Source organism: Geobacillus jurassicus NBRC 107829 (assembly GCF_001544315.1).
Classification (GTDB): domain Bacteria; phylum Bacillota; class Bacilli; order Bacillales; family Anoxybacillaceae; genus Geobacillus; species Geobacillus jurassicus.
In genome coordinates this window covers 1-55228 of record NZ_BCQG01000022.1, presented here as the reverse complement: position 1 = coordinate 55228, position 55228 = coordinate 1, and the positions used below count along the sequence as shown (strand labels likewise).

Below are 55228 nucleotides of genomic sequence, written 5' to 3'. Positions count from 1 at the left end.
CACGCTGAGGCTCAACTAGCACCACGGGTTTAACAAGATTTTTTCGTAATGAATTTGAGCACTACTCTTGTTATTTAAAAATTGAGGGAGGCATAAGGATGAAAAGTTTACGCTTGAAAATATTAAGTGCTGCATTGCTATCTAATTTATTTTTAATAGCGGTTTGTACATTCACGATCTTCGAACTTTATCAAATGAATACAGAAGCAACAGATGTATTGAAGTCTTTTCTTATTACTGTGTGTATTATTGCCGTTATTGCGAGTGTAGGTGTGGCACTTTGGATCGCTAATACAATTGTTAACCCCATTTTCGAAGTGGTTGATCGAATGAAAATGGTTGCATCGGGAGATTTGTCTGCAAAACTTCTTGAAGTAAAATCTAAGGATGAGATTAGTCATTTAGCAGTAGCTATGAATGAAATGATCATTCAATTGAGAACAGTTGTTGGGGATGTAAGAAGCACGGCTGAAAAAGTAGCGGATTCTGCTGAACATTTAGATACCAGCGCTAATCAAACAACATCGGTGACTGAACAAGTAGCTAGTGCTATGCAACGAGTAGCTGCTGGTGCAGAGTCTCAAATATCAAACATCGAAAAAAATGTAGAATCCTTAGAAGCAGTCGCTCAAGGAATTATAAGAGTCAAAGAGAGTTCTATGGAAATAACAGAATTAGCGAAAGAAGCTAGTTTACAAGCTGAGGAAGGCGGAGAGTACGTTAAATTGACAGTAGAACAGATGAACAAAATTCATAAGTTAGTAAAGCAAAGTGATGAGACGATAAAACTATTAGCTGAGCGCTCATTAGAGATAGGAAAAATTTTAGAAGTCATCAAGGCAATTGCTGATCAAACAGATATCTTAGCGCTTAATGCTACGATCGAATCAGCAAGAGCAGGAGAGTATGGAAGAGGGTTTGCTGTCGTCGCGAGTGAAGTTAGAAAATTAGCAGAGCAATCCCAAACCTCAGCGAGGCAAATAGAAGAATTGATAGAGAAAGTTCAACAGGGGACAGCGGAATCTGTTGAATATATGAACCAAGTCACAGAGAATGTAGAACAAGGATTTGAAATCACCACTAAAACGGCGCAACGCTTCTTGGAAATCGTTGATAACATGAAGAAAATAGCCCCTCAAATAGAAGAAATATCAGCTGTTACTCAACAAATTTCAGCTAGTGCCCAACAAGTTACTGCTGCTGCTCATCAACTTTCACAAGTTGCAAGGGAAAATGCTGCAGTTTCTGAGGAGGTTGCTGCTTCGTCCAAAGAGCAGTTAGCTTATATGGAAGAAGTCACATCTTCAGCACGTGGGTTGATACAAATGGCAAAAGAGTTAAGGGAGTCGGTTCAGAAATTCACTTTGTGAGTAAAATTTTAATTTATATCTTAAGCGAGGATTGTTGGTGAAAGGGGGAAGGGGTGTTGAGTTTGATGGAACGAGATCTAGAATTGTTGATAGAGAGGCGTTCGTTTACACATGTGTTTCAACCTATTTTTCATTTAGGAAACCAGCAGATTATAGCGTATGAAAGTTTACTTATATCTCACATTTCGCACCCTCCCGACGAAAATCGGGAGGATTTTTTCATCCCGATGTCGAATAGGTCCTTGATACATAAGGCAAGCAAAGGAGTTTTCACACCATGGACGTTCGAATTCGTGCGATTTATGAAACCCGAGTTCGACAGCGACTAGGTAAACAAAATGCCTCTAATCCCTTGATACAAAAGGGACAAGAGGCATTTGGGCATACTTCGGGCGTGTATCTAGGTGCGAGGATGGATGCCTAGGATCTTCGGAGGAGGCTCCAGCCCTAGAGCCGCAAAGAGCTGCGCTTGTTTGGCCGTCAGTTCGGTTCGTTGATAAAGGTCTCCGTTTTTGGAAGAAAAATGTCCAAGCATGAGACGTTCGCATTCGTCCCTTACTTTCGGCCATGATTCATGGGTTCGAATCTCCACGATCCGAACGAGCAGGAGAGCGAGCCAACTGAGCAGCACGTGCGCCCGAATGCGGTCTTCCAAGCGATGATACATCGGGCGCAGCTCAAGTGTCGATTTCAACGTTCGAAAGGCCTGCTCGATATCCACCAACTGCTTATACCCTATGGCGACATCCTCGGCAGACAAGGTGTCATCGGATGTGCGGATGAGATATTTGCCGTCATACTTTTCGGCATCACGAACCGCCTGCTTGTCGATGCGAAGAGTCCCGTCCTTCAACTGGCGCAAGTATTTTCCATAGGAAGGATGGGAACGCAATCGACAGGCAGCCTTCTGATAGGCTTCGTTGGGGAGTTGGCGAAGCCCCTCCAACTCCTCTTTGAGTGATTCGAGCAGCGTTTCCCGCTCCTTGCGCTGGCGTTCGGCTTCGCGGGGATTGTACACGAGAACATAGCGCTGGCGTGCTTCTCCGTCTCCCACGGTGATTTCCTTGATATGCAAGTTCTCTTGGACTTGTTGGCAACGCCCGCGACGACTCAACGCCTCTTCGACGGAAGCTTTCCCGGATCGCATTTTTTCACCGACAATGTAATGTCCTCCTGCCTGTTGTAAGGTTCGTAAGTTTTCTTCAGATGAAAATCCGCGATCCATGACACTGATGACACGACCAAGCTTCCCGTCGATCAAATCGTGTTTGACTTGTTTGATGACCGTCATGTCCATCGTATTGCCTGGCCATGCCCAAGCGCGAATCGGGACTCCTTCCCGGGTGACGGCCAGCCCAATGACGATTTGGACAAGATCGGGTCGCTTGTCTTTAGAAAATCCCTGCTTTCGAAGCGATTCCCCTTCCGGTGTTTCAGAGGGATCCACTTCGAAGCACGACGAAGTCGTATCAAAGTAAATCAGGTCGACTTCCAAGTTCAATAAATCGGCCACGGCATGGAACACTTGGCGTTCCAATTCCGGTTGCACAGCAAGCAATTCATCCATCGCGCGGTACAACTGGTGGCTGGCGACTTGGGGAAGACGGGGGATATGCACGTCTTTTTCCACCCATTCTTCCATCGCTAACTTGCTTGACGGATGAAGGGCGCGATTCGCCACCATCGCGAAGATGAGCCGTTCCAGCGGAATTTGATGATGCCGCGAGGCAAACAGGGAGTGGAGAATCTCCTTCAATCCCAGTTGGTTCCAAAGTTGATCCAAGAGCCAAACGCCACCGAGGCGTTTGCTTGATTGAAACCGAAAGTTATCGGAAGTGTCTCTTGCCAACGTTTCGACTTCCCAAGCCTGCTCGGGAGAAAGGAATCGCGAAATGCTTTTGGCCAGACGCTCCAAGACAGCGCGATCCACCTCGTCTTCGCGCCCAAACGAATAAATCACCTTCGCTTTCGCATATTTGGCCTTCGGATCCCATTCGTTATGAGCAAGCTGGAGATAGGCAACGGTTGTTCCATCTTTGTTTTTGCGTGTGACTCGTCGTATGTACATGCCTATATTATAAACCATATTTAGCTATTTTAAAAGAGAAAATCAACAAAACGTGTGCCTATGGAATTCGGCGTTTTTTCTAGGATCCACACCGCAAAATCCTTGATTTAACGGCTTTTTGGCCATTTCTATTTGCCTAAAATGGCCTCAAAACTGTCGAACTCGGGCAAGGGAAGCTGGGGCATTATATCTTGGTCAAAAATACGCCTCCAGTCGTAGACAAAATATATCTACAGAACATGAAGGAAAGCAGGTTGTCTGCGGTACGATGGAAGACGAAAGGAGGCAAAAGGATGGCAAAAAAGATCGGACTGTTCGTTGCCGGCGCGGTGGCGTTGGTTGTGCTGCTGTTTCATCTTGGGCCGCTTGTTGGGTTGGCAATCACGCTGGCGGTATTGTACTATGCGTTCAAGAAATGTTTGAAAGCCCCATCGACGTTCGGGAAAATCGTGTGGGCATTGATTGGCTGTGCAGCGTTGGTGGCCAGCGCTTCGAATGTACCGGCGCTTGTGGCGCTTGTCTCGGCGTATGTGCTGTATGTTGTGTATAAAAAATGGAATGGAACGAGAGATGAGCACGCCGTTCCAGAAGCAGACGACCCGTTTGTCAATTTTGAAAAACAATGGGCGGAGCTGCAAAAGCATTATTCATGAAACCAATGAAAAAGGAGCGAATCGATGATGAGTGTGTTCTCACGCTTGAAAACGATCATTGAAGCCGATCTCCATGAATGGCTTGACGAAAAAGAAAAGAAAAACCCTATCGCGCTTCTCAATCACTATTTGCGCCAATGTGAACAGGAAGTCGAGCGGGTGCGGCAGCTGCTCGAGCGCCAATATGTGCTGAAAGAGCAGTTTGCCCGCGAACATCGCGAAGCCGAACAGATGGCGGAAAAGCGAAGCAAGCAGGCGGAGGTGGCGGCGCAAGCTGGGGAAATGGAGCTGGCCGAATTCGCGCGGCGCGAGCAGGCGCAATATGCGGAGCGGGCAGCCCGCTTGAAACAGCTGTTCGAGCAAACGAGCCGCGAGTTGTTTGACTTGGAAGCGAAATACGAAGAGATGAAACACAAGCTGAAAGACATGCAAATGCGGCGCATGGAGCTGATGGGACGGGAAAATGCGGCGCGGGCGCATTACCGGATCCATCGGGTGGTCAACGGGGACGCCGGCCCGGCGCTGGCGGCGTTTGCCGATGCAGAAGTCTACCTTGACCGCCTTGAGCAGCAAGTTCGCTCCGATTATTACCGGAGCACGATCGATGCGCGCATCGCTCAGCTGGAAAAGCAGTTGCAGGAAGGAAAATAACCGGATATGCTAGAAGGTGTCCCAAAAACAATGGGGCACCTTCTTTCATACCTGTATATGCGCATGAAATACGCTCAACAAACAATATGTTGTGCTTTGTTGAGAGGAAAACGAAAACAATCTTTTGAGACAACCTTTTTCATTTTAGACAACAGGGGGGATCCCCGCATGCTCGATCAACGGAAGAAAACCGATTATGTCAGCTGGGCGGTCTTGATCGCACTGTTGCTTTTTTTCATTGAAATTTCGTTTTTCCATCCGGGATTGTTGTTTTCCATTGGATTTTCGGTAGCCTTGCTTTATATTGGGAAAAACGCTTGGCCGCGCAAACGGGGGAAAATTCTTTTTTGGCTTGGCTGCATTGGCCTCGTGTTTCATTTATTTGCGATGATGACCGCCCGGTTTATCGTCATCGCGCTCTTGTTTTCTACTCTTTGGAAATGGTTCCAATCCAAGCAGCAACCGGCTGTCATTCGGCCCGTCATCACCGAAGCGGCTGGCGGCGAAGGGGAAGTGATCAGCCGGCAGCCGCTGTTTCATAATATGCTGTTCGGACGGCAAACGACTCCCGCACATGTGTATGAATGGAATGACGTTAACATTCAAACCGGCATTGGCGATACGGTGATCGATGTAAGCAACACTGTCTTGCCAAAAGGGGAAGCGGTCATTATCGTGCGCGGTTTGATTGGCCATGTGCGCGTGCTTGTCCCGTATGAAGTCGAGACGAAAGTCGTCCATTCGGCCATTTTTGGCGGGGGAACGGTATTGGGGCGAGAAGTGGAACATTTGCTTAATCAAACGTTCATTTATCAGACGCCTTCTTATGAAGCGGCCGAGCGGAAATTGAAAATTGTCACCTCGATGGTGATTGGCCATATTGAGGTGAAACGGCTATGAGCCGGCCGTTGATGGTTTCAGTTTTGTCAGCGTTTATCCTTTTCGTTTTGTTATTCATTTCCTTTCTTTATGCCTTTCCGCTGGGGACATGGACGGAGTTGTGGGACAAAGCGGTGATGGGTGTGCCGTTTTTGCTGTTTGTGTCGGCAGCCAGTTTGTTCGTTGGGGTTGCGAGCGGGCTTGCGTTGGATTTCATTTGGCGCAAGCAGCGGCAGGCGGTCATGCAGGCGCTTGAGCAAATCGAACACGGCGAAATGGGGGAACTCTGTCAGGGAGAGCCGCCGCCGGAACTGCAAGAGCTTTGGCGGCAAATCGAGAAGCTGCAAACGCAATGGCTCGAGCAAACGAAACGCGTTCAAAAATTGGCGGCGGAAAAGGCCGAACAGGAAGAACGACTCGTTGAACGCATTCTTTCCGAAGAACGCACGCGGCTGGCGCGGGAACTGCATGATTCCGTAAGCCAACAATTGTTCGCCGCTTCGATGATGATGTCAGCCGTCATGGAAACGATGCCGCCGGACGATGAACGCCATCGGAAGCAACTGAAAATGGTCGAACAAATGATTCACCAGTCCCAATTGGAAATGCGAGCGTTGCTTCTGCACTTGCGGCCGGTGCAGCTGAAAGGAAAATCGCTCCAAGAAGGGATGAACGAACTGCTTACTGAACTGGCGGGCAAAGTGCCGCTGAAGATGAAATGGAAAATCGAAGACGTTCCGTTGGATAAAGGGGTTGAGGATCATCTGTTCCGCATTTTGCAAGAGTCGCTTTCCAACACGTTGCGCCATGCGAAAGCGCAGTCGTTGGAAGTATTGCTTATCGAACGGGACGGGTTTGCCATTTTGCGCGTCACCGACGATGGCGTCGGCTTTGATGTGGAACGTTCGAAAAGCGGCTCGTACGGGTTGCAGCACATGCATGAGCGGGCGGCGGAAATCGGCGGGGCGTTGAAAATCGTCAGCTTAAAAGGCCAAGGAACGAGGCTGGAAGTGAAAGTGCCGATTGTGTATAGGGGGGATGACCGTGATCAAGGTGCTGCTTGTCGATGACCATGAAATGGTGCGGCTTGGCGTGTCGGCTTATTTATCGGCCCAACCGGATATGGAGGTGATCGGCGAGGCGGAAGACGGAAAAAGGGGAGTTGAGCTCGCTCTCACGTTGCGGCCGGATGTCATTTTGATGGATCTTGTCATGGAGCCGATGGACGGCATTGCGGCGACGCGCGAAATCATCGGCGCGTGGCCGGAGGCGAAAATCATTGTCGTGACGAGTTTTCTCGATGATGAAAAAGTGTTTGCCGCGCTTGAAGCAGGGGCGACGAGCTATTTATTGAAAACATCGAAAGCGAGCGAAATTGCCGACGCCATTCGCGCCACGTTCCACGGGCAATCGGTGTTCGAACCGGAAGTGGCCGGAAAAGTGATGCGAAACTATCGGAAACAGGAAGAGCGCCTGCCGCATGAGCAGCTCACGAGCCGGGAGATGGAAGTGCTTTTGTTGATGGCGCAAGGGAAAACGAATCAAGAAATGGCCGATGAATTGTTCATTTCACTCAAAACGGTGAAAGTGCATGTGAGCAACATCCTCGCCAAACTCGGCGTCCAAGACCGGACGCAAGCGGTCATTTACGCGTTTCGGCATGGATTGGTGAAATGAGGAGTGCTCGAGTGGCGAGGAAGGTGAAAATACGAAAAATCGTCGCTGTGCTCTGTTCATACAAAAACCGCTCCATTTCATTCATGCCGATAAAAAGGTGAAAACGGAGCGGTTTTTTAGCTCGCGGTGGACAGAAAAAATGGCTGGCTAACTGAGAGGAATTACGCTTGTTTGGCCAATTGCCGAAGTTTTCGGTCGTGGTGGAGCACTTTTGTTGTCAACACTTCGACCGAGGCTTGAGTATCTGTCAATTCTTCTTCAAGGTGGTCGATTCGTTCGTTCAGTTGTCTGTTCATCTGTTGCATTTCCTCACGAAGGGAATCGATTTTGGCCTCAAGACGGGTCTCAACAGCGCGGATTTCTGCCCGGAGTTGTTGTCCCATCTCTTGCATTTCATTGCGGAGTTGTTGTCCCATTTCTTGCATCTCGTTGCGGAGTTGCTGCCCCATCTCCTGCATTTCGTGGCGAAGTTGTTGTCCCATTGCGTGTATTTTGGAGTGCAGTTGTTGCTCCATTTCTTCCATTTTTGAGCTGATTTTGTCAGAATGTTGTTCGAGCGCTTGGAGCACGGCTTGAATGATTGTTTTCTCTTCCACTTTTTCTCACCTCCTCACAAGTATTATACAAAGAAACAGGGCGAGAAAGAAAGAGAAAATATGGTGGTTTTCGTCGAACGTTGACGGTTCGGTTTTGGTTTAGGATCGCGCGTTTTCGGTTTATCATGCCGCCCGCTTTGCCGTACAATAAACTCATACAAGGAGTAGGCTTTGGCCGCAAAGGAGATGACGATGTTGGACGCAGGATGGAAGTTTGATAACAGTTATGCGAGGCTGCCGGAGCGCTTTTTCAGCAACGTCCTTCCCACGCCGGTGCGCGCGCCGAAGCTGGCGGTGCTGAATCGAAAGCTGGCGGCAACGCTTGGGCTCGATGAGGAGGCGCTGCGAAGCGACGAAGGGGTGGCGGTGATGGCCGGAAATGAGATTCCGGATGGGGCGGAGCCGATCGCGCAGGCGTATGCCGGGCATCAGTTTGGGTATTTTACCATGCTCGGCGACGGACGGGCGGTGTTGCTTGGCGAGCATATCACCCCAAGCGGCGAGCGGGTGGACATTCAGCTGAAAGGTTCGGGGCGGACGCCGTATTCGCGCGGCGGCGATGGGCGGGCGGCGCTTGGGCCGATGCTGAGGGAGTACATTGTGAGCGAGGCGATGCACGCGCTCGGCATCCCGACGACGCGAAGCTTGGCGGTCGTCACAACGGGGGAGACGATTGTGAGGGAGACGGAATTGCCTGGGGCGGTGTTGACTCGCGTTGCTTCGAGCCATTTGCGCGTCGGGACGTTCCAATACGCTGCGCAATGGGGGACGATAGAGGAGCTGCGCGCGTTGGCCGATTATGCACTCGAGCGCCATTTTCCCGGTTTTGAAGCGGCCGAGAATCGTTATTTGTTTTTGCTTGAACAAGTGATTGAACGTCAGGCCGAACTGATTGCCAAATGGCAGCTTGTCGGCTTTGTCCACGGAGTGATGAACACCGACAATATGACGATTAGCGGGGAAACAATCGACTATGGGCCGTGCGCGTTTATGGACACATATAGCCCGGCGACGGTGTTCAGCTCGATTGATACCGAAGGGCGGTATGCGTACGGCAACCAGCCGTACATCGGGGGCTGGAATTTAGCCCGGTTTGCGGAAAGTTTGTTGCCGCTGCTTGATGAGAATGAAGAAAAAGCGATCGCACTTGCCCAAGAGGCGCTTGATCAATATCCGAAGCGGTACCATCGCTATTGGCTTGAAGGGATGAGGGCGAAACTCGGCCTGACTGAAGAGCAGGAGGGAGATGAGGCGCTGGTGGCGGATTTGTTGCGGATGATGGAGGCGCACTGCGCCGATTACACGAACACGTTCCGGGCGTTGACGTTAGGTGAGTATACGGGGATGGCGCTGTTTGACGCCGCCGAGTTTCGCGAGTGGCACGAGCGATGGCAAACAAGGATCAGTCAAGAATCGGTGTCAAAGGAAGAAGCGTATGAGCGGATGCGCCGCCATAATCCGGCCGTCATTCCGCGCAACCACCGGGTCGAAGAGGCGCTTGCCGCCGCGGTCAACGGCGGCGATTACAGCGTGATGAATCGCCTCCTTCAAGCTCTTTCCGACCCGTACGCCTACTCGCCGGAGCAAGAGGAATACGCCGAACTGCCGCCTCCGTCCGACCAACCGTACCGGACGTTTTGCGGGACGTAATGAAGGGGGCTTTGCGGCTCTTTTTTACTGAGGGCAGTTTGGTTCAACGGTAAAGGTGAAACGAATCTTCCTTTGCATCGTCTGATTCCTATAGAGGTGTTGCCAATGAAGCGAAATGTTCTGCTCTTCGCCGCGGCGGGAATGCTGTTTGTGTGTGCTGCCATCCTCCATCTCAAGCCGTTTGAGTCAGACAAAACGAAAGAGCCAAAGGCATCCACATCGTTTCACCAGCACATCATCATCCGCAATTCGGTCGATGAGCCGCTTTCGCCTAGCGTGAAACAGGCAGGAGCGATGAAACAAAACAGCGAGCCGCAGCAATTGCCCAACGTCAATGTGGCCGATCCGATTGTCATTACGAAAATGCCGTATATTGGAGCAACGAAGGCACATTGATTGGCGTGCATGGGTTTTCAACAACCGAAAAGGGGCCGGGCAGGAGCCCCTTTTTTTTCTTGTACGCCCGGCATGGGTGCGACGCTATAGGGTGAAAGTCCCGAACGGAGGCTGGCGAGCGCCTACCGTTAGCTGAAGGCAAGGGTGTCCACCGTGAGGTGGAATCTGAAGGAAGCTGGAGGCAAACACTCGACCGGAGGTACACGAACCCAATCGAAGGCCGCCACAGTCGGACGAGTTTGCGAAACAAGACGAAGTCCTAAGCCGCCAAGGGGTGTGGAGGTATATTGGGCAGGTGCATGAGTGGAAAGTGTCTACCCTTATCCGGGAAGGCCTGTACGGAATGCCTTCTAATGATGGTAACCAGAACCGAAAGGTTCTGTTGAACGTACAGGAGTCAGCAGAGGCCATAGTACTGGAGTAAGGGACGCCTGAAACAGGAAGGGCCGAACGTCAACTCAGGGATGAATCAGACTCCTTCGAGATGCTGTGCGCGGAAACAGAATTCCCTCTAGATCAGTGGTTCTTCGTGGAAACGAAGGCCCGGCTTTGCAAGATTTCTCAATTTGAAAAACGTTGCTGGAGAGCAGCATTTTCAGTTAAATCACCAGCCCTCTAAAAGGCTGGTGAAAAACAATGATTTCCTTGAGCATTGCCTGTTTTTTCGTTCGACAAAGACCGATTTCATAAGGTTTCTCAATTTCAGAAATCCCCCTGTTCAACCGAGTTTCCTATTAAATCACCAGCCTTCTAGGAACTCGGCTGAGGAAAGATGGGTGAAGCCAGGAGGGCTTCAGTCAGAGGGCTGAGCACAGCCCGGCAAGACCTGAATCTCATCCCGCGGAAGGAGAAGGATCTTGATGGTTCTGTCGGAACGCATCTTAGCGAGAGACAACCTCATCACGGTGCTCAAACGGGTCGAAGCCAACCGGGGAGCGCCGGGAATCGATGGAATATCGACTGATCAACTCCGTGATTATATCCGGACGCACTGGAGCTCGATTCGAGCCCAACTCTTGGAGGGAACCTATCGGTTGGCGCCTGTCCGCAGGGTCGAAATCCCGAAACCGGGCGGCGGCACACGACAGCTGGGTATTCCCACCGTGATGGACCGGTTGATCCAACAGGCCATCCTCCAAGAACTGACGCCGATCTTTGACCCGGACTTCTCTCCCCACAGCTTCGGATTCCGCCCGGGTCGCAGCGCCCATGACGCCGTTCGGCAAGCGCAACGATACATCTGAGAAGGATATCGGTATGTCGTAGACATCGATCTGGAAAAGTTCTTTGATCGGGTCAACCATGATATCCTGTGATGATCCGGGTCGCCCGGAAAGTCAAAGATCAGCGCGTGCTGAGATTGATCCGTGCATACTTGCAAGCCGGCGTCATGATCGAAGGGGGTGAAGGTGCAGACGGAGGAAGGGACGCCGCAAGGCGGGCCTCTCAGTCCTCTGCTTGCGAACATCCTTCTCGATGATTTAGACAAGGAATTGGAGAAGCGAGGATTGAAATTCTGCCGATACGCAGATGACTGCAACATCTCTATGTGAAAAGTCTGCGGGCAGGACAACGGGTGAAACAAAGCATCCAACGGTTCTTGGAGAGAACGCTCAAACTCAAAGGAAACGAGGAGAAAAGTGCGGTGGATCGCCCGTGGAAACGGGCCTTCCTTGGATTCAGCTTCACACCGGAACGAAAAGCGCGAATTCGCCTCGCTCCTAAGTCGATCCAACGCTTGAAACAGTGGATTCGGCAACTGACCCGTCCAAATTGGAGTCTTCCCATGCAGGAGCGTATCCAGCGCCTGAATCAATACACCATGGGATGGATTGGATATTTCCAGCTAATCGAAACCCCATCCATCCTTAAGAACATAGAAGGATGGATACGTAGAAGGCTTCGGCTTTGCCTATGGCAACAATGGAAACGGGTGAGAACAAGAATACGCGAACTGAGGGCGTTAGGGTTGAACGAGAAAGCGGTCATGGAGATCGCCAATACTCGAAAAGGAGCCTAGCGGACGACGAAAACGCTGCAACTCCATCAAGCCTTGGGCGAGCCAGTATGGCTTGCCCAAGGCCTCAAGAGTTTGACGCAACGATATTTCGAACTCCGTCAAGGTTGACGAACCGCCTAGTGCGGACCCGCATGCTAGGTGGTGTGAGGGGACGGGGGTTAGCCGCCCCCTCCTACTCGATGGATGTCTGCCTTTGATGATGTTGCCTATTCCCCAGTGCACAATCGAATCCTTTCTGTGCGGCATCGCGTCAGCGATTGGAAAGCAGTGTTTTCAAACAGAAGCGTTTCATGCAACACAATTTAGGACGATGACGTATTTCAGCGCTATGCCATTGAAATGGTCATACGTTATCATTAAAATTGGGAGCATAAGAATTCAAAGTAGAATGAGGTGAATGTTATGCCTTCTCTTCCGGAAGAGTTGAAAGATCTAGAATCCAAACTGCAACATACATTAAGAGAATTAGAGTCAATTCAAAAAGCGTTGGATGAATCGACGATTGTTGCGATTACCGACCAGACGGGAAAAATTACATATGTGAATGAGGCTTTCTGCCGCATCTCTCAATATAGCCGTGAGGAACTGATTGGAAACACCCATCGCATTGTCAATTCAGGATACCATAGCCGAGAATTTTTTAAACATATGTGGAAAACCATCGGGAAAGGGAAGATATGGAGGGGAGAGATCAAAAATAAAGCGAAAGACGGGAGTTACTACTGGGTTCAGTCTACCATTGTCCCCTTTTTGGATGAACGAGGAAAGCCGTATCAATACGTGTCGATTCGAACGGATATTACCCGTTTGAAACAGTATGAAGAGCAAATCAAATATATGGCCAACCATGATGATTTGACGGGCCTTCCCAATCGCCGTTTTTTAAGAGAGCAGTTTCCTAAATTGCTGAAAGAGACGAAAGAGGAGGAACGACTGCTGGCCGTTTATTTTATTGATTTAGCGCGGTTTAAAAACATTAATGATTCATTGGGGCATTCGGTGGGAGACGAAGTGTTGAAACAAATGGCTGCTCGTTTTCGAACAGTATTAGATCAAAAGCTGTTTTTGACTCGCGTGGGCGGTGATGAGTTTGTCGCTGTGGCGCCGCGGGTGAATTATCAGTCTATCCTTGCGTATGTGCGGACAATCCAACAAATGTTGGCCCGACCATTGGAGATCGAAGGAAGAGAGTTTATTCTCTCCGCCAATATCGGAATCAGCGTTTTTCCTTTTGATGGAGAAGATTTAAACACGTTGCTCGGCAATGCGGACATGGCCATGTATCATGCGAAAGAGGAAGGAAAATTTTATCAGTTTTATCATCGAACGATCAATCAGCGCTTAATTAGGGAAACGATATTAGAAAGCCATTTGCATCGTGCTATCGAAAGAGATGAATTTATTCTGTATTATCAGCCGCAGTACGATTTGTTCACTGGGGAACTGATTCGCCTAGAAGCGCTGATTCGTTGGTATAATTCAGAGCTTGGATGGATCCGCCCTGATCAGTTTATTCCTTTAGCTGAAAAAATAGGATTGATGCCAAAACTCGATGAGTGGGTGCTGTCTACGGCATGCCGGCACAGGAAAATGTGGAAACAAAGAGGGGGGTTCGAAGCGGATTTATCCATCAACCTGTCTGCTTCCCATTTCCAAATACCAGGCATGGCTAAACGGCTCCTTTCCATTATTGAAAGCAATGGAGATGATCCATGTCGATGGGAATTTGAAGTGACTGAACATATTATGATGCAGGATAGTGCGGTCGTGTACGAAAACATAAGCCAGTTAAAAGAGGCAGGCGTTAAACTGGCGATTGATGATTTTGGCGTAGGGTATAGTTCATTAGGATATATAAAGAAGTTAAAAGTGGACCGTTTAAAAATCGATCGTTCGTTTATCAAAAACTTACCGCAATCCGCTGATGACCAAGCCATTGTGGCTGCTGTGATCACGATGGCTCATCAATTGTCGATCGATGTCGTTGCAGAAGGAATTGAAAATGAGAAGCAAATTCAAATATTAAAGGAAATGGGGTGCAACGGAGGGCAAGGGTATTTTTGGAGGCAACCTGTGTCGGAAACGGAGATTGGATCGTTGTTGCAATGCAATGAGTGAACAGTTCAAAATGGCAATATAGGTTGTCTCGCCATACTCGGGCATGTTGAGGCAACGAATGAAGAGGAAAAGGAGCTGGTTTCATGGAAACGCTCAGACAACGGCTGCGATCCATTGATCAAAAGGGATATAAAGCGTATAAAACGATCGAAGGGACGTATTCGTTTCCACTGTTTACGCTCGCGATCGACCATGTGCAAGGTGATCCGTTCGCTGAGCCGTCGAAAATTCGCGTGATTGTGCCGCGGGCAAAGACCGTGTTGGCGGCGGAGTGGACTGATACGAAGCCTCGACGCATCCGCTGCGAAGACTTGCTTGCGCGCCGCATCCATCGTGAATTGCGGCAATGGTCTGCTCGGGCGCGCGGGTCGGGAAAAAGCGGACTTGTTCTGATTGACGCCCCGGGGCAAAAAGTGTTGGAACGGACGGCCGTGCAAGTGGCTGACGAGACGATTGCCGTTTGTTTGTCGGTCGGGTTGCCGGCGAATGGGCGGCGCATTTTGGCGAAAGAAGCCGAGACCATCTTTTTCGAGCAAATTCCATCCGTCATCGAGCGGGCGGTGTACGGCCTTCGGGAAGAGGACATTCGTGCGGCGGTCGAGCTTGCCGATCAGCAGCACGCCATTCGCCGCTATTTGCGTGAGCATGGTTTGGTGGCGTTTGTCAAAAACGGCGCGATTTTGCCACGGGAGAGCGGGGTGAGCGACAAGCCGCTGCAACGCGGGGCGGTGCCGTTTCAAAGCCCGCCGGAGCTGGAGATCGCGATCCCGATCCCGCACCGCGCCGAGCCAGTGAAAGGCATGGGCATCCGAAAAGGCATTACGCTTATTGTCGGCGGCGGGTATCACGGCAAATCGACGCTGCTTCAGGCGTTGGAGCACGGCGTGTACGACCATATCGCCGGCGACGGGCGGGAGTTTGTCATCACCGACAGCGGGGCGGTGAAAATTCGCGCCGAAGATGGCCGCAGCGTCGCCAGTGTTGACATTTCGCCGCTCATTGGCACGCTGCCGTACGGGAAAGAGACAAGCCGTTTTTCGACGGAAAACGCGAGCGGCAGCACCTCGCAGGCCGCGAGCATGATCGAAATGATTGAAGCCGGGGCATCGGTGTTTTTGATCGATGAAGATACGAGCGCGACGAACTTGTTAATGCGCGATGCACGCATGCAGGCGCTCGTGGCGAAAGACGCTGAACCGATCACCCCGTATATCGACAAGGCGCGTCAACTATTTCACGATTACGGCATTTCAACGGTTCTTGTCGTCGGCGGGTTGGGGGATTACTTGGATATTGCTGATTGCGTGATCAAAATGGAGCAGTACGTCCCGTTTGATGTGACGGAGGAGGCGAAACGGATCGCTGCACAGATGCCGTCGGGGCGGAAAGCGGAAGGCGGCGAGTCGTTTGGCCGCATCCGCGAGCGCATTCCGCTAGCGGAAAGTTTGAACAGCCAAAAAGGAAAAAAAGCGAAAGCAGCTGCGCGCGGACGGCACGTTATTCAGTACGGACAAACCGATCTATTGCTTTATGCGCTTGAGCAGCTGGTCGATGACAGCCAGACTCGGGCGATTGCCGCGGCGCTGTTGTATATGGAACGAAAAGGATGGCTCGACGGGAAGAAAACCATCCGCCAACTACTCGATGCGATCGAAGAACAATGGGACCGGCAAGGGTTAGGCTCGGTTTCGTTCCGAAAAGGGCATCCGGGTGAGCTTGCTCGCCCGCGCCGCTTCGAGCTGGTGGCGGCGCTTAACCGGCTGCGAACGCTCCGGTGCACCCAGCAGTAGCCAGCTTGGAAAGGAGAAAGCCGGTTTGCTTTTTCTTGGCGACGTTTCCGTGCAGGTTGGATTATGGTGTTATTTGGGAAGAGGAATGGCTTGGTTTTTGTTTTTCCCAGCTGCAACAAAAAATTAGGGTCCGCAGGATGTGAGGCAAGGGCGTTTGTTTTCCCTGCTGGCCAACGGAACAATGGACGCTCTTGTTTCAACAGGGGCGGCCGCATGCCGGTATCGGCCCAGGCGCGACCGGTGCGGGGCCGCTGCTCTTGTTCCTATAGACGATGCCTCATGCCCCGGCAAAACACGAATGAAACCGTTTTCTGTCGACGCCTTGCCGATTTTGCTCTAGCGCCATCCATCGATTATGGCTATAATAATGTTTATCAGTGCAACGTGGCGGATGGCGGCGGGAATCCGCGGGTTGGTTAGGGGGATCAGGGCATGAACAAGTCAAAAGGTTGGATGGAATCGGAAATCAGCAAAGCATTAACGAAATGGGAAAAAGATTTTCTCGGCCGCGGCTCGGTGTCAGTGAAAACCGATATTTTGCGCGATATGATTATCGTTTCCCTGCACGGCATCCTGACACCTGCTGAGTACGCTCTTTGTGAATCGAAGGAAGGGATGCTGGCGGTGAAACGGTCGCGGACGAGTTTGGTGGAATCGGGAGTCGATGACTTGAAGGAGATGATTTTGGAAATCACGGGTGAGAAGGTAAAAAGCTTTCATACCGATTTAAGCACCCGAACGGGTGAGCGGATTATCGTCTTTAAGCTGTTCAACGATTTGGAGAAACAGTTGACAAAATAAATTTTTTTCATGACAAGTCAACAAAGTTATTGTATAATTGAAACAACTTTTGTATAGTAAGTATAGAACAAAATAGAGGGCGATGCTGTCGGGAGCCCTTCAAAAAACCTACGCGTGCTTAGGTTCGTTGAAGGGAAACTGACCGTCGTCTGCCGCACGACAACGAACGGGAGATCTTCAAACAATCGAGCGACGATTGGTTGAAGGTAAACCGGCTATGGGCAATCGATAGGCAAATGGAACGGTCTTTTTCGGCCGTTTTGCCTGATTGACATAGCCGGTTTTTTCTTTTCTCTCGAACGATGTGCAAGCAGATGAGGGGAGGAGATGGCAATGGCAAATGAATGGTTCGCATGGGGATGGCTGGCGGCGGTGGCGATCGTTTTGGCCAGCGCGGTCATTTGGCTGTCTCCGCGCGTGCCGGAGCGATATGTGCATGTGCACGTCTGGCTGTTGTTGTTGCCCGGGGCGGTGGCGCTATGCGGATGGATCGGCGCCGGCGCGGTTGACATCGGCCTGTGGCGGTTTGATGCGGTCAGCTGGCTGTCCGCCGTTTATATTTCGCTTCTAAGCTGGGCGATTCAACGGTTTGCGGTTCGCTATTTGCACGGCGACCTCCGCTATCGACTGTATTTTTCGCTCTTGACATGGACGTCATTTGCCGCTTCGCTCACGTGGGCTGCCGATGACTTGCGCTTGATTGCAGTGTGTTGGGGGCTGCCGCTCGCGGGGCTTGTGGCGCTGACCAAGTTGAAACGAGAATGGGAGCCGGTTCGGTTTGTCGCCCGGCAGATGAGCGTGCTGTTTTTGACAAGTTGGATTGCCGCGGCCATCGCCGCCGTTTGGCTTGGGGCGGGGGCTGGGGAATGGACGCTCGCTTCCGCGCTGTCGGCGGAACGGTTGGCTCACCTTGGTCTGTGGGAAAAAGCGGTGATGAACGGACTGCTCATATTGGCTGCCATCATTCCGGCCGGGCAATGGCCGTTTCACCGCTGGCTGATGGAATCGGTCGTGACGCCGACGCCGGTATCGGCAGTGATGCATGCCGGGCTTGTGAACGCCGGGGGGTTGCTGCTTTGGCGCTTTTCTCCGCTCTTTAGCGGAACGTGGGCGCATGTGGTGCTGTTTCTGATTGCTTTTGCCTCGATTTTGATTGGTACAGGCGTTAGCTTTGTTCATGTCGACTACAAGCGCCAGCTTGTCGGTTCGACGATGGCGCAAATGGGCGTCATGCTCGTGCAATGTGCGCTCGGCGCTTACGGGGCGGCGGTCGTGCATCTAGTGCTGCATGGATTGTTTAAAGCGACGCTCTTTTTGCAGTCCGGTTCCGTCGTACCGCGAGTCGGCCGGGCGGGCATCCGAAGAGCGGGTGGTTCGTGGGCGGGCGGTGTCATCCTCGGCGTGATGATTGGAGCATCTTTTTGGCAAGCGGCTCCGCACGAACCCGCTCGGCTGTTGAGCGCGCTGTTGCTTGCGGCTTCCGCAACGGTCGCTTGGGGGCGGCTCGCCGATTTTCGCGAAGGACGTTGGCTTGGCTTTGCGGCTGTCGTTGCTTTGGCGTTGGTGTCCGAAACCGTGCGCCATCAATTTATGGCGTTGCTTCATAACGGGATGTCGTCTGCATTTTTGCCGCCTGCTTCGTTCGAATGGCTTGTTTGCACCTTGTTTGTGGTTGCGGCGTTGGTGGCTGTATGGGTCGCGAACCGGCGCAGCTCCGCGCTTGCGGTTCGCCTGTACATGCGGCTCGTTCATCTTGGCGAACCGCGCCCGGCGGCGACCGAAGCGCACCCGCATTACTTGGCGTCCTATATAAGGGAGGGGATGGCCCATGAGTAGAAGCGTCATATCACTTGAACGGTCGATGGAGGCAAAAAAAGCAATCGTTCGCCCGCTCGAGGCGACCGTCCGCGAAGCAGCGAAGGCCATCGCTCCGCTTTGGCCGCTTTCCGCGTTTATCGCCCGTCATCCGTGGATGGGCATGGAAGAGATGTCGTTTGCCGACGCGGCCGATCGGTTGCAACAAGCTTACGGCATTGACTTGTATCCGCCATTGACTGTTTTCCATACAGCGCTATCCAAAGGGGAGATTGATGTCTCCTTCATCGAGCGGCGGCTGCAGCGATGGTTGGACGATGAGCCGCTTCCTGTGCCGCGCCATGAAGCGGAGCGGTTATGCCGCGCCCTCCTTTGGAACGATGCGGTGCCAGAAGAAACAGTCCAGATGCCAGAACTGATCGAGTTGGCCGCCGCCGCGTCGCCGCGCCATGCTTCCATCCGTCCGCTATGCGCGCGCCTTGGTTTGGAGAAGCGGTTGGACCAACAAATGATCAAATGGTGCAAGCTGTTTTACGATCGAGGCGAGGCGCCGTGGGCGCTCCCGCATCGCGAGCGCGGCTTTTACGGGGCATGGCGCCGGTTGGCGCCCCTTGACCCGGCCCTGTCAAAAGCGGAGCGGAAGCGGCTTTCCGATTGGCCTGATCATCCGGAGGAAGCGCTGTGCCGAGCGCTTGAACAGCTCGGAGTGCAGGATGAGGAAGCGGTGGCATACGTAGAAGCACATTTGTTAGCTCTGCCTGGCTGGGCGGGGATGGTCATTTGGCAATCGCGCCAGGCAGGCGACGAAATGGGCGGATTGATCGATTACTTGGCTGTTCGTTTGTCGCTTGAGTGGGTGTTCGCGGCGCCGCATCTGCCGCTAAAGGAGGAAGAAAACGAAGACGATAGTGCTGTTGTATCGTTGTTGGCCGCCTGGATCCACTGGGGAGGAATGACGCCGGACGACTGGCGGCGTTTGTCGCTAAAAGATCGTCAAACTCGTTTGGCGTTCGCCGATCGGTTCTGGCGGATCGGCCGCCGCCATCTTTGGCTCGAGGCGTGGGAAGATACGTATGAAGCGAAGTTGAAAGAAGCGGTCCTCACCCGTCGACCTGAGGAGTCAAAAGAGCAGGCAGCAGCGCAGCTATTGTTTTGCATTGATGTGCGCTCTGAGTCGTTCCGCCGTCATATAGAAGCGGCTGGTCCATTTGAAACGTACGGCTGCGCCGGCTTTTTCGGCTTGCCGATCCAAACGCGCGTGCTTGATGGCGACGACGCCCATCCGTCTTGCCCGGCGATCGTTGCGCCGCAACATGAAATCAACGAAACCGCTTCTCCAAAAGAGGCGGCGCCGTACCGCCGGCGGCGCGATTTGTTCCGCTTTGTCGGCCGGACGTTTAAAAAAATCAAGCAGCATCTGCTCGCTGGTTTGCTGCTTCCGGAAATGAGCGGGCCGTGGCTCGGCTTGCACACGCTCGCCCGCAGCGCGGCGCCGGCTTGGGCCGGGCAAGCCATTCGCCAAGCGGAAGCGTCAGCCGAACAAAAGCCGAAGACGACGCTGTCGCTCGACTGCCAAGGGCATGACGAAACGACCGGACTGCCGATTGGGTTGACAAAAGAAGAGCAAGTGCAATATGTAAAACAACTCCTTGTGAACATCGGCTTGACGTCCTCGTTTGCCCCGCTTGTCGTCGTCTGCGGCCATGAGAGCGAAACGACGAACAATCCGTATGCGTCGGCGTTGGACTGCGGGGCGTGCGGCGGTGCCGCTGGGGCGCTCAACGCCCGCGTATTCGCCGCGTTGGCCAACTTGCCGCACGTGCGGGAAGAGTTGGCGAAAGAGGGCATTGCCATCCCTGGGGAGACAGTGTTTGTCGCTGCTGAACATATTACGACCGTTGACGAGCTGCGTTGGGTGGAAGTGCCGCCGTTATCTGAAGCGGCGAAGCAGTCGTTTGAACAGTTGAAACGTTCGCTTGACGGTGTCAGCCGCCAAGCGAACGCCGAGCGGATGGCGAAGCTGCCGCATGTCGGCGGCATGCCGCGCGATCCGGTCGCAGAAGCTCGACGCCGCGCTGTTGACTGGAGCGAAATTCGCCCGGAGTGGGGCTTGGCGGGGAACGCCGCTTTCCTGATCGGCCGGCGGGCGTTGACAAAGGGCGTCCATTTGGACGGCAGAGTGTTTTTGCACAGCTACGATTGGCGCGAAGATCCGAGCGGTGAGGCGCTTGCCGGCATCATCGCCGGGCCGGCGACCGTCGGGCAGTGGATCAACTTGCAATATTATGCTTCAACGGTGGCGCCGCATCACTACGGAAGCGGCGACAAAACGACCCAAACGGTGACCGGCGGCATCGGTGTCATGCAAGGGAACGGAAGCGACTTGCTGGCCGGCTTGCCGTGGCAGTCCGTCGCCGCGTCTGACCGTGAATGGTTCCACTCTCCGCTTCGGTTGCTTGTTATTATTGAAGCGCCGTCTTCCTATATCGAACGGTTGCTCGATGAAAATAGTGAATTTCGGCGCAAAGTCCAAAACGGCTGGCTCCGCCTCGCTTCGATTGATCCAAACAGCGGGGCGTGGGTGAGCTGGGAGGCAGGCCGCCTCGCGTCTGTACAGCAGCGCTAAAAAGAAACGATATGCCGCTTGCCGGTTTTGTCCGGCGGGCGGCTTTTCGTTTTTGGGCATAAAAAATAAAAACGTTTTGCCGATGGCGTGGGTATATAAAGTGAAAACTTCTTTCAGGAGGTCGAGAAATGGAGAGAGAGCTGATCGAGCAGGTCCAGTGCGGCGATGAGACCGCATTTGCGGAATGGAAATTCGCCAAGTGACAGATCAAGCGCCGGAAACGATTGCTGCTGAGCTGGAAAAGGAAGTGAAAGAGAAATACCCGATCATCATTCAAACCGGGAAAGTGAGTGAGCCGGTAGCTGGCTATGTCATTCACGGGGAAAAGGGCATCAGTGGAACGACGAGGTCGTTAAATATTACGTTGTTCCGAACGGCAAAGGCGGCGCGTTTATTATTGAGCAGTGGTATTTTTTCGAAGCAAGCGAAGGGCATGGGGCACGGTTTGATCATATGTTGCAACAGTTCCGCATTGTTGATGAAATAAACTCCGTTTCCCGTTAATTGTCAAAACAAAGGCAGGGAAAGCAGCGAAAGACAACGAAATAAAATAACAAGCCATTTTGTAAACATCAGTCGAGAAGGAAAGAGGGAAACGGATGAAAACGCAGTTTATCGCTGGTCATGCGCGGCTTCCGGCCGGAATGGCGGCGAAAAGCCTTTACGATACGCTGACGATCACGGCGGAAATTGATAAAAAATACGGGGTGATCGTAGAGGCGTCGTGCACACTCGCCACCGAACATGGGCGCGATTACGTGGCCCGCCTGCTTCGCGGCCATTCGCTGCGCGATGGCATCGACGATCTGCTCGCCGAGCTTGACGAAGGGTATTTAGGGAAAGCCCATTCTGCCCTGTGCGCGGCGCTAAAAGATTTGTACAAACAATATTGCAAAATGGAGGAGAAAGAGCCATAAGCAACTGCCCCTCATCGGTTGATGGGGGCAGCTGTGTTTTTGTGCGGGTCAGCGGTTTGGCCGCCCATGATTTCGTCGGTGCTTCAGCTTTCATCTGGCCGCCATGCCGGCAGCGTTTTGCGCAGCGGTTTGTCTTGGCGGTAACCGAGCACATATTCTGCCTGCATGATCGTATGGATTTCCCTTGTTCCTTCGTAAATGACCGGCGCTTTCGAGTTGCGCAAGTAGCGTTCGACCGGATATTCGTTCGAATAACCGTAGGCGCCATGGATTTGTACGGCGTCGTCAGCTGCTTGATTCGCGTAGTCGCAGGCGATCCATTTGGCGAGCGACGTTTCTCTTGTACAGCGGCGGCCTTCGTTTTTGAGAAAGCCGACTTTGTAGACGAGCAGGCGGCTGATTTGCAAGCCGGCTTCCATGCGGGCGATCATTTGCTGGACGAGCTGGTGACGGCCGATTTCTTTGCCAAACGTTTTTCGTTCATGGCAATATTTCACGCTTGCTTCAAGACACGCCATAATGAGACCGACTGCGCCGGCAGCGACGGTGAAGCGGCCGTTGTCGAGCGCCGACATGGCGATTTTGAATCCCTCACCTTCTTCGCCAAGCAAGTTTTCTTTCGGAACGCGGACGTTGTCAAAAAACAGTTCTCCCGTGTTGCCGGCGCGAATGCCGAGTTTGCCTTTGATGGGGCGCGACGAAAAGCCCGGCATGGTCCGCTCGACGATAAAGGCGGAAATGCCGCGATGCTTTTTCGATTTGTCCGTATAAGCGAACACGAGAAAGTGGTCAGCGATGTCGGCGAGGGAAATCCACGTTTTTTGTCCGTTTAAAATATAGTCATCGCCATCGCGGACAGCCGTCGTTTGGATGGAGGCGACGTCCGAGCCGGCATTCGGTTCGGTCAGGCCGAACGCGCCGATTTTTTCCCCGCGCGCTTGCGGGACGAGATATTTTTGTTTTTGCTCTTCCGTCCCCCATTGCAAAAGCGTTAAGCTGTTCAGCCCGGTGTGGACGGAGACGGCGGTGCGGAACGCCGTATCGCCGCGCTCGAGCTCTTCGCAGACGATGGCGAGCGAGTTGTAGTCCATGCCCATGCCGCCGTATTGTTCCGGGATGCAGACGCCCATTAAATTGAGCTCAGCGAGCCGCTTGAAAATGTTGCGGTCGAATTCGCCGCGCTCATCCCATTCTTTGATGTACGGCATAATTTCTTTATCGACGAATTTGCGCACCGTTTGCCGGAGCATTTCTTGTTCGGGTGTAAAGTCGAAGTTCATCATCGTTTCCATCCCCCTATGCGATCGTTTGATTTTTAATGGCTTTCGTGTCAACGTTCGTTTCCTTTGTTTCAGCGGACGCTGAAGCCATTGATCAAAACAACGGCTCATTCATTCGACTTGATCGTGCCGACTGTTTTCAGCGGCCGGACTGCTTTGCCACCCGGGGGCGTCCTCGCCGTTATGCTCGCCGGCCAGCGGGGGCGGCAGCCGATAAGACACCGGCGTGTCGGACAGTTTCAGCGGGCTGGCGACAAGCTTTAGCGGACCGACGGTTGGATGATGCACTGTAACCGTCATCTCGCGCGCCGCCGTTTGCGGATGGCGGAACAGTTCATCGAGCGTCTGCACCGGTCCGCACGGAATGCCTTTTTCAGCGAGAAGGCGCTGCCACTCCGCCCGCGTCCGCCGCCTGATTTCCTCGTTCAGCCGCCGGTTCAGTTCATCGCGATGGGCGACGCGGCTGGGGTTGGTTTGAAACCGCGGATCGGATCCGATCGAGCGGTCCGACAACAACGAACAAAGCGCTTGAAACTGCCGGTCATTGCCGACGGCGATGACGATCGGTCCGTCGCTTGCCTCGTATGTGGAGTACGGGGCGATGTTCGGATGTTCATTGCCAAGCGGCTTCGGGACGTCGCCGGACAACAAATAATTGGCGGCGACATTCACAAGCGCGCTCACGGCGCAGTCAAACAAAGCGAGATCAATTTTTTGCCCGCGCCCCGTTTTCTCGCGGGCCAAGAGCGCCGCTTCGATCGCGATGGCGGCATACAGGCCGGTGAATACATCCGTGACGGCGACGCCGACTTTGAGCGGACCGGTGTCCGCGGTGCCGTTAATGCTCATCCAGCCGCTCATCGCTTGAATGATGTAGTCGTAACCGGCAAGCGGAGCGAGCGGTCCCGTCTCGCCAAAACCGGTGATGGAGCAGTAGATGAGGCGTGGGTTGAGGCGCGACAACGCTTCATAGCCAAGCCCCCATTGATCCATCGTTCCGGTTTTGAAATTGTGGATAAGGACATCAGCTGTTTCGGCGAGGCGGCGAATCGTCTCTTGTCCTTCTGCCGATTTTAAATTGACGGTGATGCTTCGTTTGTTTCGATTGACGGCGGTATAGTAAGCGCTCATGCCGTTTTGAAACGGCGGACCCCAAAACCGGGTGTCATCCGACCCGCCCGGCGCCTCAATTTTAATGACATCAGCGCCTAAATCGCCTAAAATCATCGTCGCATACGGGCCGGCCAACACGCGCGATAAGTCGAGCACACGCACGCCATCGAGCGCTCCTGGCATCGATTTCCCTCCTTTCTTTTCACATGCAAAAAGCCGGTTCCCACACAGCGTGCAAGATAGGAACCGGCTTGAACGGACTGAGAAGGCATTCCGGCGCGGAGATGCCGTCAGGCCGCACAGTTCTTTTTGTGGTCGATGCATGGAAGCAAACTGCCAACGCTGCCTGTCAGGCAACGGGGCTATCGGACAGATGGTAGAGGCCGTCCGGTCTGCACAAGCGGCCGAGCTGGCAGGAGACGGCTACCCTATATGTTTTATTATAGTTATTTGTTTGATAATTGTAAATAGTCGAACAAGAAATTTGCCAGCGAAAGCCGGCCGGCGAGGGGAATAAGGCATATTGCCGCGTTACTGGCATAGGCCCTTTTCAATACAAAGGAATGACAAGAAATCGTCGCCCGGTCGGACAATTTGGCGTGAAAAGAGCGCAACATTCACCTAAATTTCTATATAATTGTAGAGAAAGGGGAATTGATGACGCAAAGGAAGTGATGGTGCATGTTTCATGTGTTAGTCACGACAGACGCCAATTATCTTCCGCCATTAAAAGTCTTGATGCATTCGCTGTTTTGCAACAACAGGCGCCCGTTTACGTTTTATTTATTGCACTCGCGCATCGCTGCGCATGAACTTCAGGCGCTTGGCGAGTTTGTCCGCCGTCAGGGGCATGAGCTCGTGCCGATTTACGTTGATCCGCAACTGTTTCATGATGCGCCTGTTTTCCGCCACTATACGGTGGAGATGTATTACCGGCTGGCGGCGCATTTGTTTTTGCCGCCGGATGTCGAACGTGTCTTGTACCTTGACCCGGACATTGTGGCGATCAACCCGATGGATGAGCTGTATGACATGGACTTTGAAGGGAACTTGTTCATCGCGGCTGAGCATACCCATTCGACGAAGGTGGCAAACTTGTTCAACAAGTTGCGGTTAAAAACGCCGAACGCGAAAGGGTATTTCAATACGGGTGTGATGATGATGAACATTGCGATGATGCGCGAGCACATCCGTCTTGCAGACATTTACCAGTTCATCCGCGACAACCGGTTCAAGCTTGTTCTTCCCGACCAAGATGTCTTAAACGGGCTGTATTGGGACAAAATTAAGCCGGTCGACGGCTACCGCTACAATTATGACGCGCGCTATTACGACTTTTTGCAGCTTTTGCCCAACCCGAAACATGATTTAGCTTGGATTGAGGAAAACACCGTTTTTATCCATTATTGCGGCAAGGAAAAACCGTGGAAAGACAATTACAAAGGGGAGTTGGGGCGGTTTTACAAACGGTACAGCCAAGTGTTGGAGCTCGAGGGCGAGGCGACGGTGTAGCGCGGCTTGGGAGACGCGTTTAAACAAAGAAAGTCCCCCGCTTCAAGCAAAGCGAAGTGGAAGCGGTTCACAGGAAAAAGGCGCCCCATAAAAGAGGGGCGCCATGTTCGGTTACTGTTTGCGCTCTTGCCGGCGGATGCCGGCTGCGGCCGCGCGCGCTTGCGCTTCGAGGTCTTCGTGGTCGGCAAATTCTGCCGAGTATTCGACATCAATGCCGTCAGATTTCAGCTGTTTCGGCACTTGCGGCAAAGTTGCTTTGTTTTTGTCGCGCGTCCGTTGTCCACGAGAACGGCCCATCACCCATGTCCCCCTATTGCAAAGTGTGAATCGTATGATTCATTCATTAGGATGGCATGGACGGCGCCGCTGTATAAATAGCAATCGTTTCTAGCGGCGCGCTTTTTTGTCCGTATAGCCGCCCGCCTGATCCGCCATTTTAAAATCGCGGGCGTAGCTTACTTCTTGCGCGCTCGTCAATGTATGTTTCACTTTTTCGCGCTTCCGTTTTTCCGCCATCGCTTGTTCCCTCGCTTTGCATTCATATTCCTTTAGTTCCATTTTGCGCGAAACACGGTGTTTTTATGCACGCAAAAAAGAGGATGCCCGTTTGGACAGCCTCTTTTTCCATCGATGCCGCCTCCTGGCTTATGCCTCTTTGCGCTGTTCTTCATTGTGGCCAAAGGAGGGATGGCGCATCGTATAGAGCGTGTAGTTGTCTTTCGTAATTTCATACAAATTGTATACATCCGCGCCGATTTGCTCGAGCAGCGCCCGCCGCGTTTCATTGGCCGGCGTGACGTACGGAAGCTTTTCCGCCGCTTTGATCGAGCGGATGTTGACTTTGCGGATGCGCAAAAACACCGTGTCGATCGACAACTCATAAAACAGCTCATGGAAAAACGCTTCTTTGGCGCGCCGATTGTAGCCGAGCCCATGGTACGGCTTGCCGAGCCATGTGCCTAAAAAGCCGGCACCATCTTGAATGTCAAAGAGGCTGATCGTGCCGATCGGGTTTCCCCATTCGTCCAAAATGGTGCGCGAAATGAGCTCACCGCGTTCTTCCGCCTCAATAAGCTGTTTCGTCATGAATAAAAATTCTTCGTACGAGCTGGCCTTTTGGCGCACGAAAGGGAAGACGTCCGGATGCACCATCAGCTCGTACAGCGCATGGCAGTCTTGCAGCTCGCGTTTTTTCAACATGGCCAATCCCTCCTTCGGATGCCGAGGGCGGCCCTCCTAGTGGGAGCCCACCCTCGAAATTTTTTTATTAAAACTTCATTAAAAAAATTTCGGGGTGGGAATCGAACCCACTAGAACCAGCGCGAGCGCTGGTGGCGCACCATTTGCCTTCCCCATTGTTCCTGTTCGTATGCGGTTATCAGCGACAACTGGTCTAAGGTCTCCTTTATCATACACGATCGGAGGCAAAAAGGAAATTGTTTTTTTGTTAATTTTTTTTGGATATTTTTTGTCGGTCATGCGGCAAAAGCAAATCGATGAGACAGTCTTCCAACGTTGGAAACGAAAAGCGGAAGCCGGCTTGCAATAGCTTCTTCGGGATGACGCGTTGCCCTTCGGTGACGAGCATGCTCATTTCGCCAAGGAGGAGGCGAAGCGTCCAAGCGGGAATCGGAAGCCAATGCGGGCGGTGAAGAAGCCGGGCGGCGGTCAGGCCAAACTCTTTCATTTGCACTGGATGGGGCGCAGTGAAATTGATGGGGCCGGACAGCTCCTCGTGTTCGATGATGTACGAGACCGCACGCACGACGTCTTCAAGATGAATCCATGATAGCCATTGCCGTCCGCTGCCGATTGGGCCGCCGACCAACAACCGGTACGGCTTGATCATCATCGGCAAGGCGCCGCCATGTCGGGCAAACACGACGCCAAAGCGAGCGTAGACGGTGCGGATGCCAAGCTGCTCGATCGGACGGGCCGATGCTTCCCATGCTTGGACGGTCTGGGCTAGAAAGTCGCCGCCGTAATCGATCGTTTGCTCGGTAAATGTCGCGGAGTCCGAAGTGCCATAAATGCCGATGGCGCTGGCGTTGAGAAACAGCGCAGGGCGTTCGGGCAGCGAGTGAATGTAGTTCGCCATCGCTTCAGTGGCTCGGAGGCGGCTGTCGACAATCACTGCTTTCTGCTTCGCTGTCCACCGTTTTCGGTTCAGCGGCTCTCCTGCCAAGTTGATGGCCACATCGATGGCGGCCGGTTTTTGCCTGTCAGCGAAGGAAAGGTAATGAATGTGGCCGTCCGAAGGTTGGGGCGTGCGGGTGAAAATGTAGACGTGATGTCCTTGCTCGGAAAAGCGACGGGCGAGCGCCTGGCCGATCAGCCCGGTGCCGCCATTGATGGCGATGCGCATCGTTCGTTCCTCCCTTATTTCTCATTTTATGCGTGGAAACCGGCGGAAAATCAGTAGGCACAAGGCGAGGCTTTCTTTTATTTTTCGCCGTTTATGCGCCGAATCCCTCTTTTCTGATCAAATGAGATGACCAAACTGTCGTTTTCGCCGCCGTCCCCCTTATGGTACGATAAAATAGAAGAAGGGAGATGAGCGATGGGAACGATTGTCGATCTGGCGGTGACGAAAGAAAACGCCGAACGATTTTTCCTTGTCGTGCACCGTGATAACGCGCCGCCGCTCATGTTGACCATCGACCAAGATGTCGTACTGAAATTCCGGTTGAAAAAAGGGATGACCGTCGATGACGCGCTTCTCCGCGACATCGTCTACGCTGATGCGGTGAAAACAGCGTATCAACAGGCGCTTTACTTTTTGGCGCACCGGATGCGCTCGGAACATGAGGTCGCGGCGCACTTGCGAAAAAAAGGCGCTTCGGATTCGGTGATTGAGGAAGTGCTCAAAAAACTTCGCGCCGAGCGGTATGTCGATGACGAGGCGTTCGCGGCCGCTTATGTGCGCACCCAAAAAAAGACGTCGGCGAAAGGGCCGCTTCTTGTCCGCGCTGAACTGGAACGGCTCGGCGTGCCGAGCCGTTTGATCGAGCAAAGTTTGGCGGAGTATACGTTGGCTGAACAGGTGGCCGTCGCCCGCTCGCTTTACGAAAAGGCGAAAAAGCAACGGCGGGCGGAATCGGCCCGCGCGTTTTTGGAACGAGTGCGGCAGCAACTGATGCGCAAAGGGTTTCCGCATCAGGTGATTGCCGCCGTTTTGGCGGAGGGCAGTGATCGTACTGAACAAGAGGAATGGGAGGCGATCTGTGTTCAGGCAGAAAAAGCGCACCGCCGCTACGCGCACCACCCGCGCCCGCTTTATGAGCAAAAAATGCGCCAAGCCTTATACCGAAAAGGATTTTCGCTCGCCTTGATCGATGAATGGCTGCGCACGCACGTGGGTGGCAGACGATAACGAGCGGAAAGCCCGATGGGCGCCGCCGGATCGCCTCTGACCAAAGAGTTTCTTTATTTCGATCGTCGGATCGCTCAGCTCAATTCTGTTTAAAGAAAGAGCGCTTAAGAACCTCTCGCTTCTTAGCACGGATGGGCACGTTCAATCGGAAACGCCCAAAAAAAGGGAGGCTTGGCCATGATCAAAGGAGAACAAAAACGGTACAGCGAAATGACGAAAGAGGAACTGCAACAAGAAATCGCCATGTTGACGGAAAAGGCGCGCAAGGCGGAACAGATGGGGATGGTGAACGAATACGCGGTTTACGAGCGGAAAATCGCCATGGCGAAGGCGTATATGCTCAATCCAGCTGATTTTCAGCCCGGGGAGATTTATGAAATTGAAGGGGCTCCCGGAGAGTATTTTAAAGTGCGCTATTTAAAAGGAGTGTTCGCTTGGGGCTGGCGGTTGAAAGGAAACGGGGAGGAAGAGGCGCTGCCGATTTCACTGTTGCGCAAGCCGGATTTGCCATAAGCCAAGAACGGCGGCAGGAGAACGCCGTCTCATCTTAATTGGCGCAGGAGACCCCACTTCAAAAACCTTTAGGCTGGGGGGAGTGGACATGCCGGAGCGATTGGAAGCAAAATTGGCCTGAGTCCATTCCTTGCCATGCCTAAAAGGATGGTGAAAAAGCAATGATCCCCTCAAAACGATCATTCTCAGTCAGAGAGAAGGACAGCGTTTACAAAGTTTCTCAAATTGAGAATCACTGTTGTGGAAGCCTCATGTTTTATTAAATCACCAGCTCTCTAAAGGAAGGGGTTCCTTGCGCAAGTTTCAGGAAAAGCGAGTGCGGCCATCATTTGCAAAAAAACCTAGGGAGAAACGATCCCCCTAGGTTGACGAGCTACGACTGCTTGCGCGTCTGCCGCTCTAAAATGATGAGGTCAAGCGTTTGTTGCGTTTCGCCGTTCACTTGCGAGTGGGCGTGTTTTGGATTGGCCCACGGCTGCCCGAACGGATTGGAGTAAAAGTTGTCATAAAACTTTTTGCGCCGATGGTGACCCATGACCGTTCACCTCGCTGCGGAATGTGCCGGGGGAGTGCGGCGGACGATGCCGTGCTCCCCCTTTCTGTTAAAAGAAATCGCTTCGTTCGCCGGAGGCGCGCATCCGTTCTTGCGGGTGGGTGTTGGTCGTGCCGTCCGCCCGCTTCGAGGTGTACTCGGCTTTGGCGCGCGGCTCGCCTTCAAACTTGTTGTTGTTTTGGTTCGGGAAGTTGTGCGCTTTATTCCGCACGGCACATTCCCTCCTTATGGCGTGCTCGTGTTGGGTGGCCAACACGTATTTTTATTATGGGACAACAAGCCGCGCTTATATGTGAAAATGATTGGAACGGCTCCCATCGGACGTTTGGGGCGAGTTCGAGCTTTTTGCGCAGTTTGTCTTCACTGAAAATCGAGCTGGTACACGGGCTGGATGCCAGTGCATCGAAGTGCGGCCGTCGGCCGGTTGCTTTGTGCTATCCTTCCGCCGGTCAGCTGTTTTGTCCAAGCCTTTGGCCGATCGCTTTGAGCGCGGACAGGAAAAAGCGGATCGCGCGGTTCGTATCTGGGTCGTTCAACGCTTTCAGCAAATCGAACACTCCGACTTTTTTCGTTTCGATGGCCGTTTGTTCGTACGCTTCGATGACGCCGGCGGCCATATGTTCAAGCAGTTTCGCCGTTTTCTCCGGATCAAGCGAGGCGGCGAGGCCGGCGATGGCGAATGCGTGGTTGATCATGGTCGTCACCGACTTTTGGTTCAATTGGCCGACGACAATTTTCGCCACGTCTTCCCGCGCTTTTAACAAGGCGTTGGCCGCTTCGAGCAGGCCGCTTTCATGGAGCTGCTCGATGAACTCCAAAAGTTCGCGGACCGCCTCTTCACTGTCGCCGACAGCGACCTTCAGCTTGGCCAGCGCTTCGGCTCGTCTTTCTTCCTCAGTCATTTGGCGCTTTTGAATGGCGGTAATCGGTTTAGCCACCGATCGTCACCCCCTTGTTCTCCTCGGTGAGCGGCACGTAATCGCTCCGCCGCCACTTCCGCTCCACTTCGACACCGTTTTGCGGATGGCGCTTTTTAAAGCGCGGATTTGTGCGCGGCAGCGGCGTCTTGCCGGATCGCTCAATGACTTCCATGCGCACGCGCGCTTGTTTGTAGGCCGGCGTGTTCGTGCGATGGTCGGTCTGCGGCCCGGTCAACATGTTAATGGCGCTTTCGTTTGCTGTGGAGTGCATCGGCAAGAATAGTTCGTTGCCTCTGACGCGGTCGGTCACAAGCACGCGCACCTTGACGCGGCCATACGGCGAGATGAGCCGGACGAGCGCCCCGTCTTCAATGCCGCGCTCTTTGGCGAGTTCAGGTGACACTTCGACGAACACTTCCGGGAATTTATGTTCGATGCCTTTTGATTTGTACGTCAAGTTTCCTTCATGGAAATGTTCAAGCAACCGGCCGTTGTTCACAAGCAAATCGTACTCTTCCGGATATTGCACCGGCTCGACCCAATCGGCCAACGCAAAGCGGGCTTTGCCGTCCGGGAAGTTGAACCGCTCTTTATACAACAGCGGCGTATCGGCCCCGTCGTGACTGCCCCAGCATAAGCTGTTCCAGCCCTCGAGCCGGTCGTAATGCGCCTGTGAGTACAGCGGAGCGAGGCTGGCGATTTCGTCCATAATTTCTTTCGGATCGGCGTAATTCCAGTCAGCGCCAAGCCGCTTCGCGATTTCTTGAATGATCCACCAGTCTGGTTTGGAGTCGCCAAGAGGCTCCAGCGCTTGGTAAAAACGTTGGATGCGGCGCTCCGTGTTGGTGAACGTTCCTTCTTTTTCCAGGCTCGGTGCTGCCGGCAAGATGACATCGGCGAATTGCGCCGTTTTTGATAAGAAAATGTCTTGGACGACGACAAAGTCAAGCTTCGCCAACGTCTCTTGCACATGGTTGGCGTTGCAGTCAACAAGCGCCATATCTTCGCCGACGATATACATCGCTTTCAGCTCGCCGCGCTCGGCCGCTTCGAGCATTTGGATGTTGTCAAGGCCTGGTTTCGCATCGATGCGGACGCCGTACGCTTTTTCAAACTTCGCGCGCGCGGCGTCATCGGTGACATGTTGGTAGCCAGGTAGCCAGGCAGGAAGCGATCCCATGTCGCAAGCGCCTTGAACGTTGTTATGGCCGCGGAGCGGGAACGCGCCGGCGCCCGGGCGCCCGTAGTTGCCGGTTGCGAGCAATAAGTTCGAAATCGCCGCCGATGTGTCGCTGCCGCCCGTATTTTGCGTCACACCCATGCCCCAGAGGACGCACGTGCCATCCGCTTCATGGATCATTTCGGCGATGCGGATGAGGTCGGCTTTGGCGACGCCGGTGATTTGTTCCGCGTAGTCGAGTGTATATTTTTCAAGCAACTGCTTAAACTCCTCAAAGAAATGGACGCGCTCGCGAATGAACGCTTCATCGTGCCAGCCTTGGTCGATGATGTATTTGGTGACGGCCATGAGCCATACTTGGTCGGTGCCTTGTTTCGGACGGATGAACAAATCGGCGCGCTCCGCCATTTCGTTGCGGCGCAAGTCAGCGACAATGAGTTTTTGCCCGAACAGCTTATGCGCCCGTTTGACGCGGGTGGCGATGACCGGATGCCCCTCGGCCGGGTTGGCGCCGATGATGATGACAAGGCCAGCCGAGGCGATGTCGTGAATCGTGCCGGAATCGCCGCCCATTCCGACCGTGCGGAACAAGCCGTCGGTCGCGGGAGACTGGCAGTAGCGCGAACAGTTGTCGACGTTGTTCGTTTCAAATACTTGCCGCGCGAGCTTTTGCATTAAATAGTTTTCCTCGTTGGAAATTTTCGACGATGAAATAAAACCGATGGCGTTGCCGCCGTATTGCCGCTTGATCGCGCCAAGTTTTTCGGCAACTAGATCGAGTGCTTCTTCCCATGTCGACTCGACGAACACGTCGCCTTTGCGAATGAGCGGTTTCGTTAGGCGCTCTTCGCTGTTGACGAAATCCCAGCCGAATTTTCCTTTGACGCATGTGGAAATCGCGTTGACCGGCGCTTCAGATACAGGCTGGACTTTTAAAATTTTCCGCCCTTTCGTCCATACTTCAAACGAACAGCCGACGCCGCAGAACGTGCAAACCGTTTTCGTCTTTTTGATTCGCTGTTCGCGCATGGCCGCTTCGATTTCAGAAATGGCAAAAATGCTCGTATAGTTCGGTTCAACCTCTTTGACAAAGTCGATCATCGGATTGAGCACGTCTTTATCTAGGCCGGTCAGAAACCCGGCTTCGCCAAGCATCGATTTTTCCATTAACGCGTTGCACGGGCAGACGGTGACGCAATGCCCGCAGCTGACGCACGACGATTCGTTGATCGGCACTCCGCCGTCCCAAACGACGCGCGGCCGTTCCGCTTCCCAGTCGATAGAGAGCGTTTCGTTCACTTGCAAGTTTTGGCACGCTTCGACGCATTGCCCACAGGCGATGCATTGGTTCGGGTCGTAGCGGTAAAACGGATGCGACATGTCGACTTCGGACGGGTCGACTTTCGGCCGGTACGGATACGTTTGATGTTCAATTTGCATCATTTCCGCCGTGTTGTGCAGCTTGCAGTTGCCATTGTTGTTGTCGCACACCGTACAGTACAAGAGATGATTTTCCAACAGGCGGTCCATCGCTTCTTTTTGCGCCGCTTTCGCCCGCGGCGAGTTGAGCTCGACGACCATGCCGTCCTCAACCGGAGTCGCACAGGCGCGAAGCAGCGTTCCATTGACTTCGGCGATGCACGTGTCGCACGTCTGAATGGCGCCAAGTTCCGGTGTATAACAAACTTGCGGGTGCGGAATGCTGTGTTTATTGACGACTTCCAAAATCGTCATCCCTGGCTTGGCGCGGTATGCATGCCCGTTGATAGTGACCGTCACCGTTTGCGCTTCCATCGTCGTTCCCCCTTTGCAAAATAAAAACTCCACCAGCGACGAGACGAATGCTTCATCGTGGTGGAGTAGTTCTTTAGCATAGCGATGCTAAACAACCAATCCAATGTTTGCTGGAATCGTAGAAAAATAACAAGGCGTCGTCCTGCCTTATTATTTTTCCACTATGTATACATTTGCTATAGTTTATTATAGTATGGCGAAACGAAGAACACAACGGATTGGTCGGAAGTTTTTCTGCTGACCGCAGAAGGAGGGATGAGAATGTCAAAAAAAGAAGCCGCTTTCAACGATATTGTGCGCAAAGTGCGCAAACAGCTGTTTGGCAAAGGGCCGGAGCGGATCAAAACGTACTTTGTCGACAACTTGGCGATCACCATTTTGCACGGCAATTTGACGCCGACGGAAAAATTTATCGCCCGCACGCCGGAAGGGCGGGATATGGTGCACGCCGCGAGAACGAAAATGATTCAAGACGTGTACGCCCAGCATGTGCCGGACGGCATGGAAGAGCTTGTCGGTTCGAAGCTTCTTTATTTGTTCAGTGACATTAAAGTGGAAGAAGATATGGCGGTTTCCGTTTTCGTTTTCGAAAAACCGATTGAATTGTGACAAATTTGTGAACGGAAACCGTTGTGTTTTGTGGCGGTTCATGGTATGCTTATGAATGTTAGCAACATGGAAATAGGAGAAGCCTTGCCGGCTAAACGGCTTTGCCGCTTGGCAGGCAGGTTTCGGAAACGGATGTGCGTTGGTTTCGCTGCAGAAGTGCTGGGCGCAAACTACCGCCGCTTTTCGCTGACAGGGGTGAGTTTGTCCTCTTGTCCGGAAGGCGGCGGTTTTATTTTGATATGGAAGGGAGGGAAAATGGGTGAGCGGGTTTGCGGCGAAAAGGCGGCCGATTATAAAATACCGGAACGGGCGCTTTGTTGAGGAAGAAGATGAGATCGCGCTCGAGTTTCCGTTGACGATAACGGTCAACGGCGAGGAGTTCGCGACGATTGTTTGCACGCCCGCGCATCTCGACGAACTTGTCATCGGTTTTTTGGCGTCTGAGGGGGCGATTCGCACGTATAGTGACATTAAGGCGATGACGATCGACGGGGAGCGGGGGTTCGCCTATGTGGAACTCGCTTCAGGTGGTCTTCCGGCCAAGCAGTTTTACGCGAAGCGGTTCATCGGCTCCTGTTGTGGAAAAAGTCGTCAGTTTTATTTTTACAATGACATGAAGACAGCGAAAACGATTGTCGGCGGCATTGCCGTGAAGGCGGACGACTGCATTCGCCTTATGGAAGCGTTGCACGAGCAGTCGACGGACTTTGCGGCGACCGGCGGCCTTCATAACGCCGCGCTCGCCACGCCGGATGGGATGGTCGTTGCCCGCTCTGACATCGGACGCCACAATGCGCTCGATAAACTGTACGGCTATTGCCTGCGCCATCAAGTTGCGATGAAAGATAAGCTCGTCGTGTTCAGCGGCCGCGTCTCATCGGAAGTGCTCTTGAAGGCGGCGAAAATGGGCGTGAGCGTCCTGCTCTCGAAATCGGCGCCGACGACGCTGGCGTTGGATTTGGCGGATGAGCTCGGCATAACAGTGGTTGGCTTTTTGCGCGGGCAGGCGTTTAACGTGTATACGCATGAGAGACGAATCATAATCGGATGAAAGGGGAGGAGAGGTCGTGAAAAACCGTTGGCTCATTGCTTTATCCGCTGTTGGCATTCATATTTCGATTGGGTCTGTTTATGCGTGGAGCAATTTTACCAATCCGTTAAAACAATTGTTTGGCTGGTCGGACCAAGAAGTAGCGCTCACGTTCAGCATTGCGATCTTGTTTTTAGGATTGTCGGCTGCTTTCCTCGGTCATTTTGTTGAAAAGCATGGGCCGCGGAAATCTGGGCTGTTGGCCGCCATCTTTTTTGGCCTCGGGGTGACCGGTTCCGGACTGGCTGTTGCGCTTGGATCGAAATATCTTCTGTACTTGTTTTACGGCGTGCTGGGGGGAATCGGCCTCGGCGTCGGATACATTGCGCCGGTGTCGACGCTCGTCAAATGGTTTCCGGACCGCCGTGGTTTGGCTACGGGGCTGGCGATTATGGGGTTCGGGTTTGCCGCGGCGATTGCGAGTCCGGTGATGAACAGTTTGATTGCCTCCGTCGGCGTTCAAAATACGTTTTTCATTTTAGGCATTACGTATTTTGTTATTATGACGTTATCCTCTCTTTATTTAGAAAAGCCGCCAGAGGGATGGCTGCCGGAAGGATTTAAGGAAAAAGTGAAAGAAGGGAAAGCGAAGCCTTCGCTTGATTTGGCGCAACTGACAGCCAATGAGGCCGTCAAAACAAGACGGTTTTGGTATTTATGGTTCATGTTGTTTATTAACGTGACTTGCGGCATTGCCGTTTTAGCAGTGGCGAAACCGTTGGCTGTGGAAAGCATCGGCATCAGCCAAACGGCAGCGGCGGCACTGGTTGGCGCCATCGGGGTGTTTAACGGGTTAGGGCGCATCGGTTGGGCGTCGGCTTCCGACTATATTGGACGGCCAAATACGTACACGACGTTTTTCGTTTTGCAAATTTTGATTTTCTTCCTGTTGCCGAACGTGTCCATCAAATGGCTGTTTATCATTATGTTGACGATTGTCTACACGTGTTATGGCGGCGGATTTGCCTGTATTCCGGCGTATATCGGCGATTTGTTTGGCACGAAGCAACTTGGCGCGATCCACGGCTATATTTTGACCGCTTGGGCCGCAGCTGGTCTCGTTGGACCGATGTTTGCCGCGTATATCAAAGACACGACCGGTTCTTACGAAGGGAGCTTGGCCTTTTTTGGTGGATTGTTTGTCATCGCCTTCATCATATCTTTGCTCGTCCGCGTCGATATTCGCCGACTGCGCGCTCAACATGAACAAATCGCCTATGTTTCTGCGGCTAAAGAAAGTTGAAAACGATTTCCGTTCGTTCCCCTCGGCATGTTGCAAGCCATGCCGGGGGTTTTTTGATATAATGAGGTGGACAATAGGCATCATGGGGGAAACGGTGAATGAAAAGAGAAACCGAGCGATTTCCGGCGCGCGAATTTCAGCGTGATTTGCTTGATTGGTTCGCCCGCGAGCGCCGCGATCTTCCATGGCGAAAAGACCGCGACCCGTATAAAGTGTGGGTGTCGGAAGTGATGCTGCAGCAGACGCGCGTCGAGACAGTCGTTCCGTATTTTGAAAAGTTTATCGAGCAGTTTCCAACGTTGGAGGCGCTCGCTGAGGCTGATGAGGACGAGGTGCTGAAGGCGTGGGAAGGACTCGGCTATTACTCGCGCGTGCGCAACTTGCACGCGGCGGTGAAAGAAGTAAAGGAGCACTATGGCGGCAAAGTGCCGGATAACCCAGACGAATTTTCCAAACTGAAAGGGGTCGGACCGTATACGGTCGGGGCGGTGTTGAGCCTTGCTTACGGTGTGCCGGAGCCGGCTGTTGACGGCAACGTGATGCGCGTCTTGTCGCGTCTGTTTCTCGTGACAGACGATATTGCCAAACCGTCGACGAGAAAACGATTTGAACAAATCGTCCGCGAAATTATGGCGTACGAAAACCCGGGAGCATTTAACGAAGCGCTGATTGAGCTCGGCGCCCTTGTTTGCACGCCCCGCCGTCCGTCATGCCTTCTTTGCCCGGTGCAAGCCTATTGCCGGGCGTTTGCTGAAGGGGTGGCGGAAGAGCTGCCGGTGAAAACGAAAAAAACAGCGGTCAAGCAAGTGCCGCTTGCGGTCGCGGTGCTCGCCGACCATGAAGGCCGCATTCTCATCCGCAAGCGCAACAGCACCGGCTTGCTTGCGAACTTATGGGAGTTCCCAAGCTGCGAAACGGGCGGCGAAGGCGGGAAAGAAAAGCTCGAGCAAATGTTCCGGGAGCAATACGGTTTGCAAACCGAGCTTTCAGAACCAATTGCCTCGTTTGACCATGTCTTTTCCCATTTAGTCTGGCAGTTGGCCGTATTTCCCGGCCGCCTAATCTATAGTGGGCCGATCGAAGAGCCGCTTCGGCTTGTGCCGGAAGATGAGATTGAGGCATACGCTTTCCCAGTGTCCCACCAACGCATTTGGCGCGAATATAAAGAACACGCAGGCGAAGCGCGCCGCCTGCATTAATCAGGCACCGGCATCGTGCCATGTGTATACGTTGCTTCGCGGCGTCCAAGGCCGCCGCGCGCTTCGATTTCCTCGATGATTTCGCGGTGGATCGTCTGCCCTTCGACGTTTAAATACGGGGCGATTTGTTGAAACGAATGATGAAAATAAGCGAGCTCGTCATCGGTCCATTCCGTTTTCGGAATCATCGACAGCTCGGTCATATCGCGACCGACATACATACGTTGCGCCTCCCTCGTTTGCGAAATTCGGCTATATTATGTGTAAAGGAGCGGAAAAACATGAGCGGAAAAGTGGCGGTTGTAACTGGAAGCAGCCGCGGCATCGGCAAGGTCATTGCCTTGCGGTTGGCCAAGGAAGGATATGATATTGTCGTCAACTACGCCCGGAGCAAAGCAGCGGCCGAAGAAACGGCGCGTGAAATTGAAGCGCTCGGGAGAAAAGCGCTCGTCGTCAAAGCGAACGTTGGCGATGTCGAGAAAATTCGCGCCATGTTTGCCCAGATTGATGAAGTGTTTGGGCGGGTCGATGTGCTCGTGAATAACGCCGCATCCGGCGTCTTGCGCCCGGCGATGGAGCTTGAGGAAACGCATTGGAACTGGACGATGAACATCAACAGCAAAGCGCTTTTGTTTTGCGCCCAGGAAGCGGCCAAAAGAATGGAGCGGGTCGGCGGCGGGAAAATTGTGAGCATCAGCTCGCTCGGGTCGATCCGCTATTTGGAAAACTATACGGCGGTCGGCGTCTCGAAGGCGGCGCTTGAGGCGTTAACCCGCTACTTGGCTGTCGAGCTGGCGCCGAAAAACATCGCCGTCAACGCTGTTTCCGGCGGGGCGGTCGATACAGATGCGCTGAAACATTTCCCGAATCGTGAACAACTGCTCGCTGACGCTGCGGCGAACACGCCGGCCGGCCGCCCGGTCAAGCCGGATGATATCGTCAATGCCGTGATGTTTTTATTGTCAGATGCGGTTGCGATGATTCGCGGCCAGACGATCATTGTCGATGGTGGAAGATCTTTACTTTTGTAACGTCAGCGGATAGAATGATCACCTCCGGGGCATAGTAAAAGCACGTGGAGGTGAGAACAATGGCCAAACAACCGAACAAAACAGCAGCTGGCACGAACATTCAAGAAGTAAGACAACAAAATGCCCAATCGGCTCAAGCCGCTCAAGCCGGCCAATTTGCGACGGAATTTGCTGCTGAGACGGACGTTCAACATGTAAAACAACAAAATGCGCAAGCGGAAGCCCGCAAAGCGCAAAACGTCAATCAATAACGACTGATCATCGAGAGTTGGCGCCTGTTGATCGCTAGGCAACGCACGCTGCCGGAAGAGCGCAGGCGACAGGCCGAATATGGAAGACAAAAGCAGGGGCAATACGCCTCTGCTTTTTTATCATCCCTAACCGAGAAGTCTCCCACTTCAATGCGATCAACGTAAGTGAGGACAGCGGAACCGTGGGGCGCATGGGGATGGCTTGGTCAACAGCCTGCCGTTAGGCAAGAATCCCCAAGAATCTCCCACTTCTCAGCGTTTGCACAGGTGGGAAAGCGTTCAACGACAAAATCTCTCGTTGTTTGGCAAGATTCGTGAAAGGAATGGAAGGCCGAAGTCGCGAAATGATAAAAAAACGATACGACAAAGGGGAAGGAGAAGCGGGATGGGCATGATGGGATGCGCACGGACCGATGCGAACGACGAAGCGCTGTTTTGGCGGCATGAAATGGAGCGCTGCGAAGAGATCGTCCGCCAGCTCGATGAACTCGAACGCGAAGCGCCGACGGATGCCTTGCGCGAGGAAGTGCGGCAAATGAAGCGGCAAGTGGAAGCCGTTCGCCGCGTATTGTTGGGGTGGATGCCTTCCGACGCATGAGCCCTCGGCATTCGCCTCTGCACTGCTTGGTTGCTGTTGCTTCGGCAAGGCGGCCTGCTTTGCTTTCCATTTGCGAAAGGAACAGGGTATAATATTGAAGAAGAAGCTCCCATCGGAAAGTAGGGAAGAATGATGCCAGCATACCCTCGGGAAGGGAAAATCATTCAAATCCATAGCTACAAACATAATGGGACGATTCATCGTATTTGGCAGGAAACGGTCGTATTAAAAGGGACGCCATCGTATGTGATTGGAGGCAACGACAAAACGCTCGTCATGGAAGCAGACGGCCGGACGTGGGTGACGCGCGAACCGGCGATTTGTTTTTTTCATGCCAAGCATTGGTTTAACATTATCGCCATGATTCGTGAGGACGGGGTGTACTACTATTGCAATTTAAGCTCGCCGTTCGTTTGGGATGAAGAGGCGCTCAAGTATATCGATTATGATTTGGATATTAAAGTGTTCCCGGATATGACGTACATGCTGCTTGATGAAGACGAGTATGAGCGGCACCGCCGCGAAATGCACTATCCTGATGTGATCGACCGCATTTTAAAAAATAACGTGCAGAAGCTCATCGGCTGGATCAAGGAGCGGAAAGGGCCGTTTGCGCCCGAGTTCATCGACAAATGGTACGGAGTGTTTCAGGCGTACCAGACATAAATAAGCGGCATGAAAAAAGCCTGTTCGGCAACGCTGGCAGGTTTTTTCTGCTTTTTTGCCGAAAGCGGCACGTATGAGGAGTTGATGGCGAAGCGGGGGAGTGCTGGATCCCCGGATGAAAAACTGAAGCAGGCGGTCCGCTACGAGCGGCCGCCTGCTGACTTTTCGAGCTCTTTCTCCAGCTTGTCGTCGAAATGGTAATGATGGAAGCTGTCAATCAGTTTATCCAAATGTTCCAGACGATCCCCATAATCAATGATCGCTCCAATCAAAGAAAACAACCGGTAATCGGCCGGCGGCTGGCCGTCCGCATAAAAGGCGGAAGCGAGCCGCTCGCGCTGGCGGTGGATTTCTACCATTCTTTCGCTATGAGGGAGCGGTTTTGTTTTATGAATAAATTTCAACAATAGCTGTTCATGATAATCAAGCAAGCAGCCAAGATGCGCGCAGACGGCTTGGCGGAGCTCGGCGGGCAGACGGCTGAACTCATTTTCAAGACGATGCAACCATTTTAATACCGACAGCGCCCGATCAGCCGCGGCGATCATTTGTCGATACAACACGAGCTTGCGCGATTTTTGGAAGCGCTGGCGCCGGAAATACGTGCGCTCCTCTTTGTACATAAAATATAAGTGTTCGAGCTTTGTCATCTCTTCATGCCGCGCCTCAATTTCTTCTTTCAGATGATGATAGTCGGCCGCTTGTTGTTTATGCAGGCGGATCCATTTTACAATGGCCTCTGTTTCTTCGCTGATTTTTTCATATAACTTTTTTTCGTATTTGGGCGGCAAAAAAATTAAATTGACGATAAAGGCGGCGAAAATGCCAAGCATTATCGTTAAAAAGCGGACGGTCGCAAATTCGATAAACTGGCGATCTGTATATTCCATAATCGCGATGACCGTGACCAGCGCTACGGAAATTGTCGATGATTCCAGGCGCATTTTCAGGCAAATGGCGATGACGATCATCAGCGTCAAGCCGACGATCAACGGATCGCGTCCAAGGATGAGGACAGCGGCAATGGCGAACAAGGCGCCGATCACGTTTGCCTGTACTTGCTCGATCAGCGATAAATACGAGCGGTAAATGGTCGGCTGCATGGCAAACACAGCGGAAATGCCGGCGAACGAGGGTGATGGAAACTGAAAGAGCGCCGCTAAAAACAAGGCGAGCGCTACCGCGATCCCCGTTTTTAAAATGCGGGCACCGAGCTTCATCTATATCAAAACTCTCCTTTATGTTTTGGTGGACCATTCAGTACTATACACAGTTTCATCCTATGTGCGCAAGAGAAAAATATAACGCCCCGCCTTTCTAGCGGGGCGTGGGGAATCAAAAAGCAGTCGGCACATGAACGGTGCGGCGGTTGGGGAGGCGAACGCTCACTTCGCGCTCGAGTCGGAGGGCGTCGAGCCATTTCGGTTGACCGCCTACGGAGCGGGTAAGCGCGAGCGGTTGGCCGGCAGCGAGCGGCTGGGCCGCGTCGCCGTATGGCTCAGTGGCGATCACGATGCGCGCTGAACTGTCTGTTTTCCAAAGCGTATCGGCTGCATTCGTCATCCATATCGCTTCGTGATCGAAACTGGCGACAAACAAACTGTATTTTTGTTTTGGCTGTTGCTTCGCTTCAGAAGGCATGAAAGTGAGTCTGGCTGCTTCAAGCAAGCTGTACCCATGGTCATAAACGAGCGGCTCGATGAGCGGAGCTGGCGTTTCCGCGCTATGGACAAGCAGGCCGGCTGAGCCGAGCCGCGTATAGCGAAGAGGCGCGCCTGCACGGCCAATGTAGGCGAACGTGGAGGCCGAAGCGAGAAACGGATGGGACAAATCCGGTTCGCCAAGCAGTCCATTTCGTGCGGCCGATTCATAGATGACATGGACGTGGCTGAGCGAGGCGACGCGAACATGAGTGATGCGCTCCATCGCCGCCGCCAAACGAAACAAGCGGTCGGACAACGAAAACACGTCGCTCGGCAACATGGCGATTTGCCAAAACAAAACGCTCTCATCCGAAGTCGGCCGGGTTGATTCAAAAAGAAGCATGAAGCCAAACTGTTTCACCAGCTGGCGAAGATGGGCGCAAATCGGCACGGCGTCGGCAGAACGGGAAATGTATACATGGCCGACGGTGAAGTGGTCGTTCGTGGCAATTTCCGGGTTTTGTCCGGCGTTGGCGAGTTTGTCCATCCATAATTTGCGCGGAATGTCGAACTGGATGACGGCGGTTGCTTCGGCTGGATGAGGGCGAGCCATTTCGTTCCACCGCTTCAGCGCTTCAACAGCGGCCCGGGCGTGGTCGCTTGACGGAACGTTTTGTTTTTCGACCGCCGTCCATAGGAAAACGCGGTTTTGTTCTATTGCGCTTTGTCGATGATGTGTCTGCTGTTCCATTATATGATAGGCGCGGCCGGGAGAGATTCTCCCTGCGGCGCCGGACACCTCCTCTCATTTGCCTAGCTGGTCGAGAAATTACAGTCTCAATTTTCAGAATTTGTTGTTTATCATATCATGCGGGCTGCAAGAAATCAATCGTCCTTCTCCCGGGAGACATCTTGTTCACAAAATTGTCAACAATGGCGAACGCATAGAGAAGCCATGGTGTTTGTGGAGAAATGGAAACAGGGGAGAATATGGAACGAACAGCGGCCAACAATTGAAAACCTTGCTCTATTTTTTGAGGGGAGAAACAAAAAACTTCCCGCAGCGCCCGACAAAAACGGAAGGCGTCCCAAACAGGCGGGGACACCTTCTCTCATGAACGAATATGCACAGAGATCGAAAAGAGAAGCTGGTTTTGGCATTTCCGTTGCTCAAAGCTGCCGGAACGCCTTGCCGACCGCGTCGATCGTGTAGGCGATGTCGTCTTCCGTATGGGCGAGGGTGATAAACCATGCCTCGTATTTCGACGGCGCGAGATTGATCCCTTGTTTGAGCATGAGCTTGAAAAATTTTGCAAACAACTCGCCGTCGCTGCGCTGGGCTTGCTTGTAGTTTTCCACTTTTTCGTCAGTGAAGAAAACGGTGAGCGCGCCTTTTAAGCGGTTGACGGTCACCGGAAGGCCGCATTGGCGGGCGTGGGCAAGGATGCCTTCTTCCAGCATCGCTCCCAATCGGTCGAGATGCTCATACACGCCCTCTTGTTTCAACACTTCAAGGCAGGCGATGCCAGCGAGCATCGACGCCGGATTGCCGGCCATCGTTCCGGCCTGGTACGCCGGTCCGAGCGGAGCGACTTGTTCCATAATGTCTTGGCGTCCGCCGTACGCCCCGATCGGCAAGCCGCCGCCGATGATTTTCCCCATCGCGGTCAAATCGGGTTCCACGCCGAGCAAGTTTTGCGCCCCGCCGTACATAAAGCGGAAGGCGGTGATCACTTCGTCGTAAATGACGAGCGCCCCTGCCTTGTGTGCGATTTCATTGATCGCTTCTAAAAAGCCCGGTCTTGGCAAGACGATGCCGAAGTTGCCGACGATCGGCTCGACGAGGACAGCTGCGACTTGCTCGCCCCAAACGTTCATCGCTTCGCGGAACGATTCGACATCATTGTATGGCACGGTAATGACCTCTTGAGCGATGCTCGGCGGCACGCCGGCTGAGTCCGGCGTCCCCAATGTCGATGGGCCCGAACCGGCGGCGACAAGCACGAGGTCGGAATGGCCATGGTAGCAGCCTTCGAATTTGACGATTTTGCTTCGGCCGGTGTAGGCGCGGGCGACGCGGATCGTCGTCATCACCGCTTCCGTCCCCGAATTGACAAACCGCACTTTTTCGAGCGACGGAATCGCCTCTTTTAACATTTTGGCGAATGTAATCTCATGCGGCGTCGGCGTGCCGTACAACACACCGGTCTCGGCCGCCCGCCGAATGGCTTCCGCGATGTGCGGATGAGCGTGCCCGGCGATGATCGGTCCGTAAGCGGCCAAATAGTCGATGTACTTGTTTCCGTCCACATCCCAAAAATACGCCCCTTGCGCCCGCTCCATCACGACCGGCGCACCGCCGCCGACCGCTTTGTATGAGCGGGACGGGCTGTTCACTCCACCGACGATGTGCTGGAGCGCTTCTTCGTATAATTGTTCTGATTTGGTCCATTGCATGGCTTGATCCTCCTGTTTCCGTTGACTGCCTCTTTCTATAGTAAACCGACGAGAATCAAACTTCAATGCTGTAGTAGGTGTAAGGGAGTGTCGGCTGAAAAAATCCGGCAAGAAATCGTTTGTTTCCGTCTATATGACGACGGTCGATCGGCGAGTGGGCGTTGATGGAAGATGAACGCAGGGCGGCGGCTGGCGCAACGGCGTCAACAGGCTGGAAAACAAAAAAGATGCAAATGGCGGCGATTCATGTATAATGCAACATAGGAGAAGGGCGCAAGCCGTCTTTTCCGTTCGACGCCAAGGAGAGGTCAGGAGGAGAACGATGAACGCGATTGAAGTAGAACATTTGCGCAAAGAATTTAAAGTGCACATAAGCCGCTCCGGACTTGTCGGAGCGTTTCGCGATTTATGGACGCGCCGTTATACGCTCGTTCGAGCGGTTGATGACATTTCGTTTGCCGTCAAGCAAGGGGAAATCGTCGGTTATATCGGCGAAAACGGCGCAGGAAAATCGACCACTATCAAAATGTTGACCGGCATTTTAACGCCAACGTCTGGGCGCATTGTCGTCAACGGGATGAATCCCCATAAAGAGCGGGAAAAATTCGTGCGCACGATCGGCGTCGTGTTCGGCCAGCGTTCGCAACTGTGGTGGGATATTGCTGTTCAAGAATCGTTTCGCTTGCTGAAAAAAGTGTATCGCGTCTCGGATGAACAGTACCGCCGCCATATGGGCGAGGTGATCGAGATGCTCGAGATCGGGCCGCTGCTTGACAAGCCGGTGCGCAAGCTGTCGCTTGGCCAACGGATGCGTTGCGAGCTCGCCGCCGCGCTCATTCACAACCCGCCGCTGTTGTTTTTGGATGAGCCGACGATCGGCCTTGATGTGCTCGTGAAGCTGAACATCCGCCAGTTTTTAAAGCAGCTGAATGAACGGTATGGCACGACGATTCTGCTGACGACGCACGACATGTCAGACATTGAAGCGCTTTGCGAACGGGTCATTATGCTCGATGAAGGGAAAATCATTTACGACGGGTCGCTTGAGCGCCTGAAAGAAAGATGGGGCCAAGGAAAACGGGTCGCCTTTACGTTCGCCGAAGCGGTGACGGCCGCTTTTTTGCAGCAGTTGACCGAAGGATTGGGTGTAGCTTGGAAAAAAGGCGAGCAGTCGAACGTTTGGGTCGCGCACGTTCCGCCGGGAGGCGTGCCGGAAGTGGTCAGTCGCGTGGCTGCCCGTTGTGCGCTGCAAGACATTCGCATTCATGAAGTGCCGACGGAAGAAATCGTCCGCAACATTTATGAAGAAGGTGCTGTCCGTGGATAAGTATATGGAAATGGTCCGCATCCGCTTTTTAATGATGCTCGCCTACCGGACAAACTATTACACTGGCATTTTGATTTATGCCATTAACATCGCAGCGTATTACTTTCTTTGGTCAGCCATTTATGGCGGCAAATCATCGATGCAAGGGATGTCGCTTGGGCAAATGACGACGTATGTCGCCATTTCGTGGCTGGCGCGGGCGTTTTATTTTAATAATCTTGACCGTGAAATCGCCATGGAAATCCGCGATGGAAAAGTGGCGGTCGAACTCATCCGCCCGTACAGCTATTTAGGGATGAAAGCTGTGCAAGGGCTTGGCGAAGGGTTGTTTCGCCTTTTCTTTTTATCGCTGCCTGGGCTTTTGGTCGTATCGCTTTTTTTGCCGCTTCAGTTTCCAGGACACGCCAAAACGTGGCTGTCTTTCGGCTTGTCGCTTCTATTCAGCTTTATCATTTTTTCGGAGCTGAACTTGCTTGCCGGGGTCGTGACGTTCTTTACGTTCCGAAATGAAGGGTTGTTGCGGGCGAAGCGGTTTATCATCGACTTGTTTTCCGGACTCATTTTGCCGCTTTCCTTTTATCCCGATTGGGCGCAGCGGGCGATGATGTATTTCCCGTTTCAAGCCATCAGCTACATCCCAAGCATGATCATTACAGAAAGTTTTAAAGGTGCTGCTGTCCGTGATGGCCTGCTTCTGCAGGCAACGTGGTGCATCGTATTGCTTTTCCCGATTGGATGGTTATGGAGAGCGGCGAAAAAGCGTCTCGTTGTGCAAGGGGGGTAAACGTTGTTTTACGTATCGGTTTTTTTTCAATACATGGCGCAATATATGAAGACAAAGCTGCAATATCGAGCCGATTTGTTCGTGGAGTGGCTGTCTGACTTTATGGCTCAGGCGGTCAACTTGGTATTTTTGCTGGTTGTGTTCGGCCATACGACGCTGCTTCACGGCTGGTCACGCGATGAGATTTTGTTTATTTACGGTTTTTTTCTTGTTCCGTATGCTGTATTTGGCGCCTTTTTTAACCTTTGGGATTTTAATGAACGATATATTGTGCAGGGGGAAATGGATCGCGTGTTGACGCGCCCGCTAAACAGCCTGTTTCAAATTGTTTTGGAGCGGATGGAGCTCGAATCGTTGCTTGGCGCCATCCCTGGGTTGATCGTCATGGCATATGCCGGCGCCCGTTTGTCGCTGACGTTTCACTGGTATGATGCGTTTATCTTTTTGTTGTTTGTCATTGGCGGGGCGCTCATTTATGCGGGGATTTTCATTTCACTGGCAACGATCAGCTTTTTTGCCGACGCCCGCACCTCCATCATGCCGATGATGTACAACATCAGCAGCTATGGACGCTACCCGATCGATATTTATCATCGCGTCATCCGCTATATTTTAACGTGGGTGTTGCCGTTTGCCTTCGTCGGTGTCTATCCAGCTTCGTATTTTCTTCATAAGCAGGAATGGTATGGTTATGCGTTTTTGACTCCGGTTGTCGGTCTAGTGTTTTTCGCTATTGCGGTCATGCTTTGGAACGCTGGGGTGAGACGATACCGCGGGACGGGGAGCTAGCGCCCCCGCTCGCTTTTGTTCGTTTGCCATCAAAATGACAAACAATGGTCAAGCAATAGACACAATCTTTTTTGTATAGTTCCCCTTTCATTTCGTAAAATATATTGTGAATATATTCACAAAAAGGGGAGGAAGAAAGGGTGGATCTCGATGAAAAACGGGAGAGGAAATCGGGTAGCGGTCGTCGGCACCGGGTTTGTCGGCGCCAGCTATGCGTTTGCTTTAATGAATCAAGGGATTGCTGATGAGATTGTGCTGATCGATGCGAATGAAAACAAGGCAGTGGGCGATGCGATGGACTTAAACCACGGGAAAGTATTTGCGCCGAAGCCGGCTGACATTTGGCATGGCGATTATCGTGACTGCCGCGACGCCGATTTGGTCGTCATTTGCGCAGGCGCCAACCAAAAACCGGGCGAGACGCGGCTTGATCTTGTCGATAAAAACATCACCATTTTCCGCTCGATCGTCGAATCGGTCATGGCGTCGGGATTTCAAGGGGTGTTTCTTGTCGCCACCAACCCGGTTGACATTTTAACGTATGCGACGTGGAAGTTCAGCGGCCTGCCGCACGAGCGGGTGATCGGTTCCGGAACGATTTTGGACACGGCGCGGTTTCGCTTTTTGTTGGGCGACTATTTCGCCGTCGCCCCGACGAACGTGCACGCCTATATGATCGGCGAACACGGCGACACTGAGCTGCCGGTCTGGAGCCAGGCTGATATCGGCGGCGTGCCGATCCGCAAGCTGGTCGAGTCCAAAGGGGAAGAAGCGCAAAAAGAGCTTGAGCGCATTTTTATCAATGTGCGCGACGCTGCCTACCAAATTATTGAGAAAAAGGGAGCGACGTACTACGGGATTGCCATGGGGCTTGCCCGCGTGACGCGCGCCATTTTGCATAATGAAAACGCCATTTTGACCGTTTCCGCTTATTTGGACGGTCCATACGGCGAACGTGATGTCTACATCGGTGTGCCTGCCGTTATCAACCGAAATGGCATTCGCGAAGTGATTGAAATTGAACTTGACGAGGATGAGAAAAAATGGTTCCACCGTAGCGCTGCTACATTAAAAGGTGTATTGGCGCGCTATTTTGCGCAGTAAAGCGCAACGATTGATTTCGTCCGACGGGACGCCGGCTTGCCAAACGGGTTGGGCGAGCCGGTGAGATACAGGAGTGCTGCCGATTCAAGCAGAATGCGGCGGTTGTGTCGGCATAATCGCCCGTTTGTCCGCGTATATATGAACGACGGACAAAAATGTGGGGGGAACGCGATGGATTACGCCTTCCTTGGCGTCGTTGCCGCCGTATTGCTCGGCAGCATCACCTCGCTTTGGACAGCACGGGTGCAAGCGACGCACCGCCTCTCGCTCGACAACTTATGGGTGCTTGTCCAATGGTATTTAACGATGATGCTCGGTTTTGCGATGATTTATATGATTTTGCAAGCGAACGGCCATACAGTGTTCACCCCATCTGCAAGTAGTGCATCAGGAGATCGTCTGTCGTTGTTTGGAGACAGCTTGTATTTAAGTGGCATGACGCTTTTGTCGGTCGGATACGGAGACGTTACTCCAATTGGCGTCGGGCGGTGGATCGCCATTGCCGAAGCGCTGCTCGGCTACATTATGCCCGCTGTCATCGTGACGCGCACCGTGTTTGACTGGGATCATCGCTGATATGAGTTGCAATTTCCCCTCGTCTTCGCTACGCTAAAAGAAAACGAAGAAGACGGGGGAGACGACATGACAATTGCCATTGGCCATCCAGCTCCAGATTTCACCTTGCCGGCAAGCAACGGGAAAATGGTTTCGCTGTCTGATTTTCGCGGGCGGTATGTGGTGCTTTACTTTTATCCAAAAGACATGACCCCGGGGTGCACAGCCGAAGCATGCGATTTTCGCGACCGCCATGCGCAGTTCGCCGAGCTGAACGCCGTCATTTTAGGAGTGAGCACTGACCCGATGAAGCGGCATGAAGCGTTTATCGAAAAGTATGAACTGCCGTTTTTGCTTCTTTCTGATGAGCGGCATGAAGTGGCCGAGCTGTATGGGGTATGGAAGAAAAAGAAAAACTTCGGCAAAGAGTATATGGGAATCGAACGTTCGACGTTCATTATTGCTCCCGACGGAACGTTGGCCAAAGAGTGGCGCGGGGTGAAAGTGAAAGAGCATGTCGATGAGGTGCTTGCCGAAGTCGCCCGATTGACTTCATCTAGGTAAGCGTCCAAACAATGTACATCATGTTGCGTATGATACATAGTAACCTCCTCAAATGAATGACTCATGGGGGCGGAAACGATTTCCGCCCTCTTTTTTTGTTAAAATGGCGTCTGAGCCCATATATTAATGGCATCTATATTGACAAATGGCATGTATTCTTTGTAGACTAATTATAAATATTATAAAGTGATAATTTTTTTCGTCTTTGAACAGAGAGTGAGGTGCATGACGGTGTCTGACAACGAGCAACTGAAGGAAGCGCTTGACATGTTGAAAAAGACAGGCATACGCATTACGCCGCAGCGTCATGCGATATTGGAGTATTTGATCAGCTCGATGTCCCATCCGACGGCTGATGAAATATACAAAGCGCTCGAAGGGAAATTCCCGAATATGAGCGTAGCCACCGTCTACAATAACTTGCGCGTCTTTAAGGAAATCGGGCTTGTCAAAGAGCTGACGTACGGCGATTCGTCCAGCCGGTTTGATTTCGTCACTTCCAACCATTATCACGTCATCTGTGAAGAGTGCGGCAAAATTGTCGATTTTCACTATCCAGCGCTCGATGAAGTCGAGCAGCTCGCCGCCCACGTCACCGGTTTTAAGGTCGACCACCATCGCATGGAAGTGTACGGAATATGCCCTGACTGTCAAAAAAGCGGGGCGCCGGCGCATTCGCATTAAAAAAGCTGATAGCACAAAGCGGCTATCAGCTTTTTCTTTTTTTGTTGTACTTTTCGTCAAACTCTTTTCCCTCAAGCTCGCGGTTCAGCGTCAACGGTTCGCGGCAAAACATGCATAAATCGACGCGTCCGAGCATTTTTGTCACTTTGCCGCAAGACGGGCAAACGACTTGGACAGCTCTCGTCGAGAGCGTGCCGATCCAAAAGTATACAATGCTGCTGGCGACAAGAAACAACATCCCAAACAACATAAACAACGTCATGATGATCGGGGACGTGCGGAAAAACAGCCCGAGATACATGACAATGACGCCGATAAAAATCAAACTCAAAGCGAACGTACGAATTTTGTTGATTTTGCTCGAATATTTGATGCCCATAACCGTCCCTCCTATATAGACCACTATACCATAAAACGGGGTCCCATCGCGAAGAAGAAATCAACAAAATCAATGTTGCAAAGAAAGGAATTCGTCGTCTTTTGTCGAATAACGAACGACAGTGACAAACGAGAGGCCTCATCGCCGCAAGAATCGCGGCTTCCAAAACAAAATGGGCGCTCTGACAGCAATACTTGTGTAAAATGCAATTCGATCATTGATGAGGGTGGAAGGGAGGAAAAACCGTTGCAGAAAAAATCACCGACTCGACGAGGAGGGTTCCGTCCGTTTGTAGAGAGGTCATACGAAAGGGGTTGCGCAACTGATATGTCAGCCGGTTTTCTGCAACGGGGACAAGGGATTATGAAGGAATGGTTGCATCCGATCTGTCAAGAATGGGCAAGCCGTTGCAGTACGCACGGAATTTTAATGATTGAAAAAACGACTTGCCATGCAGCGGCGACGGATACGTTTGATGTCGTGTTGCTCGTCATTGTCGATCCGCAAGGCGAGTCGATGTTTCTCAGACAGTATGCATTAAACGAGGAAAAGGCGGTGCTTTATGCGGTCAGTGAACGGAAGTTAAATGAATGGCTTGTGCTTGGGTCGCATCGAAAGGCGGTCGACTGGGTGTTCAATGGAAAGGTTGTGTTTGACCGCGACGGCTATGTTCAGAAGTTGCGCCAGCGTCTTGAGCAATTTCCGCCCGAGGAACGGCGGTTGAAAATGGGGATCGAGTTTGCCAAACTGATTCGCCGTTATACGGATGGCAAGGCGCTGTTTGCCGCCCAGCATTGGCTTGACTCATACAACCATATGGTGCAAGCCCTTCATCATTTGGCGCGATTGACCGTGATCGAGCACGGCCTTTACCCGGAAGTGACTGTATGGAATCAAGTCAAGCGAATGGATGGACGGATTTATAAACTATATGAAGAATTGGTTGGAAGCGAGGAACCGCTTCCGAAACGGCTTGAGCTTTTGCTTCTCGCGAGTGAATTTTTGATTCACTCTTATGTAGAGTCAGGTTCCTCCCATTTATGTGAAGCGTTGAAAGAAAAAAATGGGGCTTGGAGCGTTGAGGAAATGATTGGTCATCCGAAGTTTGCGCCTTACTCAGTTGACCTTGTCATTATGCTTGAATATCTTGTCGAAAGGAAAGTGTTGGCGGTCGTAGAAATGCCGACAAAAGGAAATACAATGTTTGAACGGTATTACGTATTGCAGAGAGAAACATTTTAACGGGTTCCTTCCCGCCGACCTCCAAAGGCGGCAAAGAGACGGCGGGAAGATGAAGGTTGTTGAGAACCCATCGTGACAGAGACTGCCGCTTTCCCGGATCACTGAAGGAAGTGTGGCAGTCAGGTCGAAAAAAATAAAAAAGCTATTGACTTCCTTATCGAACGGTGATATATTTTAAATCGCTGTCGCAACGGAAAAACATTGCGAAACAGGATGAATAAAAAAATTATTGACAACAAATAATAAACATGCTATGATGTAAAGGCCGCTTTAAGAGGGCGGGAAATTGAATTCGTTCCTTGAAAACTGAACGAAACGAAGCGCAACGAAAAGCTGAGGCCGCTTGCCTATCGGCGAAACGTGCTGAGAGGCCCGCGAGGAGGCTGTCGCCGCCGGAGCGGGACACGAAGCGTCGCGAGCCGATAGCGGCCGAAGCTAGATAATGTGAAAAGCTGAGGCCGCTTTGGCCGAAGCGAAAAGCCCATCAACTTTCTTTGGAGAGTTTGATCCTGGCTCAGGACGAACGCTGGCGGCGTGCCTAATACATGCAAGTCGAGCGGACCGAATGGGAGCTTGCTCTTGTTCGGTCAGCGGCGGACGGGTGAGTAACACGTGGGCAACCTGCCCGCAAGACCGGGATAACTCCGGGAAACCGGAGCTAATACCGGATAACACCGAAGACCGCATGGTCTTTGGTTGAAAGGCGGCGCAAGCTGTCACTTGCGGATGGGCCCGCGGCGCATTAGCTAGTTGGTGAGGTAACGGCTCACCAAGGCGACGATGCGTAGCCGGCCTGAGAGGGTGACCGGCCACACTGGGACTGAGACACGGCCCAGACTCCTACGGGAGGCAGCAGTAGGGAATCTTCCGCAATGGGCGAAAGCCTGACGGAGCGACGCCGCGTGAGCGAAGAAGGCCTTCGGGTCGTAAAGCTCTGTTGTGAGGGACGAAGGAGCGCCGTTTGAAGAAGGCGGCGCGGTGACGGTACCTCACGAGGAAGCCCCGGCTAACTACGTGCCAGCAGCCGCGGTAATACGTAGGGGGCGAGCGTTGTCCGGAATTATTGGGCGTAAAGCGCGCGCAGGCGGCCCCTTAAGTCTGATGTGAAAGCCCACGGCTCAACCGTGGAGGGTCATTGGAAACTGGGGGGCTTGAGTGCAGGAGAGGAGAGCGGAATTCCACGTGTAGCGGTGAAATGCGTAGAGATGTGGAGGAACACCAGTGGCGAAGGCGGCTCTCTGGCCTGCAACTGACGCTGAGGCGCGAAAGCGTGGGGAGCAAACAGGATTAGATACCCTGGTAGTCCACGCCGTAAACGATGAGTGCTAAGTGTTAGAGGGGTCACACCCTTTAGTGCTGCAGCTAACGCGATAAGCACTCCGCCTGGGGAGTACGGCCGCAAGGCTGAAACTCAAAGGAATTGACGGGGGCCCGCACAAGCGGTGGAGCATGTGGTTTAATTCGAAGCAACGCGAAGAACCTTACCAGGTCTTGACATCCCCTGACAACCCAAGAGATTGGGCGTTCCCCCCCCTTCGAGGGGGACAGGGTGACAGGTGGTGCATGGTTGTCGTCAGCTCGTGTCGTGAGATGTTGGGTTAAGTCCCGCAACGAGCGCAACCCTCGCCTCTAGTTGCCAGCATTGGGGTGGGCACTCTAGAGGGACTGCCGGCGACAAGTCGGAGGAAGGTGGGGATGACGTCAAATCATCATGCCCCTTATGACCTGGGCTACACACGTGCTACAATGGGCGGTACAAAGGGCTGCGAACCCGCGAGGGGGAGCGAATCCCAAAAAGCCGCTCTCAGTTCGGATTGCAGGCTGCAACTCGCCTGCATGAAGCCGGAATCGCTAGTAATCGCGGATCAGCATGCCGCGGTGAATACGTTCCCGGGCCTTGTACACACCGCCCGTCACACCACGAGAGCTTGCAACACCCGAAGTCGGTGAGGCAACCCCCTAAGGGAGCCAGCCGCCGAAGGTGGGGCAAGTGATTGGGGTGAAGTCGTAACAAGGTAGCCGTACCGGAAGGTGCGGCTGGATCACCTCCTTTCTAAGGACAAAGAAAAGCGGAAGCGCCGCGTTTGGCTCTCGAAGCCAAATGTTCTTCACCCGCAGGGGTGCTTGCACCCCGAGGGGGAAGGTTATTTGGCAGAAGAGAGCCAGGCGCTGGAGCTAGACACGAGTCGTTATTCAATGCAAAATGCGCTTTCGTTTCGTTCGGTTTTGAGGGAACGAGTGCTGTTCTCTCAATAAATCGTTCCTTGAAAACTAGATAACCGGAAAAGCGGAGGCGAGCGTTTCGCCGCGATGGGCAAATGTTCTTCGCCTGGAGGGATTCGCAATCCCGAAGGCGAAGGTTATTTGACCCCGAGCGGCGGCGAGCCGAAGCTAGACAGTAAGGAAGAAGCCGAGAGCGCGATAGGTTAAGCTAGGAAGGGCGCACGGTGGATGCCTTGGCACTAGGAGCCGATGAAGGACGGGGCAAACGCCGAAACGCTCCGGGGAGCTGTAAGCAAGCGTGGATCCGGAGATGTCCGAATGGGGGAACCCACTGTCCGTAATGGGGCAGTATCCATGCCTGAATCCATAGGGCATGGAGGGCACACCCGGGGAACTGAAACATCTTAGTACCCGGAGGAGAAGAAAGCAAACGCGATTCCCTGAGTAGCGGCGAGCGAAACGGGAACAGCCCAAACCAAAAGGCTTGTCCTTTTGGGGTTGTAGGACCGCTCATGATGGGAGTAA

51 protein-coding genes, 2 rRNA genes and 1 pseudogene are annotated in these 55228 nt (G+C 52.8%); 37 read left to right on the top strand and 17 right to left on the bottom strand.

Going from position 1 to position 55228, the window contains the following annotated elements; genetic code table 11:
* The first annotated feature begins 98 nt into the window (after positions 1-98).
* Positions 99-1370 carry a methyl-accepting chemotaxis protein gene (locus GJ1_RS08110; protein WP_066230937.1) on the top strand — a complete coding sequence of 424 codons (1272 nt, stop codon included), beginning with the start codon at positions 99-101 and terminating at the stop codon, positions 1368-1370.
* A gap of 400 nt (positions 1371-1770) precedes the next feature.
* Here GJ1_RS08110 and GJ1_RS08100 read toward each other — a convergent pair whose 3' ends face one another.
* Entirely contained in the window at positions 1771-3438 is a 1668-nt protein-coding gene (locus GJ1_RS08100; RefSeq protein ID WP_066230931.1) for an IS1634 family transposase, read from the bottom strand.
* A 293-nt stretch (positions 3439-3731) separates the two neighbouring features.
* Between GJ1_RS08100 and GJ1_RS08095 the strand changes: the two genes are divergently transcribed.
* The 5 genes from GJ1_RS08095 to GJ1_RS08075 all read left to right on the top strand — a co-directional run bounded on the left by GJ1_RS08095 (position 3732) and on the right by GJ1_RS08075 (position 7298).
* Entirely contained in the window at positions 3732-4091 is a 360-nt protein-coding gene (locus GJ1_RS08095) for a lmo0954 family membrane protein (RefSeq protein WP_066230928.1), read from the top strand.
* Positions 4092-4118: 27 nt separating this feature from the next.
* Complete coding sequence (locus GJ1_RS08090) at positions 4119-4742, top strand: PspA/IM30 family protein (protein ID WP_174520107.1); 624 nt, start codon at positions 4119-4121, stop codon at positions 4740-4742.
* Positions 4743-4910: 168 nt separating this feature from the next.
* A complete protein-coding gene (gene liaF, locus GJ1_RS08085; protein WP_066230922.1) occupies positions 4911-5642 on the top strand; it encodes a cell wall-active antibiotics response protein LiaF in 732 nt (243 codons plus the stop codon).
* Positions 5639-6691: a sensor histidine kinase gene (locus GJ1_RS08080; RefSeq protein ID WP_066230920.1), complete on the top strand. Its 1053-nt coding sequence runs from the start codon at positions 5639-5641 to the stop codon at positions 6689-6691. The genes liaF and GJ1_RS08080 overlap by 4 nt, the downstream gene beginning before the upstream one ends.
* Positions 6666-7298, top strand: a complete 633-nt coding sequence (locus tag GJ1_RS08075) for a response regulator transcription factor (protein WP_066230917.1) — start codon at positions 6666-6668, stop codon at positions 7296-7298. Before GJ1_RS08080 ends, GJ1_RS08075 begins: the two co-directional genes overlap by 26 nt.
* Before the next feature lie 161 nt (positions 7299-7459).
* On the opposite strand, the gene GJ1_RS08070 is transcribed toward GJ1_RS08075, so the two are convergent.
* Entirely contained in the window at positions 7460-7894 is a 435-nt protein-coding gene (locus tag GJ1_RS08070; RefSeq protein WP_066230915.1) for a hypothetical protein, read from the bottom strand.
* 192 nt (positions 7895-8086) lie between these two features.
* Between GJ1_RS08070 and GJ1_RS08065 the strand changes: the two genes are divergently transcribed.
* The 10 genes and pseudogenes from GJ1_RS08065 to GJ1_RS08020 all read left to right on the top strand — a co-directional run bounded on the left by GJ1_RS08065 (position 8087) and on the right by GJ1_RS08020 (position 22027).
* Positions 8087-9544, top strand: coding sequence for a protein adenylyltransferase SelO (locus GJ1_RS08065; RefSeq protein WP_066230949.1), 1458 nt, complete (start codon positions 8087-8089; stop codon positions 9542-9544).
* A 105-nt stretch (positions 9545-9649) separates the two neighbouring features.
* Positions 9650-9940, top strand: a complete 291-nt coding sequence (locus GJ1_RS08060; protein ID WP_066230913.1) for a hypothetical protein — start codon at positions 9650-9652, stop codon at positions 9938-9940.
* An 860-nt stretch (positions 9941-10800) separates the two neighbouring features.
* A pseudogene (gene ltrA / locus GJ1_RS18850) lies at positions 10801-12068 on the top strand (group II intron reverse transcriptase/maturase).
* A 294-nt stretch (positions 12069-12362) separates the two neighbouring features.
* Entirely contained in the window at positions 12363-14078 is a 1716-nt protein-coding gene (locus GJ1_RS08050) for a putative bifunctional diguanylate cyclase/phosphodiesterase (protein ID WP_066230911.1), read from the top strand.
* An 83-nt stretch (positions 14079-14161) separates the two neighbouring features.
* Complete coding sequence (locus tag GJ1_RS08045; protein WP_066230908.1) at positions 14162-15868, top strand: ABC-ATPase domain-containing protein; 1707 nt, start codon at positions 14162-14164, stop codon at positions 15866-15868.
* 432 nt (positions 15869-16300) lie between these two features.
* Positions 16301-16669, top strand: a complete 369-nt coding sequence (locus tag GJ1_RS08040; protein ID WP_066230905.1) for a Na-translocating system protein MpsC family protein — start codon at positions 16301-16303, stop codon at positions 16667-16669.
* A 333-nt stretch (positions 16670-17002) separates the two neighbouring features.
* Entirely contained in the window at positions 17003-18505 is a 1503-nt protein-coding gene (locus tag GJ1_RS08035) for an NADH dehydrogenase subunit 5 (protein WP_066230903.1), read from the top strand.
* Positions 18498-21110, top strand: a complete 2613-nt coding sequence (locus GJ1_RS08030; RefSeq protein ID WP_066230900.1) for a DUF2309 domain-containing protein — start codon at positions 18498-18500, stop codon at positions 21108-21110. Before GJ1_RS08035 ends, GJ1_RS08030 begins: the two co-directional genes overlap by 8 nt.
* Before the next feature lie 199 nt (positions 21111-21309).
* On the top strand, positions 21310-21597 hold the full coding sequence (locus GJ1_RS08025) for a hypothetical protein (RefSeq protein WP_245629363.1): 288 nt from the start codon (positions 21310-21312) through the stop codon (positions 21595-21597).
* A 112-nt stretch (positions 21598-21709) separates the two neighbouring features.
* The gene (locus GJ1_RS08020) at positions 21710-22027 is read left to right on the top strand and encodes a DUF3870 domain-containing protein (protein WP_066230897.1); all 318 of its coding nucleotides are present in this window, start codon (positions 21710-21712) and stop codon (positions 22025-22027) included.
* An 83-nt stretch (positions 22028-22110) separates the two neighbouring features.
* Here GJ1_RS08020 and GJ1_RS08015 read toward each other — a convergent pair whose 3' ends face one another.
* On the bottom strand, positions 22111-23310 hold the full coding sequence (locus GJ1_RS08015; protein WP_066230894.1) for an acyl-CoA dehydrogenase family protein: 1200 nt from the start codon (positions 23308-23310) through the stop codon (positions 22111-22113).
* A gap of 108 nt (positions 23311-23418) precedes the next feature.
* The gene (locus GJ1_RS08010; protein WP_066230893.1) at positions 23419-24603 is read right to left on the bottom strand and encodes a CaiB/BaiF CoA transferase family protein; all 1185 of its coding nucleotides are present in this window, start codon (positions 24601-24603) and stop codon (positions 23419-23421) included.
* 498 nt (positions 24604-25101) lie between these two features.
* On the opposite strand from GJ1_RS08010, the gene GJ1_RS08005 reads away from it, so the two are divergent.
* Positions 25102-25932: a glycosyltransferase family 8 protein gene (locus GJ1_RS08005; protein WP_066230892.1), complete on the top strand. Its 831-nt coding sequence runs from the start codon at positions 25102-25104 to the stop codon at positions 25930-25932.
* Between the two features lie 111 nt (positions 25933-26043).
* On the opposite strand, the gene GJ1_RS08000 is transcribed toward GJ1_RS08005, so the two are convergent.
* From GJ1_RS08000 to GJ1_RS07990, 4 genes are all read right to left on the bottom strand, one after another.
* Positions 26044-26229 carry a YfhD family protein gene (locus GJ1_RS08000; protein ID WP_011229952.1) on the bottom strand — a complete coding sequence of 62 codons (186 nt, stop codon included), beginning with the start codon at positions 26227-26229 and terminating at the stop codon, positions 26044-26046.
* Between the two features lie 90 nt (positions 26230-26319).
* On the bottom strand, positions 26320-26448 hold the full coding sequence (locus tag GJ1_RS17780) for a YfhE family protein (RefSeq protein ID WP_075261675.1): 129 nt from the start codon (positions 26446-26448) through the stop codon (positions 26320-26322).
* 129 nt (positions 26449-26577) lie between these two features.
* Positions 26578-27132: a GNAT family N-acetyltransferase gene (locus GJ1_RS07995; RefSeq protein WP_066230889.1), complete on the bottom strand. Its 555-nt coding sequence runs from the start codon at positions 27130-27132 to the stop codon at positions 26578-26580.
* Positions 27133-27379: 247 nt separating this feature from the next.
* On the bottom strand, positions 27380-28297 hold the full coding sequence (locus GJ1_RS07990) for a TIGR01777 family oxidoreductase (RefSeq protein WP_066230886.1): 918 nt from the start codon (positions 28295-28297) through the stop codon (positions 27380-27382).
* A 195-nt stretch (positions 28298-28492) separates the two neighbouring features.
* Between GJ1_RS07990 and recX the strand changes: the two genes are divergently transcribed.
* Both recX and GJ1_RS07980 read left to right on the top strand, forming a co-directional pair.
* On the top strand, positions 28493-29305 hold the full coding sequence (gene recX, locus GJ1_RS07985) for a recombination regulator RecX (RefSeq protein WP_066230883.1): 813 nt from the start codon (positions 28493-28495) through the stop codon (positions 29303-29305).
* A 177-nt stretch (positions 29306-29482) separates the two neighbouring features.
* Entirely contained in the window at positions 29483-29818 is a 336-nt protein-coding gene (locus GJ1_RS07980; RefSeq protein WP_066230881.1) for a YfhH family protein, read from the top strand.
* Between the two features lie 373 nt (positions 29819-30191).
* Here the strand turns inward: GJ1_RS07980 and GJ1_RS17775 are convergent, their stop codons facing one another.
* The 4 genes from GJ1_RS17775 to fdhF all read right to left on the bottom strand — a co-directional run bounded on the left by GJ1_RS17775 (position 30192) and on the right by fdhF (position 34265).
* The gene (locus GJ1_RS17775; protein WP_074043162.1) at positions 30192-30353 is read right to left on the bottom strand and encodes a YpzG family protein; all 162 of its coding nucleotides are present in this window, start codon (positions 30351-30353) and stop codon (positions 30192-30194) included.
* A 67-nt stretch (positions 30354-30420) separates the two neighbouring features.
* Positions 30421-30582 (bottom strand): small, acid-soluble spore protein K, encoded by a 162-nt coding sequence (locus tag GJ1_RS07975; protein ID WP_066230877.1) that lies wholly within the window; start codon positions 30580-30582, stop codon positions 30421-30423.
* A 238-nt stretch (positions 30583-30820) separates the two neighbouring features.
* A complete protein-coding gene (locus tag GJ1_RS07970) occupies positions 30821-31309 on the bottom strand; it encodes a helical membrane plugin domain-containing protein (protein ID WP_066230874.1) in 489 nt (162 codons plus the stop codon).
* Positions 31302-34265: a formate dehydrogenase subunit alpha gene (gene fdhF / locus GJ1_RS07965; protein ID WP_066230870.1), complete on the bottom strand. Its 2964-nt coding sequence runs from the start codon at positions 34263-34265 to the stop codon at positions 31302-31304. Before fdhF ends, GJ1_RS07970 begins: the two co-directional genes overlap by 8 nt.
* A 261-nt stretch (positions 34266-34526) precedes the next feature.
* On the opposite strand from fdhF, the gene GJ1_RS07960 reads away from it, so the two are divergent.
* From GJ1_RS07960 to mutY, 4 genes are all read left to right on the top strand, one after another.
* Positions 34527-34874, top strand: coding sequence for a Na-translocating system protein MpsC family protein (locus GJ1_RS07960; RefSeq protein WP_013146316.1), 348 nt, complete (start codon positions 34527-34529; stop codon positions 34872-34874).
* 259 nt (positions 34875-35133) lie between these two features.
* Positions 35134-35925 (top strand): formate dehydrogenase accessory sulfurtransferase FdhD, encoded by a 792-nt coding sequence (fdhD, locus tag GJ1_RS07955; RefSeq protein WP_066230867.1) that lies wholly within the window; start codon positions 35134-35136, stop codon positions 35923-35925.
* Between the two features lie 16 nt (positions 35926-35941).
* On the top strand, positions 35942-37207 hold the full coding sequence (locus tag GJ1_RS07950; RefSeq protein ID WP_066230864.1) for an L-lactate MFS transporter: 1266 nt from the start codon (positions 35942-35944) through the stop codon (positions 37205-37207).
* 98 nt (positions 37208-37305) lie between these two features.
* A complete protein-coding gene (gene mutY, locus GJ1_RS07945; RefSeq protein WP_066230861.1) occupies positions 37306-38406 on the top strand; it encodes an A/G-specific adenine glycosylase in 1101 nt (366 codons plus the stop codon).
* Here mutY and yfhS read toward each other — a convergent pair.
* Entirely contained in the window at positions 38403-38627 is a 225-nt protein-coding gene (gene yfhS / locus GJ1_RS07940) for a mother cell protein YfhS (RefSeq protein WP_011229968.1), read from the bottom strand. The two genes, mutY and yfhS, sit on opposite strands and share 4 nt — an antisense overlap.
* Positions 38628-38687: 60 nt before the next feature.
* Between yfhS and fabL the strand changes: the two genes are divergently transcribed.
* The 4 genes from fabL to ntdP all read left to right on the top strand — a co-directional run bounded on the left by fabL (position 38688) and on the right by ntdP (position 40952).
* The gene (gene fabL, locus GJ1_RS07935) at positions 38688-39437 is read left to right on the top strand and encodes an enoyl-[acyl-carrier-protein] reductase FabL (protein WP_066230858.1); all 750 of its coding nucleotides are present in this window, start codon (positions 38688-38690) and stop codon (positions 39435-39437) included.
* A gap of 59 nt (positions 39438-39496) precedes the next feature.
* Entirely contained in the window at positions 39497-39688 is a 192-nt protein-coding gene (locus tag GJ1_RS07930) for a gamma-type small acid-soluble spore protein (protein WP_031405617.1), read from the top strand.
* A gap of 385 nt (positions 39689-40073) precedes the next feature.
* The gene (locus GJ1_RS07925) at positions 40074-40286 is read left to right on the top strand and encodes a YgaB family protein (protein ID WP_245629362.1); all 213 of its coding nucleotides are present in this window, start codon (positions 40074-40076) and stop codon (positions 40284-40286) included.
* Positions 40287-40418: 132 nt separating this feature from the next.
* Positions 40419-40952, top strand: a complete 534-nt coding sequence (gene ntdP / locus GJ1_RS07920; protein WP_066230856.1) for a nucleoside tri-diphosphate phosphatase — start codon at positions 40419-40421, stop codon at positions 40950-40952.
* 140 nt (positions 40953-41092) lie between these two features.
* On the opposite strand, the gene GJ1_RS07915 is transcribed toward ntdP, so the two are convergent.
* The 3 genes from GJ1_RS07915 to GJ1_RS07905 all read right to left on the bottom strand — a co-directional run bounded on the left by GJ1_RS07915 (position 41093) and on the right by GJ1_RS07905 (position 45052).
* Positions 41093-42172 carry an FUSC family protein gene (locus tag GJ1_RS07915; protein ID WP_066230852.1) on the bottom strand — a complete coding sequence of 360 codons (1080 nt, stop codon included), beginning with the start codon at positions 42170-42172 and terminating at the stop codon, positions 41093-41095.
* A gap of 115 nt (positions 42173-42287) precedes the next feature.
* On the bottom strand, positions 42288-43346 hold the full coding sequence (locus tag GJ1_RS07910; protein ID WP_245629361.1) for a glutamate synthase: 1059 nt from the start codon (positions 43344-43346) through the stop codon (positions 42288-42290).
* Positions 43347-43765: 419 nt separating this feature from the next.
* Positions 43766-45052, bottom strand: coding sequence for a glutamate-1-semialdehyde 2,1-aminomutase (locus GJ1_RS07905; RefSeq protein ID WP_066230846.1), 1287 nt, complete (start codon positions 45050-45052; stop codon positions 43766-43768).
* Between the two features lie 322 nt (positions 45053-45374).
* Between GJ1_RS07905 and GJ1_RS07900 the strand changes: the two genes are divergently transcribed.
* The 7 genes from GJ1_RS07900 (at position 45375) to perR (ending at position 50859) form a co-directional block, all read left to right on the top strand.
* Positions 45375-46379, top strand: a complete 1005-nt coding sequence (locus GJ1_RS07900; RefSeq protein WP_066230844.1) for an ABC transporter ATP-binding protein — start codon at positions 45375-45377, stop codon at positions 46377-46379.
* The gene (locus GJ1_RS07895) at positions 46372-47163 is read left to right on the top strand and encodes an ABC transporter permease (protein WP_066230840.1); all 792 of its coding nucleotides are present in this window, start codon (positions 46372-46374) and stop codon (positions 47161-47163) included. Before GJ1_RS07900 ends, GJ1_RS07895 begins: the two co-directional genes overlap by 8 nt.
* Positions 47164-47166: 3 nt before the next feature.
* Positions 47167-47952: an ABC transporter permease gene (locus GJ1_RS07890; protein ID WP_066230837.1), complete on the top strand. Its 786-nt coding sequence runs from the start codon at positions 47167-47169 to the stop codon at positions 47950-47952.
* A 150-nt stretch (positions 47953-48102) separates the two neighbouring features.
* Entirely contained in the window at positions 48103-49056 is a 954-nt protein-coding gene (locus GJ1_RS07885; protein WP_066230834.1) for an L-lactate dehydrogenase, read from the top strand.
* Between the two features lie 171 nt (positions 49057-49227).
* A complete protein-coding gene (locus GJ1_RS07880) occupies positions 49228-49632 on the top strand; it encodes a potassium channel family protein (RefSeq protein WP_066230832.1) in 405 nt (134 codons plus the stop codon).
* A gap of 66 nt (positions 49633-49698) precedes the next feature.
* Positions 49699-50175 carry a thioredoxin-dependent thiol peroxidase gene (bcp, locus tag GJ1_RS07875; RefSeq protein ID WP_066230829.1) on the top strand — a complete coding sequence of 159 codons (477 nt, stop codon included), beginning with the start codon at positions 49699-49701 and terminating at the stop codon, positions 50173-50175.
* A 225-nt stretch (positions 50176-50400) separates the two neighbouring features.
* The gene (gene perR / locus GJ1_RS07870; protein WP_025949133.1) at positions 50401-50859 is read left to right on the top strand and encodes a peroxide-responsive transcriptional repressor PerR; all 459 of its coding nucleotides are present in this window, start codon (positions 50401-50403) and stop codon (positions 50857-50859) included.
* 25 nt (positions 50860-50884) lie between these two features.
* On the opposite strand, the gene GJ1_RS07865 is transcribed toward perR, so the two are convergent.
* Entirely contained in the window at positions 50885-51238 is a 354-nt protein-coding gene (locus GJ1_RS07865) for a YgzB family protein (protein ID WP_066230827.1), read from the bottom strand.
* 363 nt (positions 51239-51601) lie between these two features.
* On the opposite strand from GJ1_RS07865, the gene GJ1_RS07860 reads away from it, so the two are divergent.
* The 3 genes from GJ1_RS07860 to GJ1_RS18845 all read left to right on the top strand — a co-directional run.
* Positions 51602-52480, top strand: a complete 879-nt coding sequence (locus tag GJ1_RS07860) for a nucleotidyltransferase-like protein (RefSeq protein WP_066230940.1) — start codon at positions 51602-51604, stop codon at positions 52478-52480.
* A gap of 491 nt (positions 52481-52971) precedes the next feature.
* Positions 52972-54533: ribosomal RNA gene (locus GJ1_RS07855) — 16S ribosomal RNA — on the top strand.
* 371 nt (positions 54534-54904) lie between these two features.
* Positions 54905-55228, top strand: a 23S ribosomal RNA gene (locus GJ1_RS18845); the annotation flags it as partial.

Bases quoted from the DNA above. Each gene is read 5' to 3' on its own strand.
- fabL (WP_066230858.1), top strand. From the start codon at position 38,688: ATGAGCGGAAAAGTGGCGGTTGTAACTGGAAGCAGCCGCGGCATCGGC.
- GJ1_RS08040 (WP_066230905.1), top strand. From the start codon at position 16,301: ATGAACAAGTCAAAAGGTTGGATGGAATCGGAAATCAGCAAAGCATTA.
- GJ1_RS07885 (WP_066230834.1), top strand. From the start codon at position 48,103: ATGAAAAACGGGAGAGGAAATCGGGTAGCGGTCGTCGGCACCGGGTTT.
- GJ1_RS08035 (WP_066230903.1), top strand. From the start codon at position 17,003: ATGGCAAATGAATGGTTCGCATGGGGATGGCTGGCGGCGGTGGCGATC.
- recX (WP_066230883.1), top strand. From the start codon at position 28,493: ATGGGAACGATTGTCGATCTGGCGGTGACGAAAGAAAACGCCGAACGA.
- GJ1_RS07930 (WP_031405617.1), top strand. From the start codon at position 39,497: ATGGCCAAACAACCGAACAAAACAGCAGCTGGCACGAACATTCAAGAA.
- GJ1_RS07960 (WP_013146316.1), top strand. From the start codon at position 34,527: ATGTCAAAAAAAGAAGCCGCTTTCAACGATATTGTGCGCAAAGTGCGC.
- GJ1_RS08110 (WP_066230937.1), top strand. From the start codon at position 99: ATGAAAAGTTTACGCTTGAAAATATTAAGTGCTGCATTGCTATCTAAT.
- GJ1_RS07990 (WP_066230886.1), bottom strand. From the start codon at position 28,297: ATGCGCATCGCCATCAATGGCGGCACCGGGCTGATCGGCCAGGCGCTC.
- GJ1_RS17775 (WP_074043162.1), bottom strand. From the start codon at position 30,353: ATGGGTCACCATCGGCGCAAAAAGTTTTATGACAACTTTTACTCCAAT.
- GJ1_RS08000 (WP_011229952.1), bottom strand. From the start codon at position 26,229: ATGGGCCGTTCTCGTGGACAACGGACGCGCGACAAAAACAAAGCAACT.
- GJ1_RS08030 (WP_066230900.1), top strand. From the start codon at position 18,498: ATGAGTAGAAGCGTCATATCACTTGAACGGTCGATGGAGGCAAAAAAA.
- yfhS (WP_011229968.1), bottom strand. From the start codon at position 38,627: ATGTATGTCGGTCGCGATATGACCGAGCTGTCGATGATTCCGAAAACG.
- GJ1_RS08090 (WP_174520107.1), top strand. From the start codon at position 4,119: ATGAGTGTGTTCTCACGCTTGAAAACGATCATTGAAGCCGATCTCCAT.
- bcp (WP_066230829.1), top strand. From the start codon at position 49,699: ATGACAATTGCCATTGGCCATCCAGCTCCAGATTTCACCTTGCCGGCA.
- GJ1_RS08080 (WP_066230920.1), top strand. From the start codon at position 5,639: ATGAGCCGGCCGTTGATGGTTTCAGTTTTGTCAGCGTTTATCCTTTTC.
- GJ1_RS07905 (WP_066230846.1), bottom strand. From the start codon at position 45,052: ATGCAATGGACCAAATCAGAACAATTATACGAAGAAGCGCTCCAGCAC.
- liaF (WP_066230922.1), top strand. From the start codon at position 4,911: ATGCTCGATCAACGGAAGAAAACCGATTATGTCAGCTGGGCGGTCTTG.
- mutY (WP_066230861.1), top strand. From the start codon at position 37,306: ATGAAAAGAGAAACCGAGCGATTTCCGGCGCGCGAATTTCAGCGTGAT.
- fdhF (WP_066230870.1), bottom strand. From the start codon at position 34,265: ATGGAAGCGCAAACGGTGACGGTCACTATCAACGGGCATGCATACCGC.
- GJ1_RS08100 (WP_066230931.1), bottom strand. From the start codon at position 3,438: ATGTACATACGACGAGTCACACGCAAAAACAAAGATGGAACAACCGTT.
- GJ1_RS07910 (WP_245629361.1), bottom strand. From the start codon at position 43,346: ATGGAACAGCAGACACATCATCGACAAAGCGCAATAGAACAAAACCGC.
- GJ1_RS08015 (WP_066230894.1), bottom strand. From the start codon at position 23,310: ATGATGAACTTCGACTTTACACCCGAACAAGAAATGCTCCGGCAAACG.
- GJ1_RS17780 (WP_075261675.1), bottom strand. From the start codon at position 26,448: ATGGCGGAAAAACGGAAGCGCGAAAAAGTGAAACATACATTGACGAGC.
- GJ1_RS08095 (WP_066230928.1), top strand. From the start codon at position 3,732: ATGGCAAAAAAGATCGGACTGTTCGTTGCCGGCGCGGTGGCGTTGGTT.
- GJ1_RS08050 (WP_066230911.1), top strand. From the start codon at position 12,363: ATGCCTTCTCTTCCGGAAGAGTTGAAAGATCTAGAATCCAAACTGCAA.
- GJ1_RS07915 (WP_066230852.1), bottom strand. From the start codon at position 42,172: ATGAAGCTCGGTGCCCGCATTTTAAAAACGGGGATCGCGGTAGCGCTC.
- GJ1_RS08060 (WP_066230913.1), top strand. From the start codon at position 9,650: ATGAAGCGAAATGTTCTGCTCTTCGCCGCGGCGGGAATGCTGTTTGTG.
- GJ1_RS08020 (WP_066230897.1), top strand. From the start codon at position 21,710: ATGAAAACGCAGTTTATCGCTGGTCATGCGCGGCTTCCGGCCGGAATG.
- GJ1_RS08065 (WP_066230949.1), top strand. From the start codon at position 8,087: ATGTTGGACGCAGGATGGAAGTTTGATAACAGTTATGCGAGGCTGCCG.
- GJ1_RS08045 (WP_066230908.1), top strand. From the start codon at position 14,162: ATGGAAACGCTCAGACAACGGCTGCGATCCATTGATCAAAAGGGATAT.
- GJ1_RS07865 (WP_066230827.1), bottom strand. From the start codon at position 51,238: ATGGGCATCAAATATTCGAGCAAAATCAACAAAATTCGTACGTTCGCT.
- perR (WP_025949133.1), top strand. From the start codon at position 50,401: ATGACGGTGTCTGACAACGAGCAACTGAAGGAAGCGCTTGACATGTTG.
- GJ1_RS07980 (WP_066230881.1), top strand. From the start codon at position 29,483: ATGATCAAAGGAGAACAAAAACGGTACAGCGAAATGACGAAAGAGGAA.
- GJ1_RS07860 (WP_066230940.1), top strand. From the start codon at position 51,602: ATGAAGGAATGGTTGCATCCGATCTGTCAAGAATGGGCAAGCCGTTGC.
- GJ1_RS07880 (WP_066230832.1), top strand. From the start codon at position 49,228: ATGGATTACGCCTTCCTTGGCGTCGTTGCCGCCGTATTGCTCGGCAGC.
- GJ1_RS08005 (WP_066230892.1), top strand. From the start codon at position 25,102: ATGTTTCATGTGTTAGTCACGACAGACGCCAATTATCTTCCGCCATTA.
- GJ1_RS08010 (WP_066230893.1), bottom strand. From the start codon at position 24,603: ATGCCAGGAGCGCTCGATGGCGTGCGTGTGCTCGACTTATCGCGCGTG.
- GJ1_RS07995 (WP_066230889.1), bottom strand. From the start codon at position 27,132: ATGTTGAAAAAACGCGAGCTGCAAGACTGCCATGCGCTGTACGAGCTG.
- ntdP (WP_066230856.1), top strand. From the start codon at position 40,419: ATGCCAGCATACCCTCGGGAAGGGAAAATCATTCAAATCCATAGCTAC.
- GJ1_RS07925 (WP_245629362.1), top strand. From the start codon at position 40,074: ATGGGCATGATGGGATGCGCACGGACCGATGCGAACGACGAAGCGCTG.
- GJ1_RS07900 (WP_066230844.1), top strand. From the start codon at position 45,375: ATGAACGCGATTGAAGTAGAACATTTGCGCAAAGAATTTAAAGTGCAC.